Origin of the sequence: Streptomyces sp. DH37, from assembly GCF_029813835.1 — a bacterium.
Classification (GTDB): Bacteria; Actinomycetota; Actinomycetes; order Streptomycetales; family Streptomycetaceae; genus Streptomyces.
Genome location: NZ_JARVKV010000022.1, coordinates 1 through 57,671, shown reverse-complemented (window position 1 = coordinate 57,671; position 57,671 = coordinate 1). Strand labels below are relative to the sequence as shown.

Annotated in this window: 46 protein-coding genes and 9 pseudogenes (1 of these 55 running past the window's edge); 25 read left to right on the top strand and 30 right to left on the bottom strand. The window is 71.6% G+C overall.

Annotated elements, in window-relative coordinates:
• Together QC029_RS13855 and QC029_RS13850 are read right to left on the bottom strand one after the other, a co-directional pair.
• Positions 1 to 263, bottom strand: partial view of an alpha/beta fold hydrolase gene (locus QC029_RS13855; RefSeq protein ID WP_279555934.1) — the 5' portion only. The gene continues 571 nt to the left of window position 1, outside the view; 263 of the gene's 834 nt are visible here — the first part of the coding sequence; its start codon is at positions 261 to 263; the stop codon falls past the left edge of the window.
• Entirely contained in the window at positions 263 to 2,635 is a 2,373-nt protein-coding gene (locus QC029_RS13850) for an MMPL family transporter (RefSeq protein WP_279555933.1), read from the bottom strand. Before QC029_RS13850 ends, QC029_RS13855 begins: the two co-directional genes overlap by 1 nt.
• A gap of 450 nt (positions 2,636 to 3,085) precedes the next feature.
• Here QC029_RS13850 and QC029_RS13845 point away from each other — a divergent pair, with 450 nt between their 5' ends.
• Both QC029_RS13845 and QC029_RS13840 read left to right on the top strand, forming a co-directional pair.
• Complete coding sequence (locus QC029_RS13845; protein WP_336621586.1) at positions 3,086 to 4,264, top strand: macrolide family glycosyltransferase; 1,179 nt, start codon at positions 3,086 to 3,088, stop codon at positions 4,262 to 4,264.
• Positions 4,265 to 4,349: 85 nt separating this feature from the next.
• Positions 4,350 to 4,454 carry a helicase gene (locus tag QC029_RS13840; protein ID WP_279555931.1) on the top strand — a complete coding sequence of 35 codons (105 nt, stop codon included), beginning with the start codon at positions 4,350 to 4,352 and terminating at the stop codon, positions 4,452 to 4,454.
• A gap of 502 nt (positions 4,455 to 4,956) precedes the next feature.
• Here QC029_RS13840 and QC029_RS13835 read toward each other — a convergent pair.
• From QC029_RS13835 to QC029_RS13825, 3 genes and pseudogenes are all read right to left on the bottom strand, one after another.
• The gene (locus tag QC029_RS13835) at positions 4,957 to 5,499 is read right to left on the bottom strand and encodes a hypothetical protein (protein WP_279555930.1); all 543 of its coding nucleotides are present in this window, start codon (positions 5,497 to 5,499) and stop codon (positions 4,957 to 4,959) included.
• A gap of 778 nt (positions 5,500 to 6,277) precedes the next feature.
• On the bottom strand, positions 6,278 to 8,875 hold the full coding sequence (rph, locus tag QC029_RS13830) for a rifamycin-inactivating phosphotransferase (protein ID WP_279555929.1): 2,598 nt from the start codon (positions 8,873 to 8,875) through the stop codon (positions 6,278 to 6,280).
• A 198-nt stretch (positions 8,876 to 9,073) separates the two neighbouring features.
• Positions 9,074 to 9,163: pseudogene (locus tag QC029_RS13825) on the bottom strand (IS5/IS1182 family transposase); the annotation flags it as partial.
• 67 nt (positions 9,164 to 9,230) lie between these two features.
• On the opposite strand from QC029_RS13825, the gene QC029_RS13820 reads away from it, so the two are divergent.
• Positions 9,231 to 9,773, top strand: coding sequence for a DapH/DapD/GlmU-related protein (locus tag QC029_RS13820; RefSeq protein WP_279555928.1), 543 nt, complete (start codon positions 9,231 to 9,233; stop codon positions 9,771 to 9,773).
• Positions 9,774 to 10,038: 265 nt separating this feature from the next.
• Here QC029_RS13820 and QC029_RS13815 read toward each other — a convergent pair.
• A pseudogene (locus QC029_RS13815) lies at positions 10,039 to 10,248 on the bottom strand (leucine zipper domain-containing protein); the annotation flags it as partial.
• Between the two features lie 291 nt (positions 10,249 to 10,539).
• The gene (locus tag QC029_RS13810) at positions 10,540 to 10,977 is read right to left on the bottom strand and encodes a hypothetical protein (RefSeq protein ID WP_279555927.1); all 438 of its coding nucleotides are present in this window, start codon (positions 10,975 to 10,977) and stop codon (positions 10,540 to 10,542) included.
• Between the two features lie 610 nt (positions 10,978 to 11,587).
• Here QC029_RS13810 and QC029_RS13805 point away from each other — a divergent pair.
• The gene (locus QC029_RS13805; RefSeq protein ID WP_279555926.1) at positions 11,588 to 12,256 is read left to right on the top strand and encodes a hypothetical protein; all 669 of its coding nucleotides are present in this window, start codon (positions 11,588 to 11,590) and stop codon (positions 12,254 to 12,256) included.
• Between the two features lie 475 nt (positions 12,257 to 12,731).
• Here QC029_RS13805 and QC029_RS13800 read toward each other — a convergent pair whose 3' ends face one another.
• Positions 12,732 to 13,355 carry a helix-turn-helix transcriptional regulator gene (locus QC029_RS13800; RefSeq protein WP_279555925.1) on the bottom strand — a complete coding sequence of 208 codons (624 nt, stop codon included), beginning with the start codon at positions 13,353 to 13,355 and terminating at the stop codon, positions 12,732 to 12,734.
• A gap of 145 nt (positions 13,356 to 13,500) precedes the next feature.
• Between QC029_RS13800 and def the strand changes: the two genes are divergently transcribed.
• The gene (gene def / locus QC029_RS13795; protein ID WP_279555961.1) at positions 13,501 to 14,115 is read left to right on the top strand and encodes a peptide deformylase; all 615 of its coding nucleotides are present in this window, start codon (positions 13,501 to 13,503) and stop codon (positions 14,113 to 14,115) included.
• Positions 14,116 to 14,157: 42 nt separating this feature from the next.
• On the opposite strand, the gene QC029_RS13790 is transcribed toward def, so the two are convergent.
• A complete protein-coding gene (locus QC029_RS13790) occupies positions 14,158 to 14,514 on the bottom strand; it encodes a Tn3 family transposase (protein WP_279555924.1) in 357 nt (118 codons plus the stop codon).
• A gap of 151 nt (positions 14,515 to 14,665) precedes the next feature.
• Between QC029_RS13790 and QC029_RS13785 the strand changes: the two genes are divergently transcribed.
• A complete protein-coding gene (locus QC029_RS13785) occupies positions 14,666 to 15,808 on the top strand; it encodes a methyltransferase domain-containing protein (protein WP_279555923.1) in 1,143 nt (380 codons plus the stop codon).
• Positions 15,809 to 15,908: 100 nt separating this feature from the next.
• Here QC029_RS13785 and QC029_RS13780 read toward each other — a convergent pair whose 3' ends face one another.
• Complete coding sequence (locus QC029_RS13780; protein WP_279555922.1) at positions 15,909 to 16,493, bottom strand: hypothetical protein; 585 nt, start codon at positions 16,491 to 16,493, stop codon at positions 15,909 to 15,911.
• A gap of 51 nt (positions 16,494 to 16,544) precedes the next feature.
• Here QC029_RS13780 and QC029_RS13775 point away from each other — a divergent pair, with 51 nt between their 5' ends.
• A complete protein-coding gene (locus QC029_RS13775) occupies positions 16,545 to 16,688 on the top strand; it encodes a hypothetical protein (protein ID WP_279555921.1) in 144 nt (47 codons plus the stop codon).
• A gap of 68 nt (positions 16,689 to 16,756) precedes the next feature.
• Here the strand turns inward: QC029_RS13775 and QC029_RS13770 are convergent, their stop codons facing one another.
• The gene (locus QC029_RS13770) at positions 16,757 to 17,656 is read right to left on the bottom strand and encodes a macrolide 2'-phosphotransferase (protein ID WP_279555920.1); all 900 of its coding nucleotides are present in this window, start codon (positions 17,654 to 17,656) and stop codon (positions 16,757 to 16,759) included.
• Positions 17,657 to 18,727: 1,071 nt separating this feature from the next.
• Here QC029_RS13770 and QC029_RS13765 point away from each other — a divergent pair.
• Positions 18,728 to 20,257 carry a hypothetical protein gene (locus QC029_RS13765; RefSeq protein ID WP_279555919.1) on the top strand — a complete coding sequence of 510 codons (1,530 nt, stop codon included), beginning with the start codon at positions 18,728 to 18,730 and terminating at the stop codon, positions 20,255 to 20,257.
• A 1,318-nt stretch (positions 20,258 to 21,575) separates the two neighbouring features.
• On the opposite strand, the gene QC029_RS13760 is transcribed toward QC029_RS13765, so the two are convergent.
• The gene (locus tag QC029_RS13760) at positions 21,576 to 22,424 is read right to left on the bottom strand and encodes a helix-turn-helix domain-containing protein (protein ID WP_336621585.1); all 849 of its coding nucleotides are present in this window, start codon (positions 22,422 to 22,424) and stop codon (positions 21,576 to 21,578) included.
• A gap of 126 nt (positions 22,425 to 22,550) precedes the next feature.
• Here QC029_RS13760 and QC029_RS13755 point away from each other — a divergent pair, with 126 nt between their 5' ends.
• The 3 genes and pseudogenes from QC029_RS13755 to QC029_RS13745 form a co-directional block, all read left to right on the top strand.
• The gene (locus tag QC029_RS13755; protein WP_279555918.1) at positions 22,551 to 23,552 is read left to right on the top strand and encodes an alpha/beta fold hydrolase; all 1,002 of its coding nucleotides are present in this window, start codon (positions 22,551 to 22,553) and stop codon (positions 23,550 to 23,552) included.
• Positions 23,553 to 23,685: 133 nt separating this feature from the next.
• Entirely contained in the window at positions 23,686 to 23,811 is a 126-nt protein-coding gene (locus QC029_RS13750; RefSeq protein WP_279555917.1) for a hypothetical protein, read from the top strand.
• Between the two features lie 99 nt (positions 23,812 to 23,910).
• Positions 23,911 to 24,246: pseudogene (locus QC029_RS13745) on the top strand (transposase); the annotation flags it as partial.
• A 17-nt stretch (positions 24,247 to 24,263) separates the two neighbouring features.
• On the opposite strand, the gene QC029_RS13740 reads toward QC029_RS13745, so the two are convergent.
• Positions 24,264 to 25,466: an IS110 family transposase gene (locus QC029_RS13740; protein ID WP_279555916.1), complete on the bottom strand. Its 1,203-nt coding sequence runs from the start codon at positions 25,464 to 25,466 to the stop codon at positions 24,264 to 24,266.
• A gap of 252 nt (positions 25,467 to 25,718) precedes the next feature.
• On the opposite strand from QC029_RS13740, the pseudogene QC029_RS13735 reads away from it, so the two are divergent.
• A pseudogene (locus QC029_RS13735) lies at positions 25,719 to 25,891 on the top strand (transposase); the annotation flags it as partial.
• Between the two features lie 178 nt (positions 25,892 to 26,069).
• Here the strand turns inward: QC029_RS13735 and QC029_RS13730 are convergent.
• Both QC029_RS13730 and QC029_RS13725 read right to left on the bottom strand, forming a co-directional pair.
• Positions 26,070 to 27,593, bottom strand: coding sequence for a potassium/proton antiporter (locus QC029_RS13730; RefSeq protein ID WP_279555915.1), 1,524 nt, complete (start codon positions 27,591 to 27,593; stop codon positions 26,070 to 26,072).
• A gap of 651 nt (positions 27,594 to 28,244) precedes the next feature.
• Complete coding sequence (locus QC029_RS13725; RefSeq protein ID WP_279555914.1) at positions 28,245 to 28,535, bottom strand: DUF3040 domain-containing protein; 291 nt, start codon at positions 28,533 to 28,535, stop codon at positions 28,245 to 28,247.
• Positions 28,536 to 28,813: 278 nt separating this feature from the next.
• Here QC029_RS13725 and QC029_RS13720 point away from each other — a divergent pair, with 278 nt between their 5' ends.
• On the top strand, positions 28,814 to 29,761 hold the full coding sequence (locus QC029_RS13720) for a sensor histidine kinase (RefSeq protein WP_279555913.1): 948 nt from the start codon (positions 28,814 to 28,816) through the stop codon (positions 29,759 to 29,761).
• 3 nt (positions 29,762 to 29,764) lie between these two features.
• On the top strand, positions 29,765 to 30,424 hold the full coding sequence (locus tag QC029_RS13715; RefSeq protein WP_279555912.1) for a response regulator transcription factor: 660 nt from the start codon (positions 29,765 to 29,767) through the stop codon (positions 30,422 to 30,424).
• A 580-nt stretch (positions 30,425 to 31,004) separates the two neighbouring features.
• Here the strand turns inward: QC029_RS13715 and QC029_RS13710 are convergent.
• Positions 31,005 to 32,393: a cellulase family glycosylhydrolase gene (locus tag QC029_RS13710; RefSeq protein WP_279555911.1), complete on the bottom strand. Its 1,389-nt coding sequence runs from the start codon at positions 32,391 to 32,393 to the stop codon at positions 31,005 to 31,007.
• Positions 32,394 to 33,548: 1,155 nt separating this feature from the next.
• Positions 33,549 to 33,997: pseudogene (locus QC029_RS13705) on the bottom strand (transposase family protein).
• A 296-nt stretch (positions 33,998 to 34,293) separates the two neighbouring features.
• Here QC029_RS13705 and QC029_RS13700 point away from each other — a divergent pair.
• The 7 genes and pseudogenes from QC029_RS13700 to QC029_RS13670 all read left to right on the top strand — a co-directional run.
• Positions 34,294 to 34,548 (top strand): hypothetical protein, encoded by a 255-nt coding sequence (locus QC029_RS13700; RefSeq protein ID WP_279555910.1) that lies wholly within the window; start codon positions 34,294 to 34,296, stop codon positions 34,546 to 34,548.
• Positions 34,549 to 34,958: 410 nt separating this feature from the next.
• Positions 34,959 to 35,888: a hypothetical protein gene (locus QC029_RS13695; RefSeq protein ID WP_279555909.1), complete on the top strand. Its 930-nt coding sequence runs from the start codon at positions 34,959 to 34,961 to the stop codon at positions 35,886 to 35,888.
• Positions 35,885 to 37,147: an MFS transporter gene (locus QC029_RS13690; protein WP_279555908.1), complete on the top strand. Its 1,263-nt coding sequence runs from the start codon at positions 35,885 to 35,887 to the stop codon at positions 37,145 to 37,147. Before QC029_RS13695 ends, QC029_RS13690 begins: the two co-directional genes overlap by 4 nt.
• Positions 37,140 to 38,033, top strand: a complete 894-nt coding sequence (locus QC029_RS13685; protein ID WP_279555907.1) for a trans-aconitate 2-methyltransferase — start codon at positions 37,140 to 37,142, stop codon at positions 38,031 to 38,033. Before QC029_RS13690 ends, QC029_RS13685 begins: the two co-directional genes overlap by 8 nt.
• Entirely contained in the window at positions 38,030 to 38,752 is a 723-nt protein-coding gene (locus tag QC029_RS13680) for a hypothetical protein (RefSeq protein ID WP_279555906.1), read from the top strand. The genes QC029_RS13685 and QC029_RS13680 overlap by 4 nt, the downstream gene beginning before the upstream one ends.
• A 53-nt stretch (positions 38,753 to 38,805) precedes the next feature.
• A complete protein-coding gene (locus QC029_RS13675) occupies positions 38,806 to 40,044 on the top strand; it encodes a DUF2087 domain-containing protein (RefSeq protein WP_279555905.1) in 1,239 nt (412 codons plus the stop codon).
• An 86-nt stretch (positions 40,045 to 40,130) separates the two neighbouring features.
• Positions 40,131 to 40,567: pseudogene (locus tag QC029_RS13670) on the top strand (transposase family protein); the annotation flags it as partial.
• Between the two features lie 42 nt (positions 40,568 to 40,609).
• Here QC029_RS13670 and QC029_RS13665 read toward each other — a convergent pair.
• Positions 40,610 to 40,948: pseudogene (locus QC029_RS13665) on the bottom strand (LLM class flavin-dependent oxidoreductase); the annotation flags it as partial.
• Between the two features lie 178 nt (positions 40,949 to 41,126).
• Positions 41,127 to 42,386 (bottom strand): MFS transporter, encoded by a 1,260-nt coding sequence (locus QC029_RS13660; protein WP_279555904.1) that lies wholly within the window; start codon positions 42,384 to 42,386, stop codon positions 41,127 to 41,129.
• Positions 42,387 to 42,472: 86 nt separating this feature from the next.
• On the opposite strand from QC029_RS13660, the gene QC029_RS13655 reads away from it, so the two are divergent.
• Both QC029_RS13655 and QC029_RS13650 read left to right on the top strand, forming a co-directional pair.
• Entirely contained in the window at positions 42,473 to 42,931 is a 459-nt protein-coding gene (locus QC029_RS13655) for a helix-turn-helix domain-containing protein (protein ID WP_279555903.1), read from the top strand.
• Between the two features lie 184 nt (positions 42,932 to 43,115).
• A pseudogene (locus tag QC029_RS13650) lies at positions 43,116 to 43,388 on the top strand (IS701 family transposase); the annotation flags it as partial.
• Between the two features lie 381 nt (positions 43,389 to 43,769).
• On the opposite strand, the gene QC029_RS13645 reads toward QC029_RS13650, so the two are convergent.
• Both QC029_RS13645 and QC029_RS13640 read right to left on the bottom strand, forming a co-directional pair.
• Positions 43,770 to 44,162, bottom strand: coding sequence for a VOC family protein (locus QC029_RS13645; RefSeq protein ID WP_279555902.1), 393 nt, complete (start codon positions 44,160 to 44,162; stop codon positions 43,770 to 43,772).
• Complete coding sequence (locus QC029_RS13640) at positions 44,159 to 44,461, bottom strand: helix-turn-helix transcriptional regulator (RefSeq protein ID WP_279555901.1); 303 nt, start codon at positions 44,459 to 44,461, stop codon at positions 44,159 to 44,161. The genes QC029_RS13645 and QC029_RS13640 overlap by 4 nt, the downstream gene beginning before the upstream one ends.
• Before the next feature lie 648 nt (positions 44,462 to 45,109).
• Between QC029_RS13640 and QC029_RS13635 the strand changes: the two genes are divergently transcribed.
• Together QC029_RS13635 and QC029_RS13630 are read left to right on the top strand one after the other, a co-directional pair.
• Positions 45,110 to 45,964 (top strand): methyltransferase domain-containing protein, encoded by an 855-nt coding sequence (locus QC029_RS13635; protein WP_279555900.1) that lies wholly within the window; start codon positions 45,110 to 45,112, stop codon positions 45,962 to 45,964.
• Positions 45,961 to 46,194, top strand: a pseudogene (locus tag QC029_RS13630) (transposase); the annotation flags it as partial. The gene QC029_RS13635 and the pseudogene QC029_RS13630, both read left to right, overlap by 4 nt.
• 50 nt (positions 46,195 to 46,244) lie before the next feature.
• Here QC029_RS13630 and QC029_RS13625 read toward each other — a convergent pair.
• The 9 genes from QC029_RS13625 to QC029_RS13585 form a co-directional block, all read right to left on the bottom strand.
• Positions 46,245 to 47,057 carry a pentapeptide repeat-containing protein gene (locus QC029_RS13625; RefSeq protein WP_279555899.1) on the bottom strand — a complete coding sequence of 271 codons (813 nt, stop codon included), beginning with the start codon at positions 47,055 to 47,057 and terminating at the stop codon, positions 46,245 to 46,247.
• 22 nt (positions 47,058 to 47,079) lie between these two features.
• The gene (locus QC029_RS13620) at positions 47,080 to 47,388 is read right to left on the bottom strand and encodes a hypothetical protein (RefSeq protein ID WP_279555898.1); all 309 of its coding nucleotides are present in this window, start codon (positions 47,386 to 47,388) and stop codon (positions 47,080 to 47,082) included.
• Positions 47,385 to 47,813 (bottom strand): DUF6313 family protein, encoded by a 429-nt coding sequence (locus QC029_RS13615; RefSeq protein ID WP_279555897.1) that lies wholly within the window; start codon positions 47,811 to 47,813, stop codon positions 47,385 to 47,387. The genes QC029_RS13620 and QC029_RS13615 overlap by 4 nt, the downstream gene beginning before the upstream one ends.
• Before the next feature lie 338 nt (positions 47,814 to 48,151).
• Entirely contained in the window at positions 48,152 to 49,387 is a 1,236-nt protein-coding gene (locus QC029_RS13610) for an epoxide hydrolase family protein (protein ID WP_279555896.1), read from the bottom strand.
• Positions 49,388 to 49,942: 555 nt separating this feature from the next.
• A complete protein-coding gene (locus QC029_RS13605; RefSeq protein ID WP_279555895.1) occupies positions 49,943 to 50,812 on the bottom strand; it encodes an AraC family transcriptional regulator in 870 nt (289 codons plus the stop codon).
• A 281-nt stretch (positions 50,813 to 51,093) separates the two neighbouring features.
• Positions 51,094 to 51,627 carry a hypothetical protein gene (locus QC029_RS13600; RefSeq protein ID WP_279555894.1) on the bottom strand — a complete coding sequence of 178 codons (534 nt, stop codon included), beginning with the start codon at positions 51,625 to 51,627 and terminating at the stop codon, positions 51,094 to 51,096.
• A 533-nt stretch (positions 51,628 to 52,160) separates the two neighbouring features.
• On the bottom strand, positions 52,161 to 52,547 hold the full coding sequence (locus QC029_RS13595; RefSeq protein ID WP_279555893.1) for a peptidase inhibitor family I36 protein: 387 nt from the start codon (positions 52,545 to 52,547) through the stop codon (positions 52,161 to 52,163).
• A 302-nt stretch (positions 52,548 to 52,849) separates the two neighbouring features.
• Complete coding sequence (locus QC029_RS13590; RefSeq protein ID WP_279555892.1) at positions 52,850 to 56,842, bottom strand: type I polyketide synthase; 3,993 nt, start codon at positions 56,840 to 56,842, stop codon at positions 52,850 to 52,852.
• Between the two features lie 39 nt (positions 56,843 to 56,881).
• The coding region (locus QC029_RS13585) for a phosphopantetheine-binding protein (protein WP_279555891.1) at positions 56,882 to 57,671 on the bottom strand (790 nt) is incomplete at its 5' end.

The following is a 57,671-nucleotide window of genomic DNA, read 5'->3' as shown; positions in this document are numbered from 1 at the left end:
GCCGCCAGGTGGTCCAGGCTGTAGTCGCCCGGATCCGTGGGGCCATCGGATTCGTGCTGTCCGCGGTGGTCGTAGGCGTAGGTGTGGTGTCCTGCCGTAGCGAGCTCGGGCATCAGCGGGAGGAAGTCCTCCTTCGAGCCGTACAGGCCGCCGACCAGGACGACGCAGGAGCCGCGGTCGGCTCCTGCCGGTGGAGCGCAGTGCACGGCGGCCAGGGAGCCGGAAGGGGTCGTGTACGTGTGCCGGCGGAGGTTCGGGGGCATCAAGGGCGTTCGCCTTTCGGCAGCTCGGGACCCGGTGCCGGCGCGGCATGGCGGGCGGAGGGGAGCTGGGGTTCGGTTGTACGGCTGGGTGCGCCGCGGGGAATCCGGCGGGCGGGCACGCCTCCTTCCACGGCCGTGCAGCCGAAGGTCCACCAGTTCGCTCGTCCGGCCACGGCCATGACGGCCGGAACGAGCAGGCCGCGGATGACCGTGGCGTCGAGTACCACGGCCAGTGCGAGCCCGACACCGATGACCTTCAGGAGCACGAGGTCGGATGTTGCGAGGGCGGCCATGACCGTGGCGAAGATGACGGCCGCCCAGGTGAACAGTCCGGCGGTGCGGTCCAGACCCGCGACGACGGCGTGTGCGGTGCTGGGAACGCGCCGGTACTCCTCGCAGATGCGGGCCAGCAGGAAAACCTCGTAGTCCATGGAGAGGCCGAAGGCGATGCAGAAGATCAGTACCGGCATCTGGATGTCGGTGGTGCCCGTCGCCGTGAAGCCGCCCAGCAGTCCGGCGAGATGACCGTCCTGGAACACGAACACCAACGCGCCGAACGTCGCGCTGAGGCTCAGCGCGTTCAGCAGGACCGCCTTCAGGGCCAGTACCGGGCGGCGGGTGAGTGCCAGGACCAGGACCGTCATGGCCGCCACGATCAGTGCGCAGGCCTGCCAGAGGCGGTCGGCGATCGACTGGTGCATGTCGGCCAGTACCGCGCCCGGGCCGCCGACCAGGGCCGGGCCCGGGGCGGGAAGGGCTCGCACGGCCAGCGCCACGCGGCGCGCCTGGGCGCTGAAGGGTTCGCAGTCGGTCGTCACCGACAGCCATGCCCCCCGCCGGTCGGCGTATGACGCCGAGGCCGGGCCTGTTCCCCGGACACGGCTGCCCTTCTCGTACGAGCCTGTCGCGGTCTCCACCCGGCGCACTCGCGGCACCGCGGAGACGGCGCGCGCGTAGCGGTCCAGGCGGTCGGCTGCCGTGGCCGGGTCGAAACCGGGGAGCATCACCGTCGTCGGGCTCGCGACGCCACCGTCGGTGAAGTCCTGGCGGAGCGCCTGGCCGCTCCGGCCGATCTCCGAGGTGACCGGGAAGAGACGGTCGTCGAACATCCCGAACTCCACGCGGGTGAAGGGGCTCGCCATCACCGCGAGCCCTGCGGCCAGTGCCAGCGAAACGACGGCCGGGCGGCGCATGACGAGCGCCGCGATGCGTCCCCAGGCGCCGCGCTCCGTGCCTGTCGGCCCGTCCGCGCCCCTCGGCATGTCCTGGCCGTTCGTGCCGGCACGGGCCATGGTGCCCGCACGCGTGGCCCGTCCGCGGCGCAGTGGGGCGAAGAGATCGAACCGATCGGTTCGCCGTCCCAGGAGGCACAGCACCGCGGGCAGCACGAGCAGGCTCAGTGCGGCCGCCGATACCGTGACCGTGATGCCGCCCAAGGCGATCGACCTGAGGATGGGCAGGGGGAAGATGAACAGTGCCGCCAGCGACGTCGCCACGGTCGCCGCGGAGAAGGCCACCGCCCGGCCGGCCGTGGACAGCGTCGCCTGCAGCGAGTCTTCCACCGAACGCCCGTTGTCCAGCTCCTCCCGGAAGCGGCTGATGATGAAGAGGCTGTAGTCGACGGCGAGGGCGAAGCCCAAGGCGTAGCTGATGCTGCTCGCGAACACCGACACCGGCGTGAACACCGTGGCGAGCCGCAGCACGGCTGCCGTGGCCGTCACCGCCAGGGCGCCCACCAGCACCGGAAGCACAGCGGCGACGGCGGAGCGGAAGGCGAACAGCAGCATCAGTGCCGTCACCGGCAGCGCCAGCAGTTCCGCGAAGACCCGGTCCTTCTCCACCTGTCTGCCCACCTGCGCGCGCAGTGCCGCCTCTCCCGTGGCCGAGACGGTCAGCTCGCCCTGGCGGCCCGTCACCTGTGGCACCAGACGATCGGCGACCCGCGTGGTGTGGGCGTCCTCGCCGTCCAGCTGCACGAGGATCAGGGCGCTGCGTCCGTCGCGGGAGCGCAGCGCCGCGGACGTGGTCGACCAGTAGGACCGAACCGACGCGACGGCCGGGTCCGCCCGGAGCCTTGCCTCCACACGCCGCGCAGCTGCCGCCGATCCGGGATCGTCCACCGTCAGGCGTGCGCGGGCGATCAGGACGACGTCCGGCACGGCCGACCCGAAGTCCCGCTCCAGGACACGCTTGGCACGCATGGACTCTGCCGACGCGGGTGCCTCACCGCCGGCCGTCAGGTGCTCGTGCGCGGACCCGCCCCACCAGACAGCAGCAAGGGCGACGCACAGGGTCGCCACCAGCACCGCCCACCGCCGGCGCAGCACGAGAGCGGAAAGCCGCCCGTCCAGCGCCTCCTTCCGGGCCTTCACCACCGCGCCGGGCCGGAAACGGCGCCCGTCCGCCTGCCGACCGGAGCCGCGCACCTGCGGACGGGCTCGTGCCGAAGGCTTTGTACGGCCGTTGCGTGGGCCCGTCTCCCGGAGGAGCCTTGGTGGGCCGCGATGCGTCGGCGGCTGGGGATGGTGGTGGAGCGCATGCTCATCAGGTCCCATCGGATCGGTCGCCGGCTGTCCCCGGGCGGCTTCAAGGCCCGGCCGGCGGGACGAGGTCGTGCCCCATGGCCAACGACGTCGCCGCGATCCTGGATACGGGTGGTCACCATCGGTGCGCGGTGACGATCGGCAGTGGTGACCGTGAGCGAAGCACCCCACGGCGGGCGATCCGTCCGGGTGCCGTGCCGTCCGGGGCACGCGGCGCGTTAGGCACCGGGGTGGGTCCAGTCCCTGCTCCTGGGCTACGACAGAGAGATAGGACCAGCAATGAGCCATGACGCTGTTCGCTCACACATCGCCGTCTTCAACGTGCCGATGGCTGGGCATGTGCTGCCCACCTTGGCGGTGGTGCGACAGCTCGTACTGCGGGGCCACCGGGTGAGTTACGCGGTGACTGCGGAGTTCGGCGATCAGGTGCGGGCCGTGGGAGCGGACCCCGTCCTCTACGCCGTACCCTCCGCCGGTGAAGCTCCGGAGGACCTCGCCGTGGGAGTGGCCCAGGCGGTGGAAGTGAACCGTGCCGCGGCGCCGCAACTGGAGCCGGCCTTCGCCGACGACCGCCCCGACCTTGTGCTGTACGACGTCTACGCGTGGGCGGGGCCCATGCTCGCCGCTCGCTGGGGTGTGCCGGCCGTTCTGCTCTCGCCCAGCCACCTGCCGTACGACGGGGTGCTGGGCGAGATGTTCGGCGTGGACGACCTCACGCGGATGCCGGGCTTCGCCGACCTCGAGCGTGCGTTCACCGCCTACGGCGTCCCCGGCGGTGCGCGCGCCATGACGCTGGCTCCGCCGCACGCGATCGCCTTCCTCCCGCGCACCTTCCAGCGGCGGCCGGAGACGGTACGGGCGGCCGAGGCCCACTGGGTGGGCCCCGCGCTCGGCGACCGCTCCTTCCAGGGCAGCTGGCGCGCCCCCGACAGCGGCCGGCCCGTGGTGTACGTGTCCTTGGGCTCGCAGTACAACGACCGCCCGGAGTTCTACCGTACGTGTGCGGAGGCCCTCGCCGGCCTCGGAGTCCACGTGGTGATGAGCGTCGGTGCCGAGGTGGCGCAGGCGGGTGTCGGAGAGCTGCCCGAGGGATTCGAGGTGCACGCCGCCGTTCCCCAACTCGACGTCCTTGCCGCGTCCTCGGTGTTCGTCACTCACGGCGGCATGGGCAGCGTCATGGAGGCGGCCGCCCTCGGGGTTCCCCTGGTAGTGGTTCCGCAGATGGCCGAGCAGCGGGTCAACGCCGAGCGTGTGCAGGCCCTGGGCGTGGGCGTGCACCTGCCGCGGGAGCAGGCGACCGGCGAGGCGCTGCGAGACGCGGTACGCGCGGTGAGGGACGACCCGCGGGTACGTGCCGCACTGGCGACACTGGGCCAGGACATCAGCCGGGCGGGCGGGAGCTCCGCAGCCGCGGACATCGTGGAAAAAATCCTGGCCAACCGGTCGATGACGCCCTGACCCGACGCGGCACCACTCCACCGGCAGCAATCCGGCACCTCGCACCGAGGAGACCACGGTCGAGCGCGAGGCGGCGGAGCCGGTGGTGCTGAAGCCGGGCGTGCGGGTCTCGAACACCAAGACCCGGCGCGGCGAACTCGACCGAGAGCAGCGGAACGTGCTGCGGGAGCCGGGCGTCGGCTGGGTGTGATCGCCGCTGTTGGCCAGGGCGCCGGCCTGTACGAGACCCCGGGGCCGTGATGGTTCCGGAGTCTCGTACGTGCGGGGCTGCAACGCGGTGGCGCAACACAGGCCAGGAAAGCCGGAGGCCGGCCTAAAGTTGCAGGTCAGAGGTGCGGTACGGTCTTACCGCCCTCCCGGTGAGAGCGAGGGCCGCCGCAGCGACGGAGGTGGACATCCTTTTTGTGATCACGAGGGAGGGGTGCCCCCGGTGCCGCGTGCGAACGGCCGGCTGGCCGCCCGCGCGCAGGAGCCGCGAAGCCCCGCGGCGGTCTTCGGCTACACGTACGAGCCGGGCCCGGCCTTCCGCTCCGTCGGAGGACCGGGCCCGTGCCGCGTGCCGACCCCGGTCGAGTTGGTCGGCCAGGCGGCTCCGCACGGGCCCACCGTCATGATCATTGAGCCGTTGGAGACCATGCTCACCACGACGCGAAGCCCCCCGCTGCGGCTGAGCCGCCCGACGTCCCGACGGGTCAGTCGATTGCGTAGGCGACCGTCGGGCCGTACTGGTAGCTGTTGAAGGTGCCACTCGTGGCACCGACCCGGAAGGAGATGGTGTCGCCCGGGTGGTCGCGGGTGCTCCAGAAAGAGATTTCCTTGGGGGTCTCGTCGCACCGCGCTTCGAACTCGAACCGGTGGTTCTCGCGGCTGGCCCACACCTGGAGCTTGACGTACTGGTTGGTCAGCGTGTTGTCCGGGCAGTACGCATCGAGCGTGCCCTTCACGCCGAACGTCCTCCTCGGATCCAGGTTCGGTGCTGCCACGGGCTGGACGCTCCCGTTGAAGCGCACGTCGTACTGGGTGTATCCCAGGGTGTCCCTGTCGATGTAGGCAACGTGCACTTCGCGGACCGCCGCATGGGCTGCGGGCGCTGACAGAACCTGCGGAAGGACGAGAGCCCCGAGCGCTGCCGAGACTCCCGCCACCTTGCGCACGAGACGGCGCCAGCGGGGTCGGGCAACCGCCGCGTCTGCGGCCGGCAGGTCCGCGTGGTGAGCCACCGTGCTGCTGAACATGCTGCTCCTCGATGGTGTCGGGCGACAGCGCCCGGGACGGTTCACATCACGCAGTATGTGCGTGCATCAAGGCATTTGGCCGTTGAGTCTTGCTACACCACCCGTTAGCGGTACGCGGATCTGCCGGGTAGCCGGGAGCGTGCGCTGACGACCACAACGCTGACAGCGCCCGGAAGCCCGGCCGTGGCCGACCGCGCCCGCCACAACGGCCCCCCTCTGGGGAACTGGCTTCTGCGCCGGCCTCGTCACGGACCGCCGACGGACGCATCGAGCCCTTCTGGATCACCGCGCTCAACGCCCTCGACCCCCACTGGGATCTGCCCCGGCCCCTCGCCCGGCAACGCGCTCACCATCGGGCCCACGCCGCCGACAGCGGCCCCCTGACCAGGACCGAACGCCAACGGCCCGGAGCCCGGCGCCGCCGAGGGGCCGTCCCCGCGCGTACGGGGACGGCCCCTCGGCCTGGTCGAACTGGCCAACGAGGAGAGGCCACCCCCGCGGGCGCGAGGAGCAGGACGGGGGCTGGACTCGGCGAGGCGACTGCCGGCTGAGCCAGGGCGTCCACCGTGCGAGACGTTTCACCTCCCCGGCTCCAGGCGTCTTGGAAGGCGTCGTGGATCCAGAGCGCTTTACCGAGTTCTTCCTGCGCCGGACCGGTGGAGGACCGCCGACCCCACCGACCGGACACCCTCGGCGTGCGTGCGGCCGGGCGAGGACGCCCTGGCCGGGATCGTCGAGGAGTCGGCCGGGGAGGAGGCGGCCTCCCGGGGCGCCGCGGTCAGGAGAGCAACTCGATGTAGCCGTCGGTGCCGTGGACGCGGATCCGCTGCCCGTCCTGGATCAGGCGGGTGGCCTGTTCCACGCCCACGACCGTCGGCAGGCCGTACTCCCGGGCGATGACCGCGCCATGGGTCATCAGGCCGCCCACCTCCGTCACCAGGCCCGCGATGCCGACGAACAGGGGCGACCAGCTGGGGTCCGTGTAGGCCGTGACCAGGATGTCGCCCGCCCCGAGGTCGGCCTCAGCCACATCGTGGACGACGCGGGCCCTCCCTTCGACGGTCCCGGCGGAGACCGGCAGGCCGACCAGGGCCCCGGCCGGCACGTCGTCGCGTCGGTACGCCCCGTTGACGGCCTCACCGTCCGAGGTGAGCACCCGGGGCGGGGTCAGCGCCTGGTACGCACGGAACGCGTCCTTGCGCTGCCGGATCAGCTCGGCGTCCGCCCGGTGCGAGCGCGCGGCCTCGTGCAGTTCCTGGAAGGTGAGGTAGAAGGCGTCCTCCTTCTCGGCGAGCACGTCGGCCCGCACGAGCCGTTCGGCCTCGGCTAGCAGGGCCCGCTTGTAGACGAAGTAGCGGCTGACGATGCCGTACTTCGGGTACTCCCGGTACCCGATGAAGGTGCGCACCCGGTCGATCATCCGCTTGGTCTCGTCGGCCTTCCGCTCCCCGTCCGGCAGGGCCCGCAGGCGGGACAGGACGTCCTGTTCCTTCCGCAGCGCCTTCTGCCGGCCTTCCTCGAAACGCCGTGCGGCGGCGCCCGGCTCGAAGTTGCGGACGTTGTCGAGGATCGCGGGCACGAGGGCGGCGGGCTGTTCCCGCCAGCGCGGCCTGGTGATGTCGATCTCGCCGACGCAGCGCATCCCGTAGCGATCGAGGTAGGCCTCGATGGCGTCGCGCGCTTCGGGTCCGCCCGGGAGCTTCGCCAGGTCATCGAGGAAGTCGTCGTCCTCGACGCCCCGCAGGAACGCCACCACCTCCGGATGCGGGCGGACGGCGTCCGCGACGTCCATCAGCGCCAGTCCCATCTCCGAGGTGACGTTGCCGGGGGCGGACAGCGTGAGCGTGTCGGCCGCGTTCTTCTCCCCCAGCCAGTCCCGCAAGTGGTCGTTGAGCCACCAGGTGGCCTCCATGCCCGCCATGATCACCTGCATGCTCAGCGGATCACCGAGGGCGCGTTTGTGGTCCTCGAAGGCCTCCAGCAGGAAGTCGAACAGCTCCGGTCCGGTCTTCGCGCGGATGTCGCGCTCCAGCGCGGCGACGGACGCCCGGCTGCGCTCGACCAGTTCGGTGACGAGGGCCGGATCGGTGTCGATCGGGGCGGGGACGCCGCCGGCCGGTGGCCCGCCGGGTTCCGTGTCGGGGAGCGACGGGACGAAGTCGCCGCGGTCGAGGAGCGTCTGCAGCGCGTCCGTGATCAGCGGGTCGCTTCGCCCCATCATGTCCAGGAGGGCGGCGCGGCTCGCGGGTGCGGCCAGGCGCGGGGTGACGTCCACGAACAGCCGCCCGCCGGCCTCCTGCATGGGGACCATGGCCGTCATCCGCCACAGTGAGAGGCCGAGGGGCTTCATGGCGTCGGTCATCATCTGCTGGTGCCCGACGGAGACGTAGACGCGGTTCTGCCGGTCGTCGGTCTCGGGGACGGGGAACAGCGTGGTGATGGGCCGGCTCTGCACGATGTGGAAGTCGTCGCCGTCCAGGCACCATTCGATGTCCTGGGGGCGGCCGAAGTGCGCTTCGATCCGCCGCCCGAGCCGTACGAGCCGCACCACCTGATCATCCGTCAGCGCCGGCTGTTCCCGCCGCCGCGCGTCGACGGCGACGTCCCGCGTGCCGCCGGCCGGCAGGGCGTGGACGGCGCGCTGTTTGGCGACGATCGTCTTGTCGACGATCTCGCCGTCCCGCACCCTGAAGACGTCCGGGTTCACCAGTCCGGAGACCAGGGCCTCGCCGAGGCCGAACCCGGCGTCCACGGTGGCGGTCTTCCGGTGGCCCGTGACGGGGTCGGCCGTGAACAGGATGCCGGACGCCTCCGGGAGGACCATCCGCTGCACGACCACGGCCATGCGGACGGTGCGGTGGTCGATGCCCTTCCTGAGCCGGTAGGTGACGGCCCGTTCGGTGAACAGCGAGGCCCAGCACCGGCTCACGTGCTCCAGGATCGCCGCCGATCCCACGACGTTCAGGTAGGTGTCCTGCTGGCCGGCGAAGGAGGCCGTCGGCAGGTCCTCCGCCGTCGCGCTGGAGCGGACGGCGTAGGCGGCCCGCTCGCCGAACCGGGCGAGGGCGCGGGTGATCGCCTCCGCGACGTCGCCCGGGACGGCGGCTCCCTCGACGGCACGGCGGAGCCGCGCGCCGAGCGTGCGGATCGCCTCCCGGTCGTCCGGGTCGACCCGCGCCAGCTCGTCGAGCTGCTCGTCGATCGACGGCACGCGCGCCACGACCCGCCGGAAGGCGTCCGTCGTCACGCAGAAGCCGGCCGGCACCCGGATGCCCTCGATCCGCGACAACTCACCCAGGTGCGCCGCCTTGCCGCCGACGACCGCGACCTGGGTCCCGGTGACCTCTCCGAGGTCCACCACGTACTGCTCGTTCATCGCGCCGCCTCCCGGGACCACCGCACCGCCGCTTCCCCACACGTCGACCACCGCACGCACACGTCGCGCCCCTCATTTCCGCAGGTTGTCGGGTATCGGCCGCCGATTCTCCGCCCTGACGGGGGCCTTGCGGCAAGCCCCCCGGTGCGCTATAAGTTGAGCATGGCAAGGGGAGTGCTCTCCTTGCCTTTCGTGTTTCTCGGCCCGGCCTGTCCAGCGGCGGTTCGGGATGACCAGGCCGGTGCCCCGGTAGCCACCGTCCGCGATCACCGTCGTCCGGCCGACGGCCGCTCCTCTTGGCTTTGATCATCCGGTGAGTCTTGTCCCGCCACGGATGCACGGAAAGGATCGTGGCATGTCCAGCGACCGTATGATGCGCATCCGCAGCGCGGAGTTCCAGGCCATGGCCGAGAGGGTCCTGCGGGTCACCGAGCTCACCTCCCGCCTGAACGTCCTGCCTTTCGAAGACGAGGCGGGCAAGGCGGAACTGTTCGAGCAGATCCTTGGCAAGCCGCTGCCGCCGGGAGCCACGATCTATCCGCCCTTCTTCACGGACCACGGCCTGAACCTCGACCTCGCCGAGCGCGTCTTCATCAACCAGAACTGCACATTCCTGGACTACGCCGGCATCCGGCTCGGCGAGCGCGTGATGATCGGACCGAAGGTCACGTTCATCACCAGCGGCCACCCGGTCGATCCCGAGGAGCGGCGCCTGTACCTCACCGGCGCACCCATCGACGTCGCGGAGAACGTGTGGATCGGTGCCGGTGCCACGATCCTGCCCGGCGTCAGCATCGGCCGTGACGCCGTGGTCGCCGCCGGCGCGGTCGTGGCCGATGACGTTCCGCCGGCAAGCTTGGTGACCGGCAGCAAGGCAACCGTGCACCGAAAGTGGTGACGGTCTCTTCGGGACCACGCCGAGCCCAACTGCGGGCAGCCGTAACCACATCAGGAGCCTGGAGGCCTTCCCCGAAGCGACTGGCTCCTGTCCAAGGTGCAAAAGACCCTTCGCTCGCTCCCCGACTCCTTGGAATCAATCATCCAGCGCCGGGCGTGCCGAGCGATCCACGCGCGAAGACGCCCGCTGAGCACGCTTCGTGCGGCATCGACTCCGGTTCCTGCGCGTCCGCATTCACACCCTGCCGCCTGAGGGCACCTGCCGGGCTGGACCGGTCGTGCAGGCCCGCCCCGCCCTGCGTCCGCCAGTGGCGGATCCACTTGTGCGCGGTGGTGCGGGAGACGCCCGTCTCGGCCGCGACATGCGCGACGGGGCGGCCGGATGCGACACGTCCGACCAGCAGCCGTCTGCCGTACACGGTCAGCCGGGCTTCTGCGGTGGGACACGAAGACCTTCCTGCGGCGCAGTCCTGCACAGCTCCACCACAGCGGAGGTTTTCGCCATGATCAGGGCCGGCCGGCACCCACCGGCACGGATGACCGGGGCCCATCGGGACCGCGCGCTGCGGCAGGCCGACATCGAAGTGCAACCGCAGTCCGAAGCAGCAGTCGTGAGCGCGCTCGTCGGCCCCCGGTGCGGCGTCCTCCGGCGCCGTGTCGGAGGACCGCCGCCTCGTTCGTGTGCGGGCGGGCCGACGGGCACCGGGCCGCTCCCGGCCGGACGTCCGCCGCCCGCCGCTCCCCGGCCGGCCCGGCACCCCGGCCGGTCAGAACTTGGGGTCGAGGAACCCGCCCCACGTCCAGGTGCCGGTGGACCGCACGTCCAGGTCCTCGGAGAGATACACCGTGTCCCAGTCGGGGTTGTCGGGGTTCAGCGATGTCGTCTGCACGTAGAAGCCGTCGTGCGGCCACAGGCAGTCCTCCCAGGTGTACACGCCAAGGCCGAGGTAGAGGTTGGCGCGTACGACGGTCTGCCGCGCCCCCATGACGTGGCCCCAGTCGTAGTGACCGGTTCCCAGGGTGATCCTGCGCGAGACGCAGGATCCCGCCATGCTGCTGTCGGGGTCGGACACCAGGTGCTGGGTCTTGGTGTTGTAGGCCGTCGGGTAGTCGGCCGGGGCCGCCGAGGCCGTGCCCGGCGCGCCGAGGAGGGCCGCGCCGACCAAGGCCATGACGGACAGCAAGCTGTGCCGGACACGCGTCACGATCGTTCCTTTCGAGGGGTACGAACCGGTGCTCCGGAGCCGCGGGACCCGGAGGGGCCCGTCCAGGCCCTCCGCTCCATCGACGAAGCGGTGCCGCCCGCGGTGTCACCGGCGGCTCGACCACTACAGCACCGCCGGGGTTGTTCAGCAGGTGCCTCGACTGTGCCGAACAACTCCTGCCCGGCCCGGCGGGGAGGGCTTCGAGCGCGCCGCCGGGGGGTCAGGGGGTGGGCGGTCACCAGAGTGCGGTCGAGTTCGGCGGTGATGTGCCAAGTGCCGTCGGGCTGGTCGGTGACCTCGGCGCGCTGGAGGACCGGAGTCAGCGGGCCGCCGGTTCTCCTCCGCCTAGGGGCCTCGGTGGGGCAGCAGGCGGCGAGGAGAAGGTGGCCGGCCTGGTCCGTCTCGATCCTGCTCGGGCCGGGCGAGACGGCCAAGACCAGCCTGATCATCAGACCCGGATGAACCCCCCACGACATCACGAATTCAACCTCAGTAGATCTCCCTGTCCCATGGCCATGTCGACGAGCCGACGCTGAACCGGTCACATGGTCCGCCAGGCGGCATTCAGCAGCTCACCGGCCGGGCAGCACGGGCGTTCTAGGATGCGCTGATGCAGCCCTTCACGCCGCCGCAGACACCGGCGAACGACTTCCGGCCCGGCCGTCACTGGTATGCCATAGCGGCCTCGATCGCCGTCGTACTGATCGTGTTGGGTGCGGTCATCGGTGTGTACCGGTTCTACGACGTGATCGACGCGGTGGACACCGACCACCACTTCGCCAACGGTGACACCGTCGCCCTGCGGCTCGATCCGGAGAGCGAGAAGGCGATCTGGATCAGGGACCGGGAATTCGGCCCGTCGGCCGCCCCGGAGTGCAGCATCACCGGGCCGGGCGACCCCGGTCTTACCGACCCGGGAATCGACGTGTTCCTCACCCGCGACGAGACCTGGAATCCGCTCCACACCATCGACGTGCCACGAGCAGGCGTCTACGAGGTCACCTGTTCGTCCCACGGGCTCTCCAAGTACGCCATCGGGGACTCCGGAGGCATTCTCGCGTTCGCGGGCTGGCTGGTACTGGCCATCGCTCTCCCCACCTTCGGGATCGGCATCTGCGCTGTCCTCGTCCTCGTCACCGCCGTCCGCCGCAGCCGCCATCGCAGGCGGCTGATCGCCGAACGCCACGGCTCCGGTGGTAGCCACCCCGCGCACCTCAGTCCGGGTCCGGTGCCGGTCGCGGCCGATAGTGAACACCGCCCTGCGCTCCGACGGAGCTGAACCCACCACGAAGACCACGGCTTACGGCTGTCGTGACTGATCGAAGATCGGGTTCGCGTCGCCCGCGACCTCTTCCACCGCCCCGGCATCGGCTGCATCGGCGGCCTGCCGCCGTGCACCTCGGACCCTGATCTGGGCAGCCCGGGACGCCCGGATCGTTCTGCGACGGGGAGGGGCCCTCCCCGCGCGTGCGGGGAGCAGCTCCGGGGAGACGGGCAGCATCGGGTGAGGGCGTGAACCTGTCGGTCGAGCAACCGTCCCTGGGTTGAGACGCGGGCGTACTCGACGAGCGCACCGCACACGGCGGGGACTGGGGCGAGAAGGTCGGCGGTGTCGCCTTCCGGAGGCGTCCGCACCTGCGAGATCGTACGGAAGAAGGTGCCTCGCAGGTTTTCGAGCATGCCGACTTTTGACACCGTTTCTCGCACACGATCCGGCATCGATCCGGCCGCGAGCCGCCGCTCGGCAACCTTGTTCAGGGATCGGTCGATTCGTCAACGCCATTGCCTTGCACAGGCCGCGGCGGCGCTTGGCGATGCGCGTCGAGAAGCGGAAACAGCCGGGTGACTGCAGCTACGGCCACGGCGTTGGGCGGGCGCGTGGCGGGGTGGTCTTCCCGGTTGCGGTAGCCGTCGAGGAGGCGGCGGATGGAAGTGGCGAGTTCGGCCGTTTCGGCCGGGGTGAGGTGGAGCACGGTGCTGAAGGACTCCTCCTGCCGCCACTCGGCCGGCGCCTGGTCCCGGTGGGACAGCCAGTGCTGGTAGCTCTCGTCCTCCAGGTCCCGGGTGAGGGTGGTGAATTCCTCGGGTTCTTCCTGCCCTGTGGGGTGGGGAGTGTCCCATCGCAGTCGCCAGGGCCGGGCTCGGCCTCCTCGGTGGGGGGCTTCTTCGATGAGGCCGTACCGGGCGAGCTGGCGCAGGTGGAAGGAGCACAGGCCGGAGCTGTGCCCGAGGCGGGCGGCGGCCTCGGTGGAGGTGAGGGTGCCGACTTCGGCAAGCAGGTCAAGCAGGGCGACACGCACGGGGTGGTCGGGCAGAAGCTGGCGGGCCCGGCTGTGCAGGGCCCTTGCGGCTTCAACTCGACGGTTTCCATCACTCATTTTGCAAAGTCTGCTACTTTGCAAAGTCCTTGGCAAGCGACGAGTCCTCCGCCATCGAAGTCCAGTGGCCGAGGAGCTGCACGGAAAGGGTTGATGGTTCGTGGCTGTTGGGTTCGGTGACACGGTGCCAGATCGCCGGGTCCGGGTGCAGGGCAAACCCGTCGAGTCCTACCCACGGCTCGCGCCGGAGGTGGAACGCGGTGCGGTTCGCAGGATCACCGTGGTCGGGGAGGAGATCCTGCGCCGCCGGTGCCGGGAGGTGACTGAGTTCGGCACGGTGGAGCTGGCGAGGCTGATCGACGACATGTTCGCCACCAACCAGGTCGCGGAGGGCGCTGGGCTGGCCGCCAACCAGGTGGATGTGGATCTGCAACTGTTCGTGTGGGACATCACGGACGAGTGGGGTGTGCGTCATGTCGGGCACATCGCCAACCCGGTTCTTGAGGAAGTGTCCGCCGACGGCCGCCGCCTGGTGGAGGAACCCGAGGGGTGCCTGTCCGTTCCAGGCCCCTACCGCGTGGTGCCCCGCCTCGACCGTGCGGTCGTCCGGGGCCTCGACAAGGACGGCAATCCTCTGGTGATCGAAGGCGGGGGGTACTTCGCCCGGTGCCTGCAGCACGAAATCGATCACCTGCACGGCCACCTGTATCTGGACCGGCTCGCGCAGAAGGAACGGAAAGCTGCGCTCCGGGAGATGCAGGACTCCCAGGGCAAGGTGTTCGCCCGGAGGGCCGCCGCGGCGAAGCGGCTCGGGAAGTGACCGGCGTTCTTCCAGACCCGGCTTTCGGTTCCGGCCCACCGCTCAGCGGCTGTGCGTCGTTCCCGTCTTCCTGCCGAGGGCGCCGAGCTGATCCTCCGTACCCGCACGGTAGTGCTGACGTAGTTCGTCACACTGTCCGACGAAGATCTTCCGGGCGAGACGGTGGCGAGCTCCGGTGACGTTGAGCTGGGCGCCGATCATGCGGCGGTGGCCCTCGTCGGAGACGAGCTGGAGCAGGCGCAGGCCGGGGCTGTGGGGTGCGGAAGGCGGCGGGTGGGCGGTGCTGGCTTGCCGGGCGGTTCCGGGGCCGGACGGGGGCTTGGCGGGTCGCTTCTGACCGGCAGGGGCTATCGACCGGATCTGCGGATCTGACGGCCCCGAGATCGGATGCTGGGCCATGATGGGGCGTCACCGTCTCGCTACGGGAGGACGCTGTGGGTGAGCACCGGAAGCCGGATCCGGACCCGTCGCAGGGCACGCCGCCGCCGGGGAACTCCGACGGCAAGGTACCCGACCCTCCCCCGCCCACCGGTACCCACCGGCGCTAGCCGTGGACATCGACGACAGGCTGCGGGAACTGGCCGCAACGGTGCGGTGGCCGGACGAGGAGTCGCCGTGGATCCGCCCCGCGGTGCTGGAGACCTGCCCGCGGCACCGCTTCGCCCCAGACCGGGTGTGGATCTGGGACGGGGACGCCTATCAGGTGGTGGAGCGCGACGCCGAGCCCGAGCGGTGGGCAGCCGCGGTGTATCCGGGACCGGACGCCGCCACCGTCACCCAGGTCACCGATGGACTCCCCTCCTCCAGCCTGTCGTGCGTGGCGGTGGTGACCGGCATGCTCGACTGCCTGTGGCTGGAGAACGGGCACCGGGTGCTGGAGCTGGGCTGCGGGACGGGCTGGAACGCCGCCCTGCTGGCCGCCCGCACCGGACCGGGCCGGGTCACCTCCGTCGAGGTCGACGCGTCCCTGGCCGCGGACGCCGAGGCGCGGCTGGCGGCGGCCGGCGCCCGGGTGGAGGTGCGGGTCGGGGACGGTACGGCCGGATGGGCGCAGGGCGGCCCGTACGACCGGGTGATCGCCACCTATGCGGTCGATGAGGTGCCGTGGGCGTGGGTGGAGCAGACGCGGCCCGGTGGGCGGATCGTCACCCCCTGGGGGCGACTGGGACACGTCGCCCTCACCGTCGCCGCCGACGGGCGCTCGGCGTCGGGGTGGATGCAGGGGCTGGGGATGTTCATGCCCGCCCGCGGCACCGGCCAGGGCGCCCCGTTCCACCGCATCCGCGACCAACACCCCCTGAAAGCCGAGGGACCTTTCCCCCGCTCCCTGGATGCCTTGGCCGGGCCGGAGGGCGGGCACCTGCTGTTCGCGCTGCGGGTGCTGCTGCCCGAGGTGCACATCACCACCGAGATCGGCGACGGAGGCGGGGTGACCGCGTGGCTGCACGACGGCCGCTCCTCCTGGGCCACCGTGGTCTCCCCTCCCGGCCCCGGTCCGGCGGCCGTGGCCTACCAGGGCGGACCCCGCCACCTGGCCGACGAGGTGCTGGGGGCCTGGACGGTGTGGGAGCGACGCGGCGCCCCGGGGCTGTACGACTTCGGCCTCACCCGCACACCAGAGGAGCAGTGGATCTGGAGCGGCGACCCGAGCGGCCCCCGCTGGCAGCCGCTGACACCCGCGGCGGTGTACTGACCTCGCGAGCGGCTGTCGTGGAGTTGCTGTGCCGGGCGCGGCGGGCCGTCCGCTGTGGCCTCGTGGCCGTGCGCCGGGTGTCACCGGAGGCGGGAAGGGGTCAGCCGGGCGTGCCGGACGGGTCGTCTGCCTGGTCCTCGATGAAGGCCACGGCCTCACGGCCCACCCCGAGCGTGCCGAGGAGGAGGTCCAGAGCCGCTTCGGCGTCGCGCTGCGAGCGGTTCAGCCACACGAACAGGCGGGGCTCCTCGTGGTGCACGAACCGGCTGAGGGCGAACTCCGCGCCCTGGATGCGGAACAGGGCCACGTCCACCTCGCCCAGTTCCTCCCAGGTGCGCTCCACTTCCAGGCGCAGCCGGGCCGCGACCGCCTCCAGCGGCGGCGTCAGCCCGGCGACGATCCGGTAGAAGCTCGCCGCGTACTGCCACGGGCTCACCTGGGAGACGGGGTTCTTCCCCACGTGGTACGGCGGGACGGTCGCGGGCTGCCAGTCAGGCTCCGGCCCCGGCACCCGAACCGCACCGGCGCCAGGTGCGGTCGCGGGCTCCCCTCCCCCGCCGGGCGCCGAGGGGGCGGCGTCCCGGTGCGGTCCCTGCTGGGCGGCGTGCCGCTGGCCGGCCAGGCGCTGCTCCCGGCCCGCCGGGGTACGCGCGGCCCCGGCCTCGTCCGGAGAAGGAACCCTCACCCGCCCCATGATGGGCCAGAGCTGCGGTTCCAGACCACTGATTCAGGCGCGATGGCCGCCTGCGCCTCCTTCCGGGCCAGCGGCCAGCGCGTGAAGGCGACCACCGACCAGGCGGTCGACCCGGTCGCCGTCGTGGTCGAGGGCCGGTGCACGGTCCGCGGGACCGCCGCAGCGGTCGAGTCCTGGCTTCGGTAGGCCACCCATGGGCCTGGCCGTCCGATGGGCGCTACGGACGGTGCGCCGTCGTCGGACCGGGCGGGGCATCAGGCCTCGGGGTTCAGCATCGCCGCCGCGGTGGCCAGGTCGGTCTCGGCGCCGGTGGTCAGCGCGTACAGGGCATACCCGATCGGGGAGGCGTCCCACAGGTGCTTCGCCTGGGCTGCCAGGCCGGGGTGGACGTGCCCGCCCGCCTGCTCGTACGCGGTGAGGGTGGCCCGCAGCATCTCCTCGCCCGCGGCGCCGTACTGGGCGGACAGGTCACGGGCGGGGTCGTCCACGCGGGCGGTGGTCCAGTCCAGGACCCCGGTGATCGCGCCCTCCTCGTCGAACAGCACGTGCGCGGGGTAGATCTCGCCGTGGGTCATCACGGTCTGCTCGGGCCAGCAGGCGTCGTCCTCGAGCCAGGCCTGCCAGGCCTCGGACAGGGCGGGGGAGACGGTGAAGGCCTCGCTCACGCGGGCGACGTCGTCCCGCCACGCCTGACGTACCTGGGCCGGGGTGCGGACCTCGACGCCCGCGGCCTCGGCCTGCTCCGGGGTGATGGAGTGCAGACGGGCCAGCAGGCGCCCCAGGCGCTCGGCGTAGTCCGGGCTGGCGGGGTCCATGTGCCAGTTGGGCTCCCCGGCGTCGGTCAGGGTCAGGCCCGGGGCGCCGGGCAGGGCCGGGTAGGCGATCAGCTCGGGGAAGCGAACCTGCCAGTCGGGGACCGCGACGCCGTCCTCCGCCAGGACGGGGGCGACCAGGTCGAGGACGCGCGTCTCGGCGGCCATGCCCTCGGAGACGTCGGCGCGGCGCGGTACGCGCAGCACCCACCTCCGGTCGGTCGCGTCGGAGACCATGACGACGCGGTAGTCCAGGCCCGCCTCGTTCACGGTGGCGTCCTGCGCGGACAGGTGCAAGCCGTGGGTGGCGGCCAGGGCGATGACGTCATCGATCGTGCTCATGAGACCAAGCTCTCACCCGCGCCTGCGTCACTTCCAGCCTTTTTCCCTTCCCCAGCCACGCCGCTAAGGGGCTGTTCCGGAGCGACACGGCCTGCTCCTCGACCATCCTCGCTCGCCAGAGCAGCCTCGCACTCACCCTGCGCAAGCTCCCGGCCCAATGCACCGCCGCGTTGGAGAAACCGGGAGCGCAGCGGGGGCTCCTGGACACCGAGGACGGCACGGGGCGGAATCGTCCAGCCAGGAGCGACCCCACCCGCCTTCACTTCATGGGAATGACCCCTTACCCGCCATTGCTCCTTGGGTAGAAGCCCCTTCATGACCTAAGAAGCACAGGCTGCCCGGCTGCTGTGGATGAGGCGTCAGGGACCCTCCGTGTTCCAGGGCTCCAGCGCTGAAGTGGTGGGCGACTTCAGCGCGCCCGGAAGCTTTCACACCAAGCACCCGGCTCGGCAATCCTCGAGGCCCCGTCCGTGGACGGATGGGGCCTTCCGCATGCCCGCGCCCCCGAGACGGGGCTTGCGCCGCCAACGGCCGCCTCCTCCGCCCTGCCGCCCGAGCATTCCCCGGCCAACCGGCCCACCACGGAGGGAGAGGCCCTCTCCGGCCCGGGGAAGAAACACGAGATGGCGGAGCCGACCACCCCGCCCGGCGCCGTCGAGCCCCTCGGCGTCGGAGGCACCACCACCGCCGCCATCGCCGGCCTCGCCGGCCTCGCCGGCCTCGCCACCCGGCAGCGGTGACCAGCGCTCCGTCCCGCGTGCGGCAGGCCGGCTCCGAGGTCTGCCACATCTGGGGCGGACAGAGTCGACCGAGCAGACGGCGCAGCGGTCGGTGAGCGCCGGACGGCCGAGGAGTACGTCGGGGTCGCCGAACTCGTTGATCCACCGTCACTCCAGATCCAGCCGGGAGCAAAGGCCGACACGAACACTATCCCTCTATGCCCTTTTTGTTGAAAAATGCAGCGGTTTATGGGTCATGGTCCCTGGTGACTCCGCACTGTGGTCCCGCCCCGTCGGCATGGGCCGCCGGGGCGTTCCGAAGATCACCCGACAACGTCGAAGGCAGGTGCACATGACCACCCAGATCGCCTCTCGGGCACCGAAGGCCGCACGTCAGGTGGAGTTCCCGATCATCGAGTCCTTCACTTCCGGGCACACCGCCAACCCCCACTGGAAACTGAAGGGCAGCGCCGCGCTCAACGGCAGTCTTGAACTCACGCCGAACCAGAAGAGCAAGGCCGGGACCGCCATCCTCGACCAGGCGTTCAGTTCCAAACTCGGGGTGACCATCGACTTCGACTTCGCCGTGACCGGTGGAATCGACCCGGCCTTCGGCCTGGGCGACGGCTTCTGCGTCTACCTCATCGACGGGCAGTACACCACCGAACCCGGTGGCCTCGGCGCAGGGCTCGGCTACGCCATGGAACGCCGCGCCGCGCCGCCCCAGCCGGGAGTCACCGGCGGATACGTCGGCGTCGGCTTCGACAACTTCGGCAACTTCGCCTCCGACCTCGCCGGTCCGAACGGCCCCGGCAGCCGCTCCAACATGCTGGGGGTCCGCGGTTCCGGCAGCGGAACGGAGGGGTTCAGGTGGCTCACCGGCGTCCAGGTCCCCAACGGCTTCCGCGCCGACTGGAAGGCGGGCGCGCACCTCCAGATCTCCGTCATCGACGGCCGTCTCACCGTCCGCCGCTCCAGCGCGGCCGACCCCAACGGCACCCTTCTGCTCGACGACTACCCGCTGACGGACCAGCCCGGACAGCAGCAGATGCCCCCCACCTTCAAGCTGGGCTTCTCCGCCAGCACAGGCGGCGCCACAGCCTCCCACCAGATCAGGAACCTGAAGGTGGCGCTGCCGGTCCACATGTCGCTGGACATGGAGGGCCCCGCCCAGGCCGACGCCGGGCAGCGCATCCACTACCTGGTCAACGTGTCCAACTCCGGCCCCAACGACGCCCCCGACGCCCTCGTCGAAGGCACCATCCCCACCCAGCTCTCCGACGTGCGCGTGGAGTGCATGGCGAAGGACGGAGCCGTGTGCGGCCCGGCCTCCACCTCAGACGGACTGCACCAGCCGGTGGATCTCCCCGTGGACCGCTCGGCGCAGATCGTGCTCAGCGGCAGGATCGATCCGGCGTACGAAGGCCCCATGACCTGCGCCGCGCTGATCAGCTCCCCCACCCGGGCCAACGCGGCGCTGCGGCACCACGACTCGATACGGACACAGGTCACGATCCCTCCGGCCAACGTCGACCAGGAAATCGCCGGCCAGTGGCAGCAGACGTGGCCCGAGGACGCCCTCGGCTACGTCGTCAGCAGCAACCTGAAGATGCGCGCCAACCAGGACCGGGTCGTGGAGTGGGAAATCCGCTTCGACGTGCCCGAGGGAACCAGGGTCAACCCGGTCCAGCAGCAGTGGTACCAGGTGAAGGAGGACGGCCAGAACGGCTCGGTCGTTCTCGCCTCCCCCGGAGACGGGAAGCACACGATCGAGCCGGGCGCCGGCCTGACCGTGCAGGTCCAGATGCTGTACCCGTCGAAGACGGTCGCGGGAACCGGCGAGCTGAGGAACCTCCGCGTGGCAGAAGTGACAGGAGGATAGATCACGAAGACGCCCGGCCGTCGGCCAGGCCATGCGGTCGCCGCTCTCCTCACCGGCCATGCCGGTGAGGAGAGCGGTACGACCGTCACCGACGGGGCACCTCACACGAACGCCTGGAGCCGGCGTCTGACGGGTACTGGCCTCACTTCGCAGGCGGAGGCGGCCGAAGGGCGGCACGACTGACTCCTCCTGCTTATCACGCGTGAACCTTGTACCGGGTAGTGCAGTGCCTTGGCCGGCTGCCGGTTGGGAGCCGCTGCAGAGGATGTGACCGGCACGGCCTTTGCCGGTCCGGCTGGGCCCGTGCGGGTGGGGTCAGGCCCGGGTCTGGCGCTGGAGGAAGAGGTGCCTGGTGGTGCCGGAGCCCTGGGTGAAGGCGTGGAGCAGGCCCTCGTGGCTGGCGATGGCCGGGCTGACGTGGGCCCGGCCGCGGAGGCGGTGGTGCCGTACCCGGCTCCCTCACAGGTCGCGGAGAACGGCAGGACAGCATCGGTGACACGCCGGAGCGGGGACATCAACCAACCTTCGCGTACACGGGATTCCCTTCCTCCAAGAACGTGTTCTGTGTGATGGTCGGCTCGTTGATCGAGCATGGAGAGTAACCGGTGGGGACGGATCGCTCCGGACGGCTTGTGGGAGTTCGCGCAGTCGCTGATCCCACCGGCGAGAGTGCGGCCGCAGTGCGGGGCACGCAGAATACCGCCTGGTGAGGCGGTGTTCGCCGCGATCCCCTAAGCCCTGGTGAGCGGCTGCGCCTGGGGGCGGGGCCGGGGCTACTTGGCGTGAACCCTTGCGCGGTCTGCTGTACGGAGCGCTTGCGCCTCCAGTGCTTCCAGCAGTTCGACGGCACGGCCATGGTTCTCCTCCGGAGCTCCGCGGGCCACAGACGGCGGGACGGAGCTCCAGACCTTCTTCTGCGCCTCCAGGGCAGTTTCCAGCATCTCGACTGCGTCGGGCTGGGCAGAGCCGTCGCCCACTTCATGGCCAGCCGCCTCACTGGCGAGATGACCAACGCGCCGTAAAGAAGGCCGACATCGACATCGACCCGCGCTCCGCTCTGATCGACCTCTACTACGTCCAGGGCCTGACCGGCCCAGCATCCAGGGTGGCGCCGACCTGATCCGCTGCTGCAATGCCCGCGTCCACTGCGAGGTTGCGGACTCCTCGTGCGTCACCTGTCCTGTCTGCTCGACGCAAGTCTCATCCCACTTCCCTTCTGCGGGGCGGGCGGCACACGGCTGCGCCTCCCGCAACAGCAGTGGCCCGGTGCGCCGCCTTCCGCTGAAGGCGAGGCCTGACCGGCCGCTCGTGGCGCCGGTCAGACCGCATCGTCGTGTGTCGGCCAGGCTCTGTCGTCGGCGGCCAGCCATGGCTCGTTCGCGGCGGCGATGGGGGTTGTTCCGGTGAACGCGCGGACGTCGTGGTGGAGATGGGACTGGTCGGCATAGCCTCCGTCCGCTGCCACCCGTGCGGAGGCGTGCCCGCGGACCAGGCGGTGGATGGCGTGGTCGAAGCGGACCAGCATGGCGGCGCGTTTGGGTGTCAGGCCGATCTGCGAGCCAAAGCGTGACCACATGCGCTGGCGACTCCACCCGGTCCGGGCTGCGAGGTCACTCACGCGGACTCGGCCGTGACCGGCGACGATCTGGTGCCAGACCCAGGCCACCTCGGGGTCGATGCGCCTGCCCGTACGGAGCCGGGTCAACAGCGCTGCGTCGATGAGCGCGAAGCGCTCCGGCCAGGTTCGCGCGTGGTGAAGCCGTTCCCGCAGGCGCGGCGTGTCACGGCCCCACAGGTCGTCGAGCGCGATGACGCTCCCGCGCAGCTCCGCGAGCGGGAGTCCGAGGACGGGGTGCGCGGCAAGCGGAGACAGGCGTATCTGCACACACTCGACGCCCTCGGCGCGCACCTGGAACGCGCTGAAGGCGAGTCCGGCGGCCAGGCTCTGCACCCGCATCGAGCCGGCCGCGCCGTGGATGTCGAACGGGCGGTCACCGAACTCGACGGCCACGGTGACGGCGGGGTGAGGGATGGCTCGTAGTTCGATCGGGCTGTCGCCGCGAATGCGGAACCCGGCCATGTCGACACCGGGCATCGCGGTCGTCCGCAGCGGTCGCGCGATCTCCCAAGCAGCGGTGGAGTCCGCCTTCTTGCGCACAGGTCGCACGCCTCGACTGTACGAGCGGTTCGGCGGCCGGAGCAACCGACGGTCGAAGCGCCGACATTTCTCCAAGACGCGTCGCGTTGGCCACCGGGAGGGTAATGGCGTCCCGGACCGACCGACGGAGAAGCCATGGACGAGACGACCAGTCCCCAGGATCGACACACCTACCGCCGCGCGGACGCGGCGCCGAGCGTCCCGCGCGGAGGGCGGGCGTGGAGTCGGCAGCGACGGATCACGCTGCTGGCCGTCGGCGTGTTGGCCGTCCTCCTCGTGGGGAATGCGGTGTCAGTACGCACAGAGACGGCCGAAGCCTCCGGCGAGCAGATCGTGCGCCTTCCCGGCGGAGACATCCACGTCGTGCAGGATGGGCTGCCCGGCGCGCCCACGGTGGTGTTCCTGCACGGCCTGGCCGGCTCGACGGCATGGTGGGACCCAGTGCTGTCGGCATTGCGGGACCTGCATGTGGTGCGGGTGGACCTGCTCGGGCACGGCGGATCAGCCAAGCCGGCCGATGGCTACGGCATCGCGCAGCAGGCACGCCGGGTCGGGGCCGTGCTCGATCGGCTCGGGGTGCGCCGCGCTACCGTCGTCGGGCATTCCACGGGCGGCGTCGTCGCCTCGTCGCTGGCCGAGCAGCGTCGCGACCTGGTGGCGGCGATCGCGCTGATCGACACTGGCCCGCGGGTGGACGCGTTCCTCGGTGAAAGCTTCGTCGCCCGCCTGATCACCACGCCGGTGGCAGGGGAGCTGATCTGGCGGCTGCGCACCGACAGCACGATCCGCAACGCGTTGAGCACCGCGTTCACCCGCGAGGTGCAGATCCCCGACAAGATCATTGCCGATATCCGGGGCATGACCTACCGCAGCCTCACCGCGACCGACGAGGCGGTTGACGCGTTCCTGAAGGAACGGTCCGTTCCCGGCCGGCTCGCAGGCCTCGGCCTGCCGACCCTGGTGATCTTCGGCTCTCAGGACCGGCGATGGCAGCCGTCTTCCGCCCAGGACTACCGCCGAGTCCCCCGTGCCCGGATCAAAATCCTCGACGGCATCGGCCACACACCCATGTTCGAAGACCCTGATACCACCGGAACCCTCCTGCACGGCTTCGCCGCCGAGACCGCGGCACGCTGACCCGGCTCACCACTCATCCACCGCAGCCACCGCGCCTGGTACAGGCCGATATCAACTTCCCCATCCCGATGTCGAGGCGAGGGTGGGGTTGTTGAGTGTTCGATCCGTCGGTGAGGCATGCCGAGATCTGGACGTGACGGATGCCGATGCAGTTCGTGGTCTGGACGTTCTTCGCGCGGGCATTCCCATCCACACGCTCACCTTCGCCGAGGACTTGTCTCCCAGCGAGTTGCTGACCCGCATGGTGGCCACGGCCTGACTGATCATTTGAGAATGAGTGTGGTTCCAGGGGCTTGGCGGTTGGGCTGGTGGTCGGCGGAGTTCCGCAGGTGTCGGATGACCTCGTGTCTGATGATCTGTGGGCGTGTCTGATGATCTGTGGGGTCATGTCGCTCCACTGCTCCCGCCTCGCCCGCCGCGGCGTCGGCGGTATCCGGGTCGGCTGCCGGCGGATGACCGTGCGGCTCCGCGCGGGGTCGTCTACGTTCTGCGCACGGGTGTGACTTGGGCGGACGTGCCGACCGAGGCGATCGGCTGCAGCGGGGTGAGGTGCCGGCGGTGCCTGCAGGAGGGGACCGAGGCCGACGTCTGGCCCCGCCTGCACGCCATTCTCCTCGCGGAACTCCGCAGAGCCGGCCTGCTGGACCTGGAGGACGCCGCGATCGACGGCTCGCACATCCGGGTTCTGAAAAGGTGCCTCTATGGGCTTCGTCAAGCTGTAGCCGGGGTGGGTGACTGGTAGAAGGTGCCGTCGCGGAGCATCGCGAAGAGGACGTCGATGCGGCGTCGGGCGAGTGCGATGAGGGCCGCGACGTGGTGTTTGCCCTCGCGGCGTTTCCGGTCGTAGTAGGCGCGGGACTCAGGCTGGGAGAGCGAGGCGAACGCGGCGAGGTAGAAGGCCCGTTTGAGCTGCTTGTTGCCGCGTCGTGAAGGATGTTCGCCGCGGATGGATGAGCCGGAGCTCCTGGTCACAGGTGCCAGACCGGCGTAGGCGGCGAGGTGGCCGGCGGTGGCGAAGCTGCTGCCGTCACCGATGTCGATGAGGATGCGGGCGGCGATCCTGACCCCGATGCCGGGCATCGAGATCAGGACCGGTGAAAGAGGGTGGGCCTCCAGGAGCTCTTCGATCCTTGCGGCGAGGAGTTTGCGCTGGTCAAGGACGGACGTGAGGGAACTGGCGAGGCTGGGGACGATCAGCGCGGCCGCGTCGGTGCCCGGAACGACGACGGTCTGTTCGTCGAGTGCGGTGAAGATGTCCTCCACCAGCCGCTCGGCCATCCGCGGTGCCTTCGGCCGTATCAGGGTGACCAGTCGTCGCCTTCCGGCTTTGCGAATCTGGGCCGGGGAGCCGAACTGCTCCAGCAGCCTGAGCACGGCCGGGTGCTGGATTCGTGGACCCAGGACCCGTTCCAGCGACGGATGGATCTGGGTGAGCAGGCCGCGGAGCCGGTTGGCGATCCGGGTGGACTCGCCCGCCAGGTCGTCGTCGAAGCCTGCGATCATCGCGAGCTCGGCGACCGTCTCGTCAGCGGGGTCGATCGCCCGCAGGGTGTGGGGCATCGCTCTGGCAGCGTCCGCGATGACGAACGCGTCACGGGCATCGGTCTTGGCCTCACCAGGGTAGAGATCGGCGATCCGCCGCATGGTCAGCCCGGGCAGGTAGGCGACCTGGCAGCCCGCACCCCGGGCGACTGCCAGGGGCAGAGCTCCGATGGAAGCCGGCTGGTCGACGACCATCAGCACGGTCCCGTGCTTGGCCCGCAGCTTGTCGAACAGCTCCCGCAGCCTCGGCTCGCTGTTGGGCAACGGCTTGTCGAACACCTTCTTCCCAGCGCGGTTGACGGCGACGGCGTGATGTTCGCCCTTGCCGACATCCAGCCCCAGATAGACGCCGATACCAGATTCATCCGTCACGACCGTCGCTCCCGCCCTCGCCTGTTCCCCGGCCTCACCTGCGGCATCAGCGTGCCGGCATCCACGTTACGAAGAGACTGCCGTACCCGGTTGAGGGATCGGCGCTCGTGCCTCTAATCAGCGGTCTGCCAATGCCTCCGACACCGGCGACACCACCTTTTCGATCATCTCGACTGGGGGCTCAAGTCATACCGGGGCCGAAGGCCGGGAGCCTCCTTGCGAGGCCACGAAGAAGGTAATGGGGCTGACACCGGACCTTCGCCGGTCGGCCGCGGCCGCCAGGCGGCAAGCACCACCTGGTCACCGACCGGCACGGAACACCCCTTGCGGTGTCGTTGACCAGCGGAAGCCGCCACGACGTCACCCAGCCCGTGCCCCTGCTGGACGCTATCCCCCGCATCCGCGGCCTGGTGGGCCGGCCTCGTCCGGGCGCCGCTGCGGCTGCTGTTGCACGATCCGGGGTGGCGAGCCGATACCGAGCGCCATTCCCGATCCAGTGCTCTGGTGCTGGCGGTGCTGATCGTGTGCCGGCCGGTCAGCGGCCCCCACCTCGCCCGGCGGGTAGCCCGTCGGCGCCGCCGTGGCCCCCGGTGAGAGCTGGGTTCATGCGGCACCGTCGCGGCCGGTGGGCTCCAGGGTTCCGTGCTCACCGAACCAGTGGGCCAGGCGGCCGCGGCGGCCGATCGCCCGCAGGCGCCGTTCGGTCGCCTCGCGGGTGGCCGGGGTGGTGATCAGCAGCAGTTCGTCGCCCGCGCGGAGCACGGTATCGCGCCGGGGGGCGAGGGTGGTGCCATCGCGGACGATCAGGGTGAGCACGGTGGGGGGCGGCAGCCGCAGCTCGAATACCGCCACCCCGGCCAGCCGGGACCCCTCGGGCACGGTGACGGTCAGCAGGTCGGCGTCGAGCACGTCCAGCGGGGCGGTCTCGACCTGGACCTCGCGCAGCGCACCGGGCCGGGTCAATCCCAGCCACCGGGCGGCGGCCGGCAGCGTCGGCCCTTGCAGGAGGGTGAACAGGACCACCAGGACGAACACGATGTTGAGCAGGTCGCGGGCACCGGGAACGCCCGCGACGATGGGGAAGGTGGCGAGCACGATGGGTACGGCTCCGCGCAGCCCGGCCCAGGAGACGAACGCCTGCTCGCGCCACGGGACGCGGAAGGGCAGCAGGCAGATCAGGACCGAGGCCGGGCGGGCTGCCAGCAGCAGGACCAGTCCGACACCCAGGGCCGGGAGGATCGCGGCAGGCAGCTCGCTGGGGGTGACCAGCAGCCCGAGCATGACGAACAGGCCGATCTGGGCGAGCCAGCCCGCTCCTTCGGCGAAGGAGCGGGTGGCGGCGCGGTGCGGCAGGCGGCTGTTGCCCAGCACCAGGCCGGACAGGTAGGCGGCGATGATGCCGCTGGCGTTCGTCGCTCCGGCGGCGGCGAACGCGATGATCCCGAAACCGGCGGTGGCCAGCGGGTACAGCCCGGTGGACGGCAGGGCGATGCGCCGCAGGGCGGCCACTCCCAGCCAGCCGAGCACCAGGCCGAGTGTGCCGCCGGCGACCAGTTGGTAGGTGATGTTCCCGGCGATGAGAACGGGATGGGGCAGGTCGGCGGCGGCGGTGGAGAAGACCAGGACCAGGATGACGGTGGGGGCGTCGTTGAAGCCGGACTCGGCCTCCAGCAGGCCGGTGACCTTCTGCGGCAGGGGCAGGGAGCGCAGCACGGCGAACACCGCCGCGGCGTCGGTGGAGGACACGATCGCCCCCAGCAGCAGCGCCAGGGACCAGTCCATGCCCAGCAGCAGGTGGGCCCCGGTCGCGGTGGCCACCGTCGAGACGGCCACCCCGGCGGTGGCCAGCACTCCGGCGGGTGCCAGCAGACGCCGCACGTCCGCCCAGGTGGTGGTCAGACCGCCCTCGACGAGGATGACGGCCAGGGCCGCGATGCCCAGAGACTGGGCGAGCTGGGCGTCATCGAACTCCACACCGAGGACGTCCTCGCCGGCCAGCACACCAATGGCCAGGAACAGCAGCAGACTGGGCAGGCCCGCCCGGTGGGCGATACGGGCGGCGGCGATGCTGGCCAGCAGCACCAGGCCGCCGCCCAGCAGCGCCGTGTACAGCTCCGGCAACGTCATCTGCCCATCTCCATGTCCTCGCTGCTTCGATCACCGTCCAGGCATACCGCGCCACCACCGCGGGCAACGCCCTCCAGGTCGCTGTCCGCTCCGGCGGGGGTCACGAGGCACCGCGCTGGTGCGGGCCGAGCGGAACCAGCTGCGCCGAGGTCATGAGGAGAGCGGCCGGGGGCGGAGTCCGGACATCACGGTTCGGGACCCGGGCCACCCGGTCGGCCGGTGTCCGCGCCGCTGCGGCCCAGGGCCGACGACCGGACAGGCCGGCCCGGAGGTGGGCGGTGGGCACGAGCCGGCCCTCTCCGGTCCTCGGCAGGTCCATGGCCGGTGCAGGCCGCCGACATCGGTGAGCGCGTGGCGAAACGGCTGCGGAATCCGGCGACGGGCGAAGCGGTCAGGACGGGACCGCCCGCGGTGAGTGAAGCGCCCGCGCACCCGACAGCGTCCGTTCCCGAAGCGGCACGGAGGCTGGGGCGGCAAGCCGGGACGGGGATGGCAGTGGCTCCCATGGCCCTCGGGGGCATCTGGGGAAGCGGCAGAATCCTCTCCCTCACCGTGTCGATGGCTCTCGCGTCGCCGTCCGGAATCCGTCCTGTCAACGGAGCCGACGGATCTGCCCGCTCGTGCGGAGCCCACCGGACCGAGCCACGGGCGTCACGGCGTGTGCAGACGACGGAACCAGGTGTGTCCCCGCGCCGGGTCGAACAGGTACTCCTGGGCCACCCCGGTCAGCACCAGGCCGGTCGCCAGGAGCAGCCCCTGCGGCAGCGCGAAGCCTGCGACCACCAGCACCAGCGAAAGGGCCAGCAGCAGCCAGCCCGGTCCGCGCCGGTACTCCCGGGGGCTGCACGGCTGTCCGGAGGCCAGGCCGTGGGAGAACTGCGGATCGCTGCGTTCCATCTGCGCTTCGATGTCCGCCAGCACCATGTTCTCGGAATGGGTCACAACTCCTCCCGGGGCACCAAGGCTGCGGCATCACTTCCACCATCACGCACCCCGACAGCAGCCGCCATCGGGACTGACCCCCATTTCTCCGGGGAGGACGACCCGCAGGACGCGGCCGACACATGGGCGCTGGACCCTAGGGACACCCCGCGGCCCGCGTCCTCAGGCTGACGGGGCGGCCGCCCTGCCGGCGGAAGCCGGCGCCGTCACATGCCGACCGATCGGTGTGAGGCGGCCATAGTGGAGGAAAACGGTGAGTGAGGTGGAGGCGGTGCCCAGTGCCCTTGTTCTGGCGGATCTTCGGGCTCAACGCCGTGGTGCTGATCACAGCCACCGCACTGCTGCTGGGACCGGTCACCGTCTCCACCCCCGTCCTGATCACCGAGGCCGCCGTCCTCAGCGCGGGGCTGGCCGCCATGCTCGTCGCCAACGCCGCCCTGCTCCGCGTCGGTCTGGCCCCGCTGCAGCGCCTCACCCGCGTCATGACCACCACCGACCTGCTGCGGCCCACGGCGCGTCTGACACCCGGCGGTCACGGTGAGATCGCCGAGCTGATCACCACCTTCAACGCCATGCTCGACCGTCTGGAAGCCGAACGCGCCACCAGCGCCGCTCGCGCCCTGTCCGCCCAGGAAGCCGAACGTCACCGCATCGCCCAGGAACTCCACGACGAGATCGGCCAGACCCTCACCGCCGTCCTCCTCGAACTCAAACGCGTCGCCGACCACGCTCCGCCGCCCGTCGGCGAGGAGATCCGCCAGGTCCAGGAGACCACCCGCGCCAGTCTGGAGGAGATCCGCCGCATCGCCCGCCGACTGCGTCCCGGCGTCCTGGAGGAACTCGGTCTGACCAGTTCCCTCAAGGCCCTCGCCGGTGAGTTCTCCACCCCCGGCCTCACCGTGCGCACCCATATCGACGCGCACCTGCCACCGCTGGACCACAACACCGAACTCGTCCTCTACCGCGTCGCCCAGGAAAGCCTCACCAACGCCGCCCGCCACTCAGGCGCCACCCACGTCGACCTCGGCCTGCACCGCACACCCGTCGGCACGGTCCTGCACGTCCGCGACGACGGCCACGGCACCAGTGGAGCAGCCGAGGGCGCCGGCATCCGTGGCATGCGCGAACGCGCCCTGCTCATCGGCGCCGACCTCACCCTCGCCCCGGGCCCCGACGGCGGCACCCAGGTGTGCCTGACCATCCCCACCCACCTCGGGAGGACGTAACCCATGCCCGAGGCGACCACTACCCGCATCCTCCTGGCCGACGACCACACCCTGGTCCGCCGCGGCGTCCGCCTCATCCTCGACGGCGAGGCGGACCTGACCGTCGTCGCCGAAGCAGGCGACGGAGCGGAAGCCGTCGAACAAGCCCGCACCCAGCAACCCGACCTGGCCGTCCTGGACATCGCCGTGCCGCGCCTGACCGGCCTGCAGGCCGCCCGCGAACTCTCCCGCGCCCAGCCCGGCCTACGCATCCTCATCCTGACCATGTACGACAACGAGCAGTACCTCTTCGAGGCGCTCAAAGCCGGAGTCTGCGGCTACGTCCTGAAATCCGTCGCCGACCGCGACCTGGTCGAAGCCTGCCGCGCCGCCATGCGCGACGAGCCCTTCCCCTACCCCGGAGCGGTCGCCGCCCTCGTCCGCCACCACCTCGACCACACCCGCGGCGGCACCAGCGCCCTCGCGCGACCCGTCACCGACCGTGAGGAGGAGGTTCTCAAGCTCGTCGCCGAAGGCCACGCCTCACAGCAGATCGCCGACATGCTGGTGATCAGCGTCAAGACCGTGGAACGCCACCACGCCAACCTCCTGCACAAACTCGGCCTCAAAGACCGCCTGGAACTCACCCGCTACGCCGTCCGCACCGGCCTCATCGAACCGTGACCGCCAGACCCCTGCGGACCGGGCCGATCCTCCTGGCGGCTCGGCAACCGGTTCATGGACGGGTCGGCCGAATCCCGCGCCGTCGCGCGGAGCGGCGGTCAGTTCCCGCGGGAGGGCCCATCCCGCCGGCCGTCGACGCGAGCTCACCGGAGGCAGCCGCTTCGGCGAGACCCCTGATCGGACACGTTGTCATGGGCAAGAAGCGATGCGGCAACGCCGTCGAGCGGGCCATCAACCCCTTGGAGCAGCATCGGGCTGTCGCTGCCGGGTACGGCAAGCACGGATTTCGTCCTTCTCGCACCGCGACAGCGACAGCCCCGCCGTCCGGCTGCGAGCGTGATCGCCCGGACAGATCTCAGCTGACGGGCGGAGGCTGGACGAGAACGATGGACTCGGGCAAGGCGGAACGGGTCTAGGCCGGTGACGCGCCCGCTTTCACTGAGATGACGGCGCGGCTGCGGGTTCCGCACCGACGCGGGCGGCACCCAGGGCTTGGTGGGAGCACTTCCGAATTGGAAGTGCTCCCACACCGCCACTTCAGGGTCCTCGAGGACTCACCTCGAGCAGGTCAGCCGGTGGATCAGCCGACCGGAAAGGCGTCGGGGGTGCTGATCCTGCTCTTCAGCAGCGCACCGGACTCGGTCAGCACACCACTGCTGCTGTAGTCGCTGCCGTTGCAGGTGCCGGGCCTGAACGCCGCGCTGCTCTCGTTCGCGTCCGAGTAGGTCCAGTTCGCGTAGCTGATCTTCAGCTGGTCGAGCAGGTCCAGCCAGGCCACGCTGCTCGCGCGGTCCATCGCTCCGCCGCCGGTGGCGCTCACCGTGCCGAACTCGGTGACGAACAGCGGCAGCTTCGTGGCCGCCCGGCTCAGCGTGGCGCGGTAGTTGTCCTTGTGGCTCGCGGCGTAGAAGTGGAACGCGTACATGATGTTGGTGGCGTTGACCGGGTTGTTGATGACCTCCGTCTCGTTGGAGCCGTCCGAGACGCCCAGCGAGGACCAGCCGCGGGTGCCGACGATGATGACGGCGTCCGGGTCGGCGGCCCGGATGACCGGGATGACCTGCTCGGCGTAGTTCTTGATGGCCGTCCAGCTTACGCCGTTGGGCTCGTTGGCGATCTCGTAGATCACGTTCTTCTTGGCGGCGTTGCGGGCGGCGACCGACGCGAAGAAGGTCTTGGCGCGGTCGAGGTTGTAGTTCGGGTCGCCCGGCGTCAGCGTGTGGAAGTCGATCATCGCGTACATGCCGCGTGCCTCGGCCATGTCGACGTAGCTGTTCACGCGGCTGGTGAAGCCCGCCGGGTCGGTCTCGTAGCCGCTCTCCTGCACGTACATGGCGATGCGGAACAGGTCCGACTTCCAGTCCTGCGCCAGCGCGTCCAGGGAGGCGTTGTTGTAGCACTTGCTGAACCACTGGATGCCGTGCGTGCTCATGCCGCGCAGCTGGATGGGGCGGTTGTACTGGTTGCACAGGTTCACGCCGCACACCTTGAGCTGCCCGTTGATGCTCACCGGGGTACCGGTGCCCGGGCCGGGATCCGGGTCGGGCGGGGGTTCCTCGCCGCCGATGGAGCCCGTGCAGGCCACGCCGTTGAGTGTGAACGCGGTGGGCTTCGGGTTGGCGCCCGTGAACGAGGCCGTGAAGCCCAGGTCGGCGGTGCCGCCGGTGGCCAGGGTGCGGTTCCAGTCGACGTTGGTGGCGCTGGCCGTGGAGCCGGACTGCGACCAGGTGGCGTTCCAGCCCTGGACGACCTTCTGCCCGCCGTCGGGCCAGGTCCACTTGAGGACCCAGCCGCTGACGGGATCACCCAGGTTGGTGACCTTCACACCGGCCTGGAAGCCGCCCGACCACTGGTTCGTGATCGTGTAGTCGACCTTGCAGCCGGTGGCGGCCGCTGCCTGGGGGCTGGCGAGTGCCGTCAGGCCCAGGGCCGTCGCGCAGCTCGCCACTATGGCCAGTAAGCGTTTCACAGCGTTCCTCCTCGTGCGGAGCGGAGACATCGAATGGGAGCGCTCCCAAAGTCCGTCGACCCGAGACCGTACACCGGTGCGTTGTTCGCGTACAGACATCCGACCGTCGAGGACGGTGCGGGTGACCGGGACCCGGAAGGGAGCCACCGGCCCGCCGGGAGGGGCCCGGCCAGCCGGACCGGCTGCCTCGCAACCGCAGAAGCACCGGCCTGTGGACAGAGCCCGGCGATTCAGCTTCCATGATCGGACCCGCGAACGATGCGACAACGCAGCGCAGTCGGCGAATCGGCGAGCTTGTCGGCAGAGCCGTCTGATGTTGTTCCACGGTTGCTCTGCGGAGTTGCGGGCCCGACAGCGGCGCCACCGGAGTCGAATGTCCGCGGAGCCCCCTCCCGGGGTCGGCGGCATGCGCCTCCGAGTGGGGGGCGGGGCAGGTCGACGGTTCGCGACACGACCGGTGACGTTCCCACGGGCCGCTCGGTGCGGGGCACGGGCACGACGGCGAGCGCCGGGCCCTGCTTCCCTCCGCGGCCCGGGGCCCGGCCGGCGACGCGCGCGTTGGGCCTGCCCCAACCTGCGGCCGGTTGGCGAACCGGCCGGACGTCCGGTGAAGAAGCCCGGGCGGGAACGTCCGGGCGTCTTCGTGCACCGAGGCTGGCCGTAGCGTTCCGCTCCGCCCGCACCATGTCCGCGCCGGACAGGGCCGCAGCCGCCGGGGCGGGTCAGTCGATCCAGGCCACGACCGCGACCGCTGTCGCCACCAGCACTCCCCGCCTGCCGTACCGCACACCGCCCCCCCCCTCAGCGCCGCCCAGGACGGCGGCCCGGCCCATTCCCACCCACCAGAACCGACGGCAGCCGCGGCATGCAGCATCGGTCAGGAAATGAGCCGAGGCCATCTGCGACGAGAACGGACAGGAGCACCCGATCCGGCTCCGGCCCGCCGCTGAGGGCGGCCTCGTCCTCGTCAGCTCCACCTGCCGGAACCTGCGCCCGTCGGCTCCCCACCTCCACCAGGTGGACCGAGTGGTCATCGTCTTCGTGAAGCCCGCCCAGGCGCAGGTGGACAATGTCCCACCCAGCCTGCTCACGCATGAAGCGATTCGTGCTGCTCCATGTGGATCATTTCGTTGAAAAAACGTCACCGGACCTCTTTCATCCTGCGTAGTCGCAGGTCAGGAGGACGTGTACGACTCGGACAGTACGGCCGAGGCGTCGGATTGAGCAGCGGGCTCGTTGTAGCGCCCGCCAGGACTTCAGCCGGGCGATGGCGCGTTCGCCCAGACTGACCAGGGCCTCGTGCAGGCTCGGCGCCCAGGCGGCCAGAACCTCGATGGTTTCGTCCACGTACCGTCAGGCCGTCGCCTCGGACACCCCGAAACCCGCCGCGACCTGCGCCAACGTTTCGTTCTTCCGTAGGTGCGCGAGGGCCGGCAGGGCTTGCTTGAAGCAGCCGAGCTTCCGCCACCGTGTGCCGAGTTCACGCCTTGGGGCATGGATCAGCCAGGAGACATGCTCGACCAGCTCGTGCGGGACGTCGAGCATGGCAGGATACGGAACCAACGAAGCCCCCCGGCCGCCGGTGTGTTGAGTGGAATCACCACGCCAACGACGAGGGGCTTCGCCATGTCACCACGACTTCGACGACCAGGGCGTTTCACCCCCGAGGTACAGAATGAAAGAGATTCGGTGACAGATCGGACGCCAAGTGACTGCGCCGAAGACCTGTTCTGCGAGGGCAGCGATTCGGTCAAACCCGCTGTGAACCGTTGAGCGCATGTTGCTTCCTGGTTAGCCTGACTCGGCACCGTGAACGGAACAGCCAGTAGGTCATCGAGATCACGGGAGACTGCCAGTGTCCATCGTTCTTGATCAGTCCCTCGAAATCGCGGAACTTCGCGTGGACGACGTGGAGCCGGTACAGGCCAACGTCAAGTACGCGCAGCTCGGCGTGGACGACGTGGAGCCGGTACAGGCCAACGTCAAGTACGCGCAGCTCGGCGTGGACGACGTGGAGCCGGTACAGGCCAACGTCAAGTACGCGCAGCTCGGCGTGGACGACGTGGAGCCGGTACAGGCCAACGTCAAGTACGCGCAGCTCGGCGTGGACGACATGGAACCGGTACAGGCCAACGTCAAGTACGCGCAGCTCTGATCACCACCGCGCAGAGCTGTACCTGCGGAGGGGTGTCAAGGAGCGCTTGCCGCCCCTCCGCCCGAATTCCCGGCGGGCGTCGGCAAGCACCGCACGACATGGCCATCGTGGAGCACGAGGAAACGTGAAGGGGCGGGATCGTGCCAAAGACCGAACTCTTCAGCCCGGAGTTTGCGAATGAGGTCTGGGGGAAAAGGGCAGCGGAACTCGGTCCGGGAGACGTGCACCTGGCCGGAGAAGAGGAGATTTTCGCGGCGCTTTCGGAATACCTCAGCAACGGTCCGCGGCTGCGAGCCCTGAACAAGCATTCCGAATCCGTGACGGCCGTGGATGGCGTGCGGACGGACTCGCCGTTAGCCGAGTTCCATCCCGACCCCGCCGACGGCTCTTTGGACGGCTATCTCCAGCGAGTGGACAAGACCGCCGACGGCAGGGAATGGGCCATCGCCTACTTCGGGCTGCACGCCGCGAGCACTGCCATGTGGGACACGGCCAAGCGCTTCGCGGACGCGCTCGCCCGCTGCCTCGGGCACCGGCCGGGCGGGCGCGTGGACATCGACTGCTTCATCGGCCGGTACTCCTCGACCCACACCGGCGTCCACGTGGACCACGCGCACAACTTCGCCGCCACTCTGCGGGACGGCAAGACCATGTTCACCTGGCCCGGCGGGCGTCGGGACCTGCTGGGCCTGAAGTCCCCGGATTATGACGTCCACAAGGCCGAGGGCACCGCGCTGCGCAACGCCACCGACCGGATCGCGTACTTCCCCGAGGACCACCTGCACGTCGCCGAGAGCAAGGACGGCGTCTCCGTCAACGTCAACATCACCTTCTGGGAGCGCGGGGAGGACACACGCGGCCACGCGGACTGGATCCGGTCGGTGCTGCGCACCCCGCAGCGCACGTCGCACGATCCGCACTCCTCGGGAGCCGCCTCGCTGACGGCCGACAACCGGCTCCTGCTCCAGACGGTGCGTTCCCTCGGCAGCGATCGGAGTCTGGAGCGCCGGCTGGCCGTCGCCCAGCTCGTCACGGACAGCAGCGGACGGCTGAACGTGCCCAGGCCCGCCACGGAAAAGCGGCGGCTGCCCGAGGTGGTGACCATGTCCCCGGTCACCACGCTCCAGTGGTACGTCCTGGACGGCCTGGAGGAGATGCTGATCGCCGCCAACGGGCACTGCACGGGCTTCCCTTACCGCGCGGACACGGAGGTGTTCCTCGAGGCGGTGGCGGGTGGTGAACCGGTCGACCTGTCCTGGCTCAACGACGAGCGGGAACGTGAGAGGCGCCCGGATCTGGCCACGGCGGTGACGGCGCTCGCACGATGGGGAGCCCTTTGAGCACCGAGCACACCCCACACCCGGGCTCGGCGGCCGGCACCGCCGCGCCGGGCGGCCTCACCGCCCTCCTGGCCTGTGTCGCGCTGTTGCTCGGAAGCTTCGGCGACGAGATGGCGCAGGTCACCTTCGCTCTCAGCCTGACCGAGGACCCCTCGCTCGCGGTGATGTCGGCGCTGCTGGCGAGCGGGCTCGCCGGAGGCGTGGCCGCGAGCCCCTGCGCCCCCGCGCTGCTGACCCGGATCGGCGTCCGGGGCCTGATCGTCGCGGTCTTCACAATGGAGAGCCTGGTCATCGTAGCCGCGGGCCTACTCGACGCCTTCGCCGGCTACGCGCTGGCCGCCTTCGTCCTGGGTTTCCTCGGCTCGCTGCTGTGGTCGGCCGTGATGGTGCTCCTGCCGTCCCTGGCCCGGCGGGAAGCAGATCTCGGCCGGATGAACCGGGCGGTGCAGACGGTGCGCAACCTGGGGTACGTCGTGGGTCCCGCGCTCGGCGGCGTGCTGTACGCGAAAGCCCAGGGGGTGGCGGCGCTGTGGGGAATCGGCGTGGTCATGCTGCTCGCCGCCGCCACCGCCGGCAGCACGCTGCGGCGGATGGCGGCGGACGGAGCCGACGTGCCCGCCGCCGGGCGCTCCCGTGGCGGGCGCGCCGTCCTGTCGCTGCCGGGGCTGCTAAGGCTGCCCGGGATGACACGGGCGGTGTCCCCCCTGGTGGTCACCGTCCTGACCACGTCGATGCTCAACGTCGTGCTCATCCTGTTCGTGCGCGAGGAACTGGGATACGGAGCCGACGACTACGGGCTCGTCGTCAGCACCCTGAGCATCGGCCTGGTCCTCGGCCCGCTGGCACTGGCGAAGCCATGTGCCCGCTTCGGGGAACCGGCCGGCGCGGCGCTGAGCGCGGCGGTCATCGGCGCGGCGCTCATCGCCATGAGCGCGGGCGCCGGCCTGTGGTGGCTGGTGGCCGCGGCCCTGGTGGCGGGATGTGCCAACGGCGTGCAGAACACCCTGATGTCGACGTACGTGATGGCGGTCGTCCCCGCCGACAGGCGAGAGCAGTACATGCCCGCGTACGTACTGATCCTCCAGAGCTCTGTGCTGGTGGGCTTCCTGACCGCCGGCCTGTTCCAGGTCCGCCACAGCGGCGCGGTGCTGTTCGCTTGCGGATGCGCGGCCGCCGCGGCCGGCGTCACGGGTGCGCTGCTGAACCGCGGAGTCCGAGCGTCATCGACGTACGAAAGGAATGAGGAAGCGCATGTCTGAGGGAATCAGCCGCTTCGAACGCTCCTCGATCGGCCTCGAGGAGATAGACCTGCAGCCTCCCCTGGACAAGATCGTCAAATCAGGGCTCGCCCGCCTGCGGGTCAGCCAGTACTACTTCGACGACCCGTTGTTCGACGAATACGAGGCGACCACCGTGCGGGCGACCTGGGACTTCCCGGCCGCCGAGCGGGTCGTTGCGGACGGCCACAGCGTGCTCGACCTCGGCTGCGGGGACGGACGCCTGCTGCTGCACCTGAGCGAGCGGTACACGCTCGGCGACAGCATTGGCGTGGACATCTCGCAGATCGCCATTGACCGCTTCCGCGCCCACATCCCCCCGGGCGCCAAGGACCGGGTGGAGGCCCGCGTCGGCGACATCTTCGACTTGCCCGAGGACATCAGGCGGCGCCGGTTCGACGTGGTCACGTTCGGGGACGCCACCGTCAACTTCGTCGTGGACGACGACCGTCTCGTCCGGCTGCTGCGCACCGCGCGCGACCAGCTCCGCGACGACACCAGCAGGGTTCTGATCGCGGTGCTCGCCGACGGCACACCCGAACAGCTGGCCTTCATGGACAACAGGACGACCGTCGTGCCGTTCCGCACCTCCGACGGCAGGGCGGCCCTGATCTGGTGGGCGTACAGGTTCGACGCCGAGCGCCTGATCCTGCGCCGCTCGACGTTCGTGCAGTCGGGCTGGACCGAGGACGGCGACATCGAGGGCATGGTGTGTGACCTGCGGGACCGGCTGTGGACGCCTTCCTCCATCGCGCCGCTGGCCAGGCAGGCCGGCCTGGAGATGGAGGACGTGTCGGGCGCCGAGGTACAGGACGGTGCGGCCGTCGGCATGGGCACGGCGGTCATGGTGCTCCGGCCGGTCCGGTGAGGACCGACCCGCTGCCGCCGCTGTTCTGCCGCAACACCGGCGGCTACCTGTGGCAGGTCGCCGACTTCCTGAGCCGGGACCACTCAGCGTCCTACCCGCGGGGAGTCCAGCTCGCCCGGCCCCGCCGCCCCGAGGTGGACGGCGCCCGGCTGTGGCCCGCCGCCCTGCCGCCCGACCTCGTCGTCCGCCGCGCCGAGGGGACGGCCAGGCACCGGCCGGTCGCGCCGGTGCTCACCCCCGCCGACGGGCCGCGGGCTCTGCTCGTCAACCGTGACACCGGCGCCTTCGCCGAGATGCCCGCCGCGTTGGCCGACGCCTTCGAGGACTGGGTGCGGGCCGGTGACCTGGGGCGCGTCGAGGTCTGCGGGGTGACGGCCGAGGCCGGACACCTGCTGGTGGCGCTGCTGCGGCACGGGTTGCTCACGGCCGACCCGGCGCCCGCCCCGCCCCCGGCGCACCGGGCCCCGGCCTACTTGCGGGAACCCACAGCCCAGCTCGTGCCGCGGCCCGGTGAGACCTTCTGCGTGAACCGACTCACCGGACGGGCGCTGCGGGCCAACGCGGAGGTGGTGCGGCTGCTCCAGGAGTGCGAACGTACCGCGGTGGTGATCCCGGACGTCGAAGCGGGCGCCTGCCTGGCCACTCTCGTGACGGCTGGGATACTGCGACCCGTGGCGCCGCCCCCGGCGAGCAGCGCCGGCGCGGCGGCCGAGCGGTGACCGCCACTGGATCGCGAGGACGGTCCACCGACGAGAAAGGGAACGAGGCAACGGTGACACCCATCCGCCCCGGCATGGGCACGGAGAACGCCTGCCACGTGCTGGCGTCGCTCGTGCTGGCGTCGCGCCCTGCCCTGGTCGTCGAAATCGGCGCGGGCGACAGCACCCTGGCCCTGGCCCGTGCTCTGCGGCAGGCCAGGGACGCCCACGCCGAGGACGCCGCACTGGCCGCGTCGGGAAGCTGGAGCGAACGCGGCGCCCTGCTGTACCCGCCCGCGCTCGCCTCCCCGTACGAGCCGCGCCTGGTGACCGTCGACGACTTCTCCGGCGAGGGATCGTCCGCCGAGCTCGCCTGGAAGCTGCTGCGGGCCGAGCACGGGGACGCCTCCTTCGTGTCCTTCGTGCGGTCGGACTTCTTCCGCCTGCCCGACGACGAGCTCGACGGCTGGGGCGGGATCGACCTGGCCTGGGTGGACGCCGGCACCCCTACCGACGACGTGCGCTTCCTCGCCCGGCTGTGGCCGCGGCTGCGACCGGGCGGGTTCCTGTGCCTGCATGAACCGATGATGACCACCACAGTCGGAACGGCGCAGGGCAACGCCGTCCGCACGGTCCGCTCGCCGGTGTGGGAGGAGATCTGTTCCCGTTATGACGGTTCGTACGAGTTCCTGACTGTTCCCGAACGCCACAAGTACCGCCAGACCGGCATCGGGATCATGCGCAAGCGCCTGGAGGGCGAACGGGCCCCGCGGGCCTCCACCTTCCAGCGCGAGATGACCGAGATCGGGGAGGCGCCCATCCGCTTCGAGACCACCGGCATCGGCGGCTCTCACCTGGAACGCGAGGCCGCGGCACGCTCCCTGCTCAACATCATGGGCGACCCGGTGGCCCGTTCCGTCTACGCCCACGTCTGTGCCGGAGCCACCAGTCCGGCGCAGGTGGCCGAGCGCACCGGCCGCCCCGCCCGCGACATCGGCCGCACCGTGTCCCGTCTCGTCGCCGCCGGGCTGGTCATCTCCGAAGCCGGGGAGCTGCGCGAGAACCCGGGGGCCTGGGACGCCGTACGGGCCGCGGGCGGCCGCCGGTACGGCCCGCTCGGCGACAGCGAACTGGAGGACCCCGCCTGCCTGGCCTCCATCGCGCGGCAGTTCCGTTCGGGCGTGAAGTACGACGAGACGCAGGTCTCCGAGGTGTGCCGCATGTTCACCGAGGACTTCGCGCGCCTGCGCCGCCGTCTGGTGGACGACGGCCACCTGATAAGGGAACGGGGGCTCTACTGGCATCCCGAGTGACGCATACCACCCGCCCGGACGGATGAGAGGCCCGCGCGGCCTCCCGTTTTCACCCACCACTGGACAGGGTTCGGCCAAGTTCCGTGATCGTCGGGGTTGCCGGTGATGCCCAGACGGCGTCGGAGCGGTCCTGGACAACCCCGTTCGCCGGGCTGAGTCCGCGGTGGCTCGGCAAGCCCATCGCCGCGCCGCGGCGCGAGGGCACCGGTCCGGGCCGCCGGGGCCGGCCGCTGGAAGACCGGGTGCTGCCGGTGGGGGTACTGACGCACCAACCTCACCCTGCACCGGCTCGCCCCGCTGTTCGGGGTCTCGGCGTCGGCGGCCGACCGGATCGTCGCCCACTTCGGGCCGGCTCTCGCTCTCCGGCCACGGCGGTGGTACCGCACACACGGTACTCATCATGGACGGCGCGCTGGTGCCCGCCCGCGACCGGACGGTGGCCGCCTCCGGCAAGGACTACCGCTACTCCACCAACCACCGGGTCGTCATCGACGCCGGCGCCCGGCTGATGCTCGCCCGCCCAGCGCAGCAGGGTGGAGTTACCGCCGCCGAAAGTGAACGGCACCCGGTCCTGTACCGTGCGCGGACCGTCCGGCCGAGCCGACCGGGCACACACCTCCGGGCCGTCGAGGGTCACCTCCTCCGTCGGTAGCGCGCGGCACGCCTCGGCCGCAGCGGTGAAGCGCCGTACGCGCCCGCTAACGTCGGGGCGCCGCAAGCCGATCACGGCCCGCTCGGCGAGAGTGTGCCCGGCGCCCGGCGCCGGCCGGGCCCGACCACCCGAGACGACGTCCAGGGTCGCGAGGTCAGAGGCAAGCGGCAGCGGCTCGCGCACTCCGGCGTTGGCCGCGTAGGGCCCGAGGCCGATGCGTTCGGTGACCGGTGCGGCGGCCGCCGGGACCAGGAACGGGGAGGCTGCCGCCCCCTGGTGGTCGGGGATTGAGGATCGGACCCGGCGGGGCCGCCCCTCAAGCCCGGCGGGAGGGGTGACTTCGCAGAGCGGATCGCCGATCAGGGTGTACCGGCTCCCGGTCGTCCGGAGCGCCTGGCGGGCGGTGGCCTCGACGACGGCGAGGGGTGGATCAGGGCACTTTGGAGTCGTTCGTCAGGTGTCCGGCCCGGCCTGCTCCTTGCGTCTCCGTCCGGGGTCGGCGCGCGCCTGCGGTGTCGGACAGGGGATTCGCGTTACCGCGACGCGGTCGCCTGTCGGTCGCCCAGACGGCCAGCGCGCAGGCCGCGAACCCGGCCCCGAGGAGACTGGATCCCGCCCAGCCGCCGGCGGTGAAGACGGCGGTGGTCGCGGCTGCGCCGAGAGCGGAGCCGAGCGAGTAGAAGACCATGTGGCCCCCGATGACGCTGCTGACCCGGTCCGGATGCGCGGTGGTGAGCAGATGCTGGTTGCTCACGTGTACGGACTGGACCGCGAAGTCGAGGACCACGATGCCGGCGATGAGGAGCCACAGCGACCACGGCATCTGTGCGATCGCCGCCCACGAGAGGATCAGCAGGGCGAGCGCGAGACCGGTGACCGGGACCGCCCGTCCTGCGTCCGCCCACCGTCCGGCACGTGCCGCGCCGAGTGCACCGGCCAGCCCGGCGATGCCGAACAGTCCGACCTGACTCTCGCTCAATTGCCACGGCGTGTCCATCAGCGGCAGCGACAGCCCGCTCCACAGGGTTCCGAAGGACGCGAACAGGAAGAACGCGATGAGTCCGCGCGTCAGGAAGAGGCGCTGCCCGAACAGTCCGCCGAGCGAGGCGACGACCTGCCTGTACCCCGCGGGCGGGCCGGGGCGCTCCTCCGACGGCAGTGCGGCGAGGACGAGGGCCGCGAGCCCGAGTGACAGCGCCGCGAGCACGGCATAGACGCTCCGCCAGCCCCACACGTCGGCGAGCGCGCCGGCGACGACCCGCGCACCCAGGATGCCGACCACGACACCCGAGGTCACGACACCGATGTTCCGTCCGCGTTCGGCGGGCGCCGAGACCGACGCGGCGTAGGCCACCGTGGTCTGCACCACGACCGCGAACACCCCGGCCAGCGCGAGCCCCGCGAACGCCACCCACGCGGCCGACGCCACAGCCGTCAGGACCATGGCGGCTGCGGTGACCGCCAGGTGCACGGCGATGAGCCGGCGCCTGTCGACCGTGTCGCCGAGCGGCACCAGCAGCACCAGTCCTGCCAGGTAGCCGACCTGTCCGGTCGCGACGATCCATCCGGTGAGTTCTGCCGGCACACCGAGGTCGCGTCCCATCGGCTCCAGGACCGGTTGTGCGGCATAGAGGCTCGCCACAGCGACGCCACACACCACCGCGAGCAGCAGCCGCCGCCATACGTCCATTACGCCCCGATCCCGATCAGTAGCAAATCGCAACTGTTTTGACGGTACGGCATGATGGTTTCAATCTGCAACCCATGGGAGGTGGCATGTCACGCAGCACCGGGCGCGCCCCGGACACCGGCTGGACCGACCCCGACTGCCCCGTCGCCCGCACGCTCGACCTCGTCGGCGACCGGTGGAGCCTTCTCGTCATCCGCGACGCGATGGACGGGGCACGGTCGTTCACCGAGTTCCAGCGACGCACCGGCATCGCCCGCAACATCCTCACCGACCGCCTCCGCAAGCTCACCGCTCACGGACTCCTCGCCCGGCGCACCGCACCGTCGGGCCGCCGCCAGGAGTACGTGCTCACCGACGCCGGCCGCGCCCTCTTCCCCGTCGTCCTCACCCTGCGCCAGTGGGGGGAACGTCATGCCTTCGCTCCCGGCGAGACTCACTCCACCCTCGTCGACCGGCACGGCATCCCGGTACCGGAATTCACGCCGTCCACCGCCGACGGCACCCCCCTCGACGCCGACACCACCCACGTGCGGAAGACCCGATAGAAGCCCCCGGCCCCTCCAGACCTCGCGGACGCCACACCATCCACGCGCCCGCCGGGTCCTCGCCCGCGTCCCGTCAGGAGCCAGGCACCGCGAGAAGTGGCGGCCGGCGCCGGACATGCCCGACACCCTGGCCGGCTGGTGCATGAGCCCGCCCGTGGTCGCGGCCGACGCCTAGGCTTCCGCTGACTACTGGCTGCCCAGCCTGCCGGCCGACGCCCCGATCGCCGACCTGGTCCGGCTGGCCAAGGTCCGCCGACACATCGAGCACGACTACCGCGAGCTCAAGCACGGCCTGGGCCTGGAGCACTTCGAAGGCCGGTCCCGGCTCGGCTGACACCACCACGTCACCCTCGTCACCACCGCCCACGCGTTCCTCACCGAACAGCGCCTGGTCCCGAGAGCCGGTACCGCGGACTCACGCTCTACCAGATCCTCGACGCCCTCCAGGACATCCTGAGGTGCCGGACCGGCACCTGCACCACCCGCCACCGCCCCCTGCACAGCAGGACACACACGACACCAAGATCGAGACAGACCCAACGGAGTCCTATCAGGAGCCTCCGCCGACTTGGAGTCGCGGGCGAAAGGGCCGGTGCGGCCGGCGCTCGGGGGGCTCGCGCTGGTCGTGCGCGGTGGTCTGCGGAGTAGGTCATTCGACGGCGGGGGCGGGCGGTGGGTGGCCGGTTCGCGGATTCCCCGCGCGCGGTCGCACGAGGGAGTGGCTGTGCGTGGCCGCCGGGCCGGCGGTCGTCGTCCGTTGTGTGTTCACGCCGTTGACGGACTTCGGGGCGGGGGTCCGGTCGCCGTGGCGGCCGGACCCCCGCTCGAGGCCGACCGCTTACCGCTGCTGTGCTGCGATCTGGATCAGGTTGCCGCAGGTGTCGTCGAAGACGGCGGTGGTGACCGGGCCCATCGTCAGGGGCTCCTGGGTGAAGCGAACGCCGAGGGCGTGCAGGCGCTCGTACTCCGCCTCCACGTCGGCGACGGCGAACTGGGCGAGCGGGATGCCGTCCTTGACGAGCGCGTCGCGGTAGGGCTTGACGGCCGGGTGGCCGGCGGGCTCCAGGAGGAGTTCGGTGCCGTCGGGCTCGTCGGGCGCGACGACGGTCAGCCACCGGGCCTCCTCGCCCAGCGGGACGTCGTGCTTCTTCACGAAGCCGAGGATGTCGGTGTAGAAGTGCTCGGCCTTGGCCTGGTCGTCGACGAAGACGCTGGTCAGATGGATCTTCATGGAGTGCTCTTCTCCGGTCCGGGTGGGTTGGGCATGGGCCATCGTTCGGTTATCTGCCGCAGCGGGGCTGTGTTGAGGTCGTGGAACTTGTAGCGGCCCTCCCGTCTGGTCTCGACGAGCCCGGCGGCCTCCAGCAGGGCGAGGTGCTGGGAGACCGCCTGTCGCGAGATGCCGAGCTGGTGCTTCATGCTCAGTCGCGAGCAGATCTCGAACAGTGTCTGTCCGGACTTCTCCGTGAGCTCGTCGAGGATGATGCGGCGGGTGGGGTCGGCCAGGGCTTTGAAGAGGTCGTCGGCCACGACCACAGGATAGGCAAGTATTTACTTGCCTATCAAGTCGGGGGCCGCAGGCCTATGGGGTGGATCGCCTGTCAGCGGCTGACTCCGAGGTTCCTCGGCACAGGCAAGGCGCGCCGGGGGCGGGACGCTTTGACGGGGCCGGTGCGGAGTTCGGTCGGGGCCCGCCGGCTCCTGAGGTGGGCGAAGCCCTCCTCGACCGGCGCCCGCCCGACGACGGGGACGCGCAGGTAGTCCGGCGGAAGCGTGGTTCCCGCCATGCCCGGCGCACGGTGCGGGATCAGCACCACCGCCCGTCCTCCGGCCTGCCCCGGCGCCCGGGCAGCCGAGGCGCGCTGTCGGCGATCCGCTCGCTCATCCGCCAGGGACCCGCCCGGCGACGGCTCTCCCAGGTCGCGTCTCCCGAGTCCGGTGGGACACGAAGGGCTTCGCCGATGCTCGTAGACTCATGACGTGGCATTCATGAGCACCCCGCACTGCTGCTTCCTGTGATCGGAAGGCGCTGAGGGCGATGCCGGACGGCGTCGCCCTCCTTGGCGTGCCTGCCACGTGAACCACGTTCCCGGCGCTGCCCGTTCCCTCCCGAGGCAGTGACGCCCTGAGCGCGCGCAGGCACGGTTCCTTCCCTTCACCCCTTGTCAGGAGTGCCTCGTGCCCGTGTCGCTTCCCCCTGCCCTCGAACTGTCCCTCGACGTGCTGCGCTGCCCGACATGCCGCACGCGCCGCCTGCACCCCGGCCGCGGCGCACTGCGCTGCCCGGTGGGCCACACCTTCGACGTCGCCCGCCACGGCTACGCCAGCCTGCTGACGGGCACCCGCGCCACGAGCGGCGACGACGCAACCATGGTCCGGGCCCGGGACCGGTTCCTGTCCACCGGCGCCTACGCGCCCATCCGCGACGTCGGGGCCCGCCTGGCGACCGACGCCGTGTCCGAGCGGGCCACGGTCGTGGACGTGGGATGCGGCACGGGCTACTACCTGACCGGCGTACTCGACCGGTTGCCCGGCGCCCGTGGTCTGGGGCTGGACACATCGGTGCGCGCGCTGCGCTCGGCAGCCCGTGCTCACGACCGAGCCGCCGCGGCGGCCTGGGACGTCTTCCGTCCCTTCCCGCTGGCCGACGGGGTGGCCGATGTCGTGCTGGACGTGTTCGCCCCGCGCAACCCGGCCGAGTTCCACCGCGTGCTGCGCCCGACCGGCCGGTTGATCGTGGTCCGTCCCACCGGGCGGCACCTGGCCGAGCTGCGCGGCCGGTTGCCTGCCATGGTCACGGTCGACCCGGCCAAGGAACAGCGCCTGCACCGGGCACTGGACCCCTTCTTCGAGGCCGTCACCACCGAACGGGTCGAGTACCCCGCGACCTTGACCGGGCTGGACGCCGTGGACCTGGTGGCGATGACGCCGAGCGCACGCCACGTGAGCCGTGCGGACCTGAACGATGGCGGCCTCCCCCTGCCCGACCGGGTCACCGTCTCCGTGCTGGTCACTGCCTACCGGCCTCGGTGACCCCGAGCGGACGCACGCGCCCGCCGACCGACGAGCAGTGGGCACGCCCGGCGCCCTGCCCTCCCCACAACACCGGGAAGGCAGGGCGCCCGCTCGCCGACCACCGTCGCACCACCGAAGGGATCATCCACCGGTACCGCGCCGGCATCCCCCGGGGAGATCTGCCCCGCGAAGTCCCCGGTCCCTGGCAGACGGTACGGAAGCGCCGTCGCAGGTGGTCGGCCGACGGCAACCGGAACGCGGTTCCGACCCGACCGGTGCGGGTTGCGGTGCCGGTCCGTTACCTCCGTACCGCACCCGACCGGTCCCGGGCCTGATCACCGCGCACCCGGTAGACGCCCGGAGCCACCTCGTCGGACTCTTCGACGACGAGGGACGCCAGGTAGGCAGGCCAGCGGGTGTCTGAATCCCAGGTCGCCCCCGCTGGAAGCCGCACGCCCGCAGCGGTTGCGAGGTCCGCGCCGCGCAGGTCCGCGTCGGGCAGCCTCGCGCCGGTCAGGTCCGCGTAGCGCAGGTCCGCACCGTACAGGCGCGCACCGTGCAGGTTCGCGCCGTACAGGTTCGCGTCGTGCAGATCCGTGCCGCGCAGGTTCGCGCCGGGCAGCTTCGCGCCGGTCAGGTTCGCGCCGGGCAACTCCGCGGAGGTCAGGTCCGCGCCGGTCAGGTCCGCACCACCCAGCTCCGCGCCGCTCAGGTCCGCACCGGTCAGATCCGCACCACCCAACTCCGCGAAGGTCAGGTTCGCGCCGGACAGGTTCGCGCGGGTCAGCTCCGCGACGGTCAGGTCCACGCCGGTCAGGTCCGCACCGGTCAGGTCCGCACCACCCAGCTCCGCGCCGTACAGGCGCGCGCCGTTCAGGTCCGCGCCGCGCAGGTTCGCGGCGGCCAGGTTCAGCGGATCGACAGCGGACGGTCTCCTGGGCCGGTTGAGGTGTGCGGCTTGCGGGACTGGTGCGTGGGGTGTTTCCTCCGCGTACTGTGCGATGGCTTCCGCGGTGGTGGTGATGGCGGTGGCGGGGGCGTCGGGACAGGCGAGGTAGAGCAGCCCGCGGAGAGCGGCCGCGTGTCGTTCGCGCTCGTCGTCCGTCACCACGTCTCCAGGGTAGGCCGGTAACTCATAGCGGGGGTCGTTGTCGCTTGACGCAGATGGGGCAGCGGTAGTCGGGTCGGGTGTTGGCCGCCAGCAGGAAGCCGACTGCTGAGTTCTCGGCCCGGCGTACGGGGCCGTCCGTACTGCCGGGTGGAGGGGGTGCCGCCGATCCCATGATCGTCTCGATGATCCGGGTGAAGCATCTCTCCGCCTGTTTCCAGTCCGGTTCGGCGTCCGGGCCGTCGGGACCGACGGGGTGGCGGGTGCCGAAGGCCAGGACCGCGGCCCTGACCGTGTCGTTGCCCTGTTCGTAGACGTCGTGCAACGTGATCACGCGCCGCTCCCGGAGGAGGGGGGCGGCGGTGGTTCGGCCAGGCGGCGCAACTCGTCGAGGACGTCGTTCAGTTCGCGCGCGTGGTGGGCCTGGATCTGCTCGGTGATGACGTAGCCGGCCGCGGCTCCGATGACGGCGGGGACAGCAGCCCAGCCGGTCAGGGACAGCGGCCACGCGCACCACTGGGGGCGCACGGTCGCGGGCGAGGTGATCCCGATCAGTACGTCGTAGGCGTCTCCCCAGCCGATCAGGAACCCGTTGAGCACGTACAGGGCCGCGCACACCGCGAGCACGGCAGCGCCCCGGCTGAGCAGCCAGAAGCCGAACCGGGGCAGAGCGTGCCGGTCGGCCCAGCGTGCCCGCAGCCGTTGCCGCCGGCCCGGCGGCGGGGGCCCGTCGGATAAAGGAGCAGGCGCTGAGGACACCCTGCTTACGGTAGGGGCCGGAGCGCCTGCGAGGGAGGTAAACGACCACCCCCGCCGTGGGAATCGACGCGTGCCCGGCGCACAGCGGTACGGCGGGGCCGGGCAGCGTCGCGGTGCGCGGTGCGGCGGACGCGGCGAGGGTCGTACGAGCCGCCGGACAGGCCCGGGGGCCTGGCTCGGACACCAGCCGCACAGCAGGTCGCGGGCAGCGCGGGCTCCTGCGAGGAGGCCGGCTCGGGCAGGCGGCGTGGCGGGCGGTGCGGGCCGGCCGGCCGACGCGCACGCTCCCGCCGGGCAACGCCTGCCCGGCCCGTTGCCGGGCGAGTCCGCAGGGTCGTTCAGGGCCTGCGGCCGTGGAAGGTGCGGCGCAGGTCGCTCACCCAGGCGTCGGGGTTCTCCCAGGGGATGAAGTGGCCGCCGTGGTCGTGGGCGTTGACGTTGACGTGGTTGAACCAGCCGGCCTGCGGGCCGGTCTCGAACGCCCGGACGCGCTCGTCGGCGCTGTGGATGCCGGGCGGGTTCTCGTACGTGACGAAGGTGAGGCCGACCGGGGCCTGCACGGCCGGGGTGCGGTCGTGGGCGGGTGTCCAGGGGTAGCGGTTGGCGTTGGCGTAGTAACGCATCGACGTGGCGATGGAGTTGTTCGCCCAGTAGATCGTGGCGTGGGTGAGCAGGTCGTCCTTGGTGAAGACGGACTCGAGGTCGCCGCCGTTGTCGCTCCAGGCGTTCCAGCGCTCCAGCAGCCAGGCGAGCAGTCCGGCGGGTGAGTCGCTCAGCCCGTGGGCCAGGGTGGCGCCGTCGAGCATGTGCACGGCGAGGTGGGACGCCGAGCGGTGGTCCAGCTCGATGATGCGGGCGCGGACGTCGGCGGGCTGGTCGTCGGTGAGGGGCCGATTCCGGGCGAAGTCCCAGGCGCGGGGGCCGGTGAAGAAGTCGAGCGGCAGCCCGGAGCCGATGTGGATGCCGTACAGCTCGTCGGCGTACTTGTGGCCGAGCTGGCTGGAGACGATCCCGCCGATGTCGCAGCCCCCGGCGGCGTACTTCTCGTATCCCAGGGTCTCGGTCATCAGGGTGTGCCAGAGGTCGGAGACCTTCCAGAAGTTGACGTCCGGGAAGCCGGTGAGCGGGCCGGGGAAACCGAAGCCGGGCAGGGAGGGCACGATGACGTCGAACGCGTCGGCGGGGTCACCGCCGAACGCGGCCGGGTCGGCGAGCGGGTCGATCACCTTCGACCAGTGCCAGAACGTCCACGGCCAGCCGTGGGTGAGGATCAACGGGATCGGGCGAGGGCCGCGGCCGGGCTTGCGCATGAAGTGCACCGGGACACCGGCGACGCTCGTCCGGTAGTGCTCGTAGGCGTTGATGGCGGCCTCGGCCTCGCGCCAGTCGTAGCCGTCCCGCCAGTAGGCGACCAGCTCGCGGAGGTAGCTGTCCGGGACGCCGTAGGACCAGTCCTCGTTCCCTTCATCCAGCGGCGGGCGGGTCAGGGTGAGACGGGTGCGCAGGTCGTCGAGGACCTCGTCGGGCACGTGGATCGGGGTGGGCTCCAGGGGGAAGGCGTGCGGGGTGGTCATGGTGTGTGGTCCCTTTGCCGGGTAGGGGAAGCGGTGTCGTCGGCCTGTTGCCGGTCGGGCGGCGATCCGGGTCGTTGCGAGGAGTGCGGGCGGCGATGCGGCGGGTGCCTGCCGGTGGCGCGGGTCGAACCGGGCGGCCGGGACGGCCGGTTCGACCGGTTCGACCGGTGTGCTCCTTTCGCCTCGACTCGACCACCTCGGCACCGGCGCGGGCACTCGACGGCTCCGACGATAGAACGTCTCCCCCTCCGTCCCGGTGCGGCGTCGCACCGGTGGACCCCGCCGTACGGAAACCGGGGTCTGTGCGGGCCGAGCCGCCCCGACCGGTTCGGCGACGGCGGCCGCCCTCCGGCGCGGACCGCGCCCGGCTGATGACGGCGGCGGTGTCGAACGGGTCGCCCGGACCGGCCGCCGCCGACCGTTCACCTGGTTCAGGCCCACGGCGCCGGTGGGAGGGGCGCTGTGGGCCTGTCACCCGACCGTGCCGCCGCACTCAACGAGCGTCAGCCGAACGGGTTTCCCGGCGATCCGGACCGGTTCCGCGGCCGCAGTCCGTCACGCCGGTTCGACGGGCAGCCACAGCTCGCAGGTCGCGGTGCTGAAGTCGTCCGCGTGCTCGAGGACCGCGACCATCGAGGGTCCCGGCCGGAGGCGCCAGGGGTTGGAGGGGAACCACTCGGTCGCGGTCGCGGCCCAGGTCGTCTGCAGGGCCTGCGGGTGCGGCCCGGTGGTGCGGAAGACCGCCCACCTGCCGGCCGGTACCTCGATGGCGTCGAGGTCGTCGGGGGCCGGCGTGTCCCGGGAGACGGCGACCCCGTGCAGGTAGGTCAGTTCGCTGCCCTCCGCGCCGTCGGGGTCGAGGTCGTCGCAGACCTGCAGCAGGCCGCCCGGTTCGGTGTCGCCGAGGGCCTTCAGCCGGAGATGCGCCTCCTGCGGCAGTGCGGTGATGTGCTGCTGGATGTGCGGGTTGACGCCCCGGTGGATGAGCGGAACCCGGGTCGCGTGTCCGACCAGCCGGAACGCGGGTCGGTCTACGAGGCGGGTGTCCATGGGGATGCTCCCTTCGACGGTCAGGCGGAACCTGAGCTGCGGTTGTGTACGCAAGGGGCCTCCGTCGCGGCGCACGTCACCGGGGCCGGCGCCGTGGACGGCGCGGAACGCACGCCCGAACGCCTCGGTCGAGCCGTATCCGTGCCGGACGGCGATGCTCAGCAGGTCGTCCTCACCCCGGACGACGTCGGCGGCGGCGACGGTCATGCGGCGCCGGCGCACGTACTCCGACAGCGGCATGCCGGCCAACGACGAGAACATCCGGCGCAGGTGGTACTCGGTCGTGCCGAGCCCCCTGGCCAATCCGTCGACGTCGAGCTCCTCGGCGAGGTGCTCCTCGACGAGATCGACAAGCTGGTTGAGTGCCGAGATCACGAGGCCTCCTTTCGATGCCAACCCTGCCGGAGGAATCCCGGCCGTACCCGACCGCTGCGGTCCGATCCGATCATGCGTCCGGGCAGGCACGGAACCGCCGTACGCCCGTGCCGCCGGGCAAGCGCTCGCTCGACCCCGTGTTTTCACGGAGCGACCGGCCGACGGCTGATCGAGAACGTGGGAGGTGCTCCTGGACCGCAGCGGCAGGACCTGCCCAAGGTTTTGTCCGCTGCCGTCGAAGGGGCACTTCCCGGACGAGGCAGCGTGCCGCGTCCGGCGGATCAGGGGCGGACCGGGAGGCGGCGGGCCGGGGGCGAGCCGTCGGCGGGGACGGTGCCGCTCACCACCAGGGCCTCCCCCGTGTCGGCGAACTCCCAGCGAGTCGCGTACCCCCCGCGCTCGGACGGCCACTCGGCGCGGACGACAGGGCGGCTCAGCAGGCTCTCGAACCAGGCGGCGCACCGCTCCGCGAGCTCCTCGACCGTGCCGGAAGCCCGGAGGAGACCGTGCTCGGGCGTCTCGTGGAGGTTGAAGAGCTGGTCGCGGACCTTCCCCGCCCGTACGTGTGTGCCGTGGAAGTGCACGGCCCACTCGCCGAGCACCAGTGGGCGCGACTCATCGAGGAGACAGACGTGGGCCAGGAGCGACGACCCGTCCTCGGGCCGCCCGGCCCCGCTGGGGGCCGACGGCACCCGCCAGGCGGCGGCCCGGGCGCGCAGGGCCGCGAGGAAGGCGAGTTCCGCCTCGTCGAAGTCCCACGGCTCCTCGCCGCACTCCTGCGGGTCCTCGACCTCGAACCAGTCGCTGACGTCCACGCGGAGACTCTAGAGCCAGGGGCCAAAGGGGCGTCCTGCGGGTGACGGGCAAAGCCATGACCGGATCACGGCGGCCGTCTGCCTCCGCGAGGGCATCGAGGCGCGTGTCGGTAGAGAGGGACCGGCCGCCGGCGGGCAGTCGCTCCGGACTCACCACGGCCCCACGACCCCAGCGGGAGGAGCCTCGAGGACGGGGACGGGGACGGGGGTGGGGGTGGGGATGGGTGAGGCCGTGGGCGCGGTGCAGGCGATTGCGGGCCATCACCTGCCCGGCCGGCGCCTCCCGCGGCGTCCCCGCCCCCCCCGGAGCGGCGGCCGGGACGGGGAGGAGGTGGGCGGAGCGGCGCGGCAGGAACACCGCGCGCGGCTGGAGTACGGCCTCCCGGTGGCCGGATCGGCCGCCTTCGCCGTCCGGACCGGGCACGACCGGTCGGCTCCGTCCGGGCCGGGTGCCCGCGACCGACCGGGGCACTGTGCCGGCGGGAAGGTCGCGGGCCACGGGCGGAAACCCCCGTCCGGCCGGTTCCGGGCGGTCAGAAGCCCGAGTACTGCGATCCGGGAGTGCACCGGTAGGGACGGAAGGAGGTCATCCGGTCGTTGAGGGCCGGATCGACCACCGCGTCGGATCCGCCCGGCGGGACGACCAGCATGCAGGAGCCGTAACTCTGGTGGTTGTAGACGCTGATGTACTCGTTCGTACGGTTCCAGTAGGAGGTCATCCGGTCGTTCATGTAGGAGCCGATGTTGGGCTGCGCTCCGGTGGAGTAGGCGAAGCGACCCTCGTAGCCGGAGTGCTCCCAGACGCAGAACGCGCCCTCCGGGCACTGGCTGTAGTGCGCCGACGCCTGCCCCGGCACGCCCACCACGGTGACGGCGGCCAGCACACCGGCGCCGACCACGGCGGCGATCCTGTTCTTCACGTGTTCCCTCTCGTTCTGCGCACCCGTACGGGAAGCCGCGACCGCGGTCGTCGGATGCGGGGGATTCCGGGGACGGCCGGACGGCCTCCGGTACGGGAGGAGGCCCAGCCGGGGATCCCGGGGGTGATGGGCGGGGCCGGCCAGGACACCGACGAGACGACCCGCGTGAGCATTCTGCCGTCCCGCCGCACGGCGGGACAGGCTCTCCGCTTGCCGTTCCCTTGCCCGGCCGCAGAGGGGGCGCTTCCCGTGAGGGGACGGTTCCCGCTCCGAGCGTCTCGGTCCGGGCCGGGGCACACCGGTCACATCCCCCGCCCCCGCAGCCAGGAGTCGACCGCCCGGGCGGTGGTGGGAGCGTGCTCCTCCAGCATGGAGAAGTGGTCGCCGGGGACGTCCACCACCTCGTCCGCGTACTCCCAGCCCGGCAGGGCCGCCGAGGTGCCGTCGACGGCGTCCCGGGCCCGTACCAGCAGGCCGCCGGTCCCGTTCAGGGCCGCGGGCTCCCAGTCGGCGTGGAGGGCGAGGTAGCCGCCCATCGCGGTCAGCCGGGTCTCGTCCGGGAGGACGGCGGTGTCCCCCGCCGGCCACAGCCGGGAGAGCATCAGCGGCAGGGCGCGGTCGTCGGCGGTCCGCGAGAGGGTGTCGAGCAGGACGACCGCGGCGGCCGGGGAGCCCAGCCGCTCCAGCTCCTGCGCCACCGCGTGGGCGATCCAGCCTCCGGAGGACCGGCCCAGCAGGACGGCCGGGTGGCCGCCGGTCAGTTCCAGCACCGCCTCCGTCTGGACGCCGACGGCGGCCTCCCGGCTGTCCGGCAGCGGCTCGCCCGCCCGGTAGCCGAGGTGCGGCAGGGCCGTCACCTCGCGGCTGCCCCGGAGCCCGGCGGCCAGCCGCAGGTACTCGTGCGGGCCGGAGACGGCTCCGAGGGACGGGAAGCAGACGACGGCGGGCCCGGTGCCTCCCCGGGCGAGCCGGACCGGCTCGGGCCGGTACGCCGTCCGGGACCGCTGCGCGAAGCACGGCGCCAGGCGGGCCGCCGCCGCCAGCAGTTCCATCGCCTGTTCCGGCCGGCCCTGCTCGCAGCCCTGCCGGAACAGGCGCGTCAGCATGCCCTCCGCCTCTCCGGGACCGCCGGCGGGCTCCGGACCCCGCTCCTGGAGGGCCTGGTCCAGATGGCGGGCGAGCAGGTCGGCCGACGGGTGGTCGAAGACCGCGGTGGGCGCCAGCCGCAGCCCGGTCGCCTCACCGAGCCGGACGCGCAGCTGGGCGGCCGTCAGGGAGTCGAGGCCGAGTTCGAGGAGCGACCGGTCGGGGTCGAGGTCGTCGGCGCGGCCGTGTCCGAGGACGGCCGCGGCCCGGGCCCGCACCAGGTGCCGCAGTTCCCGCAGGCGCTCGTCCGGGGTGAGGGAGGCCGGCAGCCGGTGCGGCGGGACGTCCTCGCGCGGCGGACCGGCCTCCTCGGGGCACCGCTCGGGGGACGGCGGCGCGTCCGCCCGCACCGGGCCGGGCGCCAGCCAGTAGTGCCGCCGCTGGAAGGCGTAGGTGGGCAGGGCGATCCGGCGCGGGCGCCGCCCGGCGAGTGCCGCCGTCCAGTCGACGGCTCCGCCGCGGACGTACAGCTGGGCGGCGGAGGTCAGGAAGCGGTCGAGCCCTCCCTCGCCGCGGCGGAGCGTCTCCACCACGACGGGCCCCCGGCCGGGAGCGGAGGGCGGCAGGGCCGCCTCGGCGGTCTCCTGGACGCCGGTGACCAGTACCGGGTGCGGGCTGACCTCGACGAAGAAGCGGTGCCCGGCGTCCAGGAGCGCACGGACGGTCTGCTCGAACCGCACGGTCCGCCGCAGGTTGCGGTACCAGTAACCGGCGTCGGCGACGGGGCCTGCGCCCGTCTCGCCGTCCACGGTGGAGTGGAGCGGCACCCGCGGCTCCCGGGGGGCGACCGGCGCCAGCAGTCCGGCCAGTTCCTCCCGGATCCGCTCCACGTGCGGGGAGTGCGAGGCGTAGTCCACCGGGACGCGGCGCACCCGGACGTTCCCGGCCTCGCACCCGGCGAGGAACTCCTCCAGCGCGGCCGGCTCTCCCGCGACGACGGTGGAGTGCGGCCCGTTGACCGCCGCGACGCACACCCGGTCGTCGAGGCCGCCGCCGGCCAGCCGCGCGACCACCTCGACCGCCGGCAGCCGCACGGACGCCATACCGCCGGTCCCGGCCAGGCGGGTCAGGGTCCGGCTGCGCAGGGCCACGACCCGGGCGGCGTCCTCCAGGGTGAGCGCCCCGGCCACGCAGGCCGCCGCGATCTCCCCCTGGGAGTGGCCGACGACGGCGGCCGGCTCCACCCCGTACGCCCGCCACAGCGCCGCCAGGGACACCATCACGGCGAACAGCACCGGCTGGACGACGTCCACCCGGTCCGGCGGGGGCGTGCCGGGCGCGCCCCGCAGCACCTCGGTCAGCCGCCAGCCGACGTGCGGGGCGAGCGCGGCCTCGCACTGGAGCATCCGCTCACGGAACACCGGGGAGGTCTCCAGCAGCTTCGCCGCCATGCCCTCCCACTGGGCCCCCTGACCGGGGAAGACGAAGACGGGCCCGCCGACCGCCGCGGCCGCCGTTCCCCGCACCAGGCCGGGGGGTGTCTCGTCCGGTTCCGCGGTGGCCAGCTCCTTCAGCCGGGCCAGGAGCTCCTCCCGGTCGGCGGCGATCAGGACGGCCCGGTGGTCGAGACGGGCGCGGGTGGTGGCCAGGGAGAGGGCGACGTCGGCGGGGCCGAGACCGGGACGGCTCTCCAGATGGGCCAGGAGCCGGTCGGCCTGGACCCGGAGGGCCTGCGGGGTGTGTGCCGACAGCGTCCAGGGAAGCACGCCGGAGTCCTGCCCGGGGCTCTGCTCCGGGTTCCGCTCCGGCCCCTGGCCGGTCTCCTGCTCCGGCGCCTGTTCGACGACGACGTGGGCGTTGGTGCCGCTGAGGCCGAAGGAGGAGACACCGGCGCGGCGGGGACGGCCGGCCTCCGGCCACTGCCGCGCCTCGGTCAGCAGTTCCACCGACCCCGCGCTCCAGTCGATGCGCGGAGAGGGCGCGTCGATGTGCAGTGACCTGGGCAGCGTCCCGTGCCGCATGGCCAGGATCATCTTGATCACGCCCGCCGCTCCGGCCGCGGCCATGGTGTGGCCGATGTTGGACTTCAGCGAGCCCAGCCACAGCGGACGGCCCGCCTCCCGCCCCTGGCCGTAGGTGGCCAGCAGCGCCTGCGCCTCGATCGGATCGCCCAGCCGCGTCCCCGTCCCGTGCGCCTCCACCGCGTCCACCTCGGCCGCGGAGAGCCGGGCGTCGGCCAGCGCCTGCCCGATCACCCGCCGCTGCGCCCTTCCGCTCGGGGCGGTCAGGCCGTTGGTGGCGCCGTCCTGGTTGACGGCCGAGCCGCGGATGACGGCCAGCACCTGATGCCCGTTGCGGCGGGCGTCCGACAGCCGCTCGACGAGAAGGACGGCCGCGCCCTCGGCCCAGCCGGTGCCGTCCGCCGCGGCCGCGAAGGACTTGGGGCGGCCGTCGGGCGCCAGGGCCCCCTGGCGGCTGAACTCCGTGAACGGGCCCGGCGTGGCCATCACCGTCACCCCGCCGGCCAGCGCCAGGGAGCACTCCCCGCGCCGCAGCGCCTGCACCGCCAGGTGCAGCGCCACCAGTGAGGAGGAGCACGCGGTGTCCACGGTGATCGCGGGGCCCTCGAAGCCGAAGAAGTACGAGATCCGGCCGGACGCCACACTGCCCGCCACACCGGTGCCGAGGTGGCCGCGTACGTCCTGCGGCGGGTTCGCGCCGGAGGCGTAGTCGTGCAGCAGGGTCCCGGCGAACACCCCGACGGGGGTGCCCCGCAGCGTGGTGGGATCGATTCCGGCGTCCTCGAAGACCTCCCACGCGGTCTCCAGCAGCAGCCGCTGCTGGGGGTCCATCGCCAGCGCCTCGCGCGGGGAGATCCGGAAGAACTCCGCGTCGAACCGCGGGGCGTCGTAGCAGAAACCGCCCCTCCGGGTGATGGAGGTGTCCGTGCTCCCGGGGGTGTCGCCGTGCAGGGCGTCCAGGTCCCAGCCGCGGTCGTCGGGGAAGTCCCCTGTCGCGTCCCGCTCCTCGACCAGCAGCCGCCACAGATCGTCGGGGCAGGCCACACCGCCGGGCAGGCGGCAGCCCATGCCGACGACGGCGATCGGCTCACGGTTCCTGTCCTCGGCCTCCCGCAGCCGGCGCCTGGTATCGCGCAGGTCGGCCGTCGCCCGCTTGAGGTAGTCGAGCAGTTTCTCATCGTCGGACATGTGGTCCTCCGGCCTCCGTGCGGGAACGGTGACACGTGGTCATGGGGTCTCCAGCTCTGCGTCCAGCAGGTCGAAGACCTCCTGTGCGGAGGCTCCGGAGAGATCGGCGGAGGGGTCGCCGGAGGCCGTGGCGCCGGGGTCGGCGAGCGCGGCGCGGTCGTTCCAGTCCAGCAGCATCGACCGCAGCCGCTCGGCGATCCGGGCGGCCTCCCCGGCACCGTCTCCGGTGGCGGCGGAGGCGGCAGCGGTGGCGAGCGCGGACTCCAGCCTGTCGAGCTCGGCGTGGACCGGGGCGAGAGCCTCGGCTCCGGCTTCGGCGGGGCCGGTACCGATCTCCTCTCGCAGCCGGTCGATCAGGGCGAGCGGCGTCGGGCAGTCGAACAGCAGCGTCGGCGGCAGCCGGAGTCCCGTGGCCCCGGTCAGCCGGTTGCGGAGCTCGACGGCGGTCAGGGAGTCGATGCCGAGTTCCTCGAAGCCGTCCGCGAGGTCGACGTCCTCCCCGGACTCGTACCCGAAGACCTGCGCGGTCTCCCGGCGGACGATCGTGGTCAGGGCCCGGTCGCGTTCGGCCGGCGCCATCGCGGTCAGTCCGGCGGCGCCGTCGTCCTTGCCCGTCCTCGCCCCCGCCTCCGCCCCCGCCTCCGCCTCCGCCTCCGTCTCCTCACCGGGCCGGTCCTGCGCGGGCGCGGAGGGCTCCTCGATCCAGTAGTGCTGGTTTTGGAAGGGGTAGGTGGGCAGGTCGACGCGGGCCCCTCCCAGCGCCCGCAGGGAAGCCGTCCACTCCGCCACGGGCACCTCACCACGGAACTCCCCACCGGTGCCCTCCCGC

Excerpts from the sequence above, each read along its gene's own strand:
- QC029_RS13660 (WP_279555904.1), bottom strand. The coding sequence starts at position 42,386 with ATGGACGTATGGCGGCGGCTGCTGCTCGCGGTGGTGTGTGGCGTCGCT.
- QC029_RS13835 (WP_279555930.1), bottom strand. The coding sequence starts at position 5,499 with ATGTTCAGCAGCACGGTGGCTCACCACGCGGACCTGCCGGCCGCAGAC.
- QC029_RS13770 (WP_279555920.1), bottom strand. The coding sequence starts at position 17,656 with ATGAGCACGATCGATGACGTCATCGCCCTGGCCGCCACCCACGGCTTG.
- QC029_RS13590 (WP_279555892.1), bottom strand. The coding sequence starts at position 56,842 with ATGTCCGACGATGAGAAACTGCTCGACTACCTCAAGCGGGCGACGGCC.
- QC029_RS13790 (WP_279555924.1), bottom strand. The coding sequence starts at position 14,514 with ATGGCCCAGCATCCGATCTCGGGGCCGTCAGATCCGCAGATCCGGTCG.
- QC029_RS13800 (WP_279555925.1), bottom strand. The coding sequence starts at position 13,355 with ATGAGTGATGGAAACCGTCGAGTTGAAGCCGCAAGGGCCCTGCACAGC.
- QC029_RS13775 (WP_279555921.1), top strand. The coding sequence starts at position 16,545 with ATGGCCGCCTGCGCCTCCTTCCGGGCCAGCGGCCAGCGCGTGAAGGCG.
- QC029_RS13610 (WP_279555896.1), bottom strand. The coding sequence starts at position 49,387 with ATGACCACCCCGCACGCCTTCCCCCTGGAGCCCACCCCGATCCACGTG.
- QC029_RS13655 (WP_279555903.1), top strand. The coding sequence starts at position 42,473 with ATGTCACGCAGCACCGGGCGCGCCCCGGACACCGGCTGGACCGACCCC.
- QC029_RS13715 (WP_279555912.1), top strand. The coding sequence starts at position 29,765 with ATGCCCGAGGCGACCACTACCCGCATCCTCCTGGCCGACGACCACACC.
- QC029_RS13805 (WP_279555926.1), top strand. The coding sequence starts at position 11,588 with ATGCAGCCCTTCACGCCGCCGCAGACACCGGCGAACGACTTCCGGCCC.
- QC029_RS13645 (WP_279555902.1), bottom strand. The coding sequence starts at position 44,162 with ATGAAGATCCATCTGACCAGCGTCTTCGTCGACGACCAGGCCAAGGCC.
- QC029_RS13845 (WP_336621586.1), top strand. The coding sequence starts at position 3,086 with ATGAGCCATGACGCTGTTCGCTCACACATCGCCGTCTTCAACGTGCCG.
- rph (WP_279555929.1), bottom strand. The coding sequence starts at position 8,875 with ATGAACGAGCAGTACGTGGTGGACCTCGGAGAGGTCACCGGGACCCAG.
- QC029_RS13820 (WP_279555928.1), top strand. The coding sequence starts at position 9,231 with ATGTCCAGCGACCGTATGATGCGCATCCGCAGCGCGGAGTTCCAGGCC.
- QC029_RS13755 (WP_279555918.1), top strand. The coding sequence starts at position 22,551 with ATGGACGAGACGACCAGTCCCCAGGATCGACACACCTACCGCCGCGCG.
- QC029_RS13685 (WP_279555907.1), top strand. The coding sequence starts at position 37,140 with ATGTCTGAGGGAATCAGCCGCTTCGAACGCTCCTCGATCGGCCTCGAG.
- QC029_RS13765 (WP_279555919.1), top strand. The coding sequence starts at position 18,728 with ATGACCACCCAGATCGCCTCTCGGGCACCGAAGGCCGCACGTCAGGTG.
- QC029_RS13730 (WP_279555915.1), bottom strand. The coding sequence starts at position 27,593 with ATGACGTTGCCGGAGCTGTACACGGCGCTGCTGGGCGGCGGCCTGGTG.